This window comes from Klebsiella sp. GW_Kp182 (assembly GCF_040062275.1).
Classification (GTDB): Bacteria; Pseudomonadota; Gammaproteobacteria; order Enterobacterales; family Enterobacteriaceae; genus Klebsiella; species Klebsiella michiganensis.
Genome location: NZ_JBEAFQ010000006.1, coordinates 57,672 through 115,342, shown reverse-complemented (window position 1 = coordinate 115,342; position 57,671 = coordinate 57,672). Strand labels below are relative to the sequence as shown.

The following is a 57,671-nucleotide window of genomic DNA, read 5'->3' as shown; positions in this document are numbered from 1 at the left end:
GGTTCGGCAGCAGCCCCACTTTCATCATCATCGCCTTAACGCGATCGCGAACTTCCTGACGCGGCATTTTGGGATGATAGGTGCGCAGCGGCTCGGCGATGATTTCCCCGATAGTCATGCGCGGATTTAGCGACGCCAGCGGATCCTGAAAGATCATCTGAATATCGCTGCGCACGTCGCGCCACTCGTCGGCCTTCATCCCCAGCAAATCTCTGCCTAACCAGGCGACTTTACCGTCGGTAGCCTTCACCAGACCGATGATGGCGCGCGCGAAGGTCGATTTTCCGCATCCGGACTCCCCGACCACGCCCAGCGTTTCCCCTTCATACAGACGCAGCGTTACGCCATCTACCGCTTTCAGCGTTTTCGACGGCTGCCAGAACCACTGTTTGCCGTCTTTAATATCAAAGTGCACTTTCAGATCGGCGATTTCGAGCAGGACTTTTCTTTGTTCCGTTACGGCGTTCATAGCAAATCCCCCACCGGTTGAAAGCAGGCGCGCAGGCGGCCCGGCGCAAACTCCTCCAGAGGCGGAGCGCTATTGCAAATCTCCATCGCGTGCGGGCAACGCGGCTGGAATGGACAGCCTTTCGGCAGACGCAGCAGGTTCGGCGGGTTGCCCGGAATCGTTAACAGGGCATCGCCTTCTGCGTCCAGGCGCGGGACCGCATTGAGCAGGCCAATAGAATAAGGATGAGAGGGATGGTAGAAGACGTCGCGCGCCTGACCATATTCCATCGTGCGTCCGGCGTACATCACCAGCACCTTATCGCAGATCCCGGCGACGACGCCGAGATCGTGGGTAATCATAATGATCGCCGTATTGAACTCGCGCTTGAGCTCATTAAGCAATGTCATTATTTGCGCCTGCACGGTCACGTCCAGCGCCGTTGTCGGCTCATCGGCAATCAGCAGCTTAGGCCGGCACAGCAGCGCCATCGCAATCATGACGCGCTGGCGCATCCCGCCGGAAAACTCGTGCGGATACATTTTCATCCGTTTGCGCGCCTCGGGCATTTTGACCGCATCCAGCATTTTCACCGACTCTTCAAAGGCTTCGGCTTTGCTCAGCGCTTTATGCAGCATCAGGACTTCCATCAGCTGTTCGCCTACCCGCATATACGGATTAAGCGACGTCATCGGATCCTGAAAAATCATTGAGATCTGCTCGGCGCGCAGCTTATTCAGCTCGCGCTCCGGGAGGTTAAGGATCTGCTTCCCGTTAAAGGTCGCTGACCCCCCGATACGGCCGTTGGCGGCCAGCAGGCCCATCAGCGCAAAAGCGGTTTGCGACTTACCGGAACCGGACTCGCCTACGATGCCTAAGGTTTCCCCCGCCCGTAGATTAAAATTGAGATCGTTGACCGCAGTCACATCACCATCGGGAGTCGCAAAGGTGACGCGGAGATCTTTCACATCCAGAAGCAATCCGGATTGTTGTGCTGCCTGCGGCGCTTTCGCCGTTTCCATCGTACTCATGTCGGCGCTCCTTAGCGGTCTTTCGGGTCGAGGGCATCACGCAGGCCATCGCCGATAAAGTTAAAACAAAACAGCGTTACCACCAGAAAACCGGCAGGAAACAGCAGCAGCCACGGCGATACTTCCATTGAGTTCGCGCCATCGCTGAGCAGCGCGCCCCAGCTACTTAACGGCTCCTGGGTACCCAGGCCGAGGAAGCTTAAGAAGGATTCAAACAGAATCATGCTCGGGACCAGCAGGGAGGCGTACACCACGACCACGCCAAGCACGTTAGGCACGATATGGCGGATAACGATATTGCCGGTTGAAACGCCGCCGACCTGCGCGGCTTCAATAAACTCTTTTCGCTTCAGGCTTAGGGTCTGACCGCGAACGATACGCGCCATATCCAGCCAGGAGACCATCCCAATGGCAACGAAAATCAGCAGGATATTCTGGCCAAAGAAGGTCACCAGCAGGATGACGAAGAACATAAACGGAAAGGAGTTGAGGATTTCCAGCAGGCGCATCATCACTGAATCCACCTTGCCGCCCAGATAGCCGGAAAGCGACCCGTAAAGCGTCCCCAGAATCACCGCCACCAGCGCTGCAGCCACGCCGACCATCAGCGAGATACGTCCGCCGATCGCCACCCGCACCAGCAGGTCGCGGCCCGAGGAGTCGGTCCCAAAGTAGTGTCCGGACTCCATATCCGGGGCGCTGGACATCATGCCCCAGTCGGTATCGTAATAGGAAAACTGCGATACCATCGGCGCGATGGTGACAAAGAGCGCAATGATCACCAGCACAATCAGGCTGGCAACCGCAGCACGGTTATGCATAAAGCGGCGGCGGGCGTCCTGCCAGAGGCTGCGCCCCTCGACTTCCAGCTTTTCACTGAAGTTTTCCAGCGCCTCGTTGTTTTTCTTACTTAACATCATGGCGAACCCCAGCGTTAGTAACGGATCTTCGGATCGATAACGGCATACAGCACGTCAACAATCGCATTAAAAAGAATGGTCAATGCGCCAACCAGAATGGTCAGACTGAGTACCAGCGAGTAGTCGCGGTTCAGCGCGCCGTTGACGAACAGTTGACCAATTCCCGGCAGGCCATAAATGGTTTCAATGACCATCGAGCCGGTAATAATGCCGACAAACGCGGGTCCCATATAGGAGAGCACCGGCAGCAGCGCGGGCTTTAACGCGTGACGCAGAATAATGCGGCGCATCGGTAAGCCTTTTGCCCGGGCGGTGCGAATGAAGTTAGAGTGCAGCACTTCGATCATCGAGCCGCGGGTAATACGCGCGATACTGGCGATATAGGCCAGGGACAGAGCCACCATAGGCAAAATCATATATTGCAGCGCCCCGCCGTTCCATCCGCCGCCCGGCAGCCAGTGCAGCGTAATGGCAAATATCATGACCAGTAAGGGCGCGACCACGAAACTCGGTATCACAACCCCGGTCATTGCCACCCCCATTACGGCAAAGTCCCATTTCGTATTTTGCTTCAATGCCGCAATCACCCCGGCACTCACGCCAAGCACCACCGCGAGAAAAAACGCGGCGAAGCCTAATTTGGCGGACACCGGGAAGCTGGACGCCACCAGATCGTTGACCGAGTAATCTTTATATTTAAAGGAAGGACCGAAATCACCGTGCGCCAGCTGCTTCAGATAATTGAAGTACTGGGTCATGATGGGGTCATTTAAATGGTATTTTGCTTCAATATTCGCCATGACTTCTGGCGGCAGCGTGCGTTCACCGGTAAAGGGGCTTCCGGGCGCAAGACGCATCATGAAGAAAGAGATAGTAATAAGAATAAATAGCGTCGGAATCGCTTCCAGACAGCGACGTAAGATAAATTTTAACATTGCCCGTACCTTCTGGCGTGTGCCTTCAATAGTGCGATGAAATAAGACACCGTGAGGCAAGCGGTAACGCCTGCCCCACGTATTGCCATTAGTGCTTCACAATGTACATATTTCTTGTATACGTATTATCCAGCGGATCTTTGCCGGTATAGCCACCGACCCACGGTTTAACCAAACGGGCGTTGACATAATAGAAGACCGGTACGATGACGGAGTCTTTATCCAGCTGCTGCTCAGATTGCGCGTAAAGGTCCGCGCGTTTCGCGTCATCGCTGGTTTTCAGCGTTTCAGCGATAATCTTGTCGAAAGCCGGGCTCTTATAATGCGAGGTATTGTTTGAGCTGTCGCTCAGCATCGTATTAAGGAAGGAGGTCGGTTCGTTGTAGTCCGCACACCAGCCGGCGCGCGCAACATCAAAGGTGCCCTGATGGCGATTATCGAGGAAGGTTTTCCATTCCTGATTTTCCAGCTTCACGTTTACGCCGAGGTTTTTCTTCCAGATAGACGCCACCGCGATAGCCAGTTTTTTGTGCAGATCGGACGTGTTATAGAGCAGATTGAAAGTAAGCGGCTTATCAGCGCTATAGCCAGCTTCGGTCAGCAATTTTTTCGCTTCTTCATTACGTTTTTCCTGCGACCACTTGAACCATTCAGGCTCAATCAGCTTCATGCCATCGGTGTACGGCGGCGTATAGCTGTAGGCTGGCAGGTCGCCCTGATTCTTCACTTTATTGACAATAATGTCGCGATCCAGCGCCATCTTCAGCGCAGTACGCACGCGAACGTCGGTAAATGGCGCTTTCTGGTTATTGATTTCGTAATAATAAGTGCACAGATACGGATCGACGTGAACTTCTTTCGGGATCTCTTTTTTCAGTTTCTGGAACAGTTCGATCGGCATGTTGTTATAGGTCATATCGATTTCGCCGCTGCGGTAGCGGTTGACGTCGGTGACTTCAGAAGAAATCGGCAGGAAGGTGACCTGATTAATCACGGTTTTGGCGTTATCCCAGTAGTTGGTATTACGCTCCAGAACAATGCGTTCGTTAACAACCCAATCTTTTAATTTATACGCACCATTGCTGACGATATTGGCCGGCTGGGTCCATTTGTCACCAAATTTCTCAATAGCGGATTTAGGTACGGGTGAAACGGATGGGTGAACGAGCAGTTTGTAGAAATACGGCACCGGCTCGCTGAGGGTCACTTCAAAGGTATGATCGTCCAGCGCTTTTACGCCCAGATCGGTCGCGGGTTTTTTCCCGGCGATAATGTCATCAACGTTGGCTAAATGGCCATACTGCAGATAGCTTGCATAAGGAGACGCGGTTTTCGGATCCGCCAGACGCTGCCAGCTATAAACGAAATCTTGTGCCGTGACCGGCGTGCCGTCGGACCACTTTGCATCTTTACGCAGATGGAAGGTCCAGACTTTAAAATCTTTGTTGTCCCATTTTTCCGCAACGCCCGCGACCGGATGGCCGTCCAGGTCGCTCACCAGCAGCCCTTCAAACAAATCGCGGTTAATATTGGACTCCGGCACGCCTTCAATTTTGTGCGGATCGAGAGACTGCACTTCGGAGCCATTGTTACGTACCAGCGTTTGTTTGTCCGCCAGCTGTACCCCTGCCGGTACATCTGCCGCAACGGCGGCGTTGATGGTCATTAACGCAGAGAGGACTCCTGCGGCAACCAGGCTTTTTTTCGTGATGATGGTCATGTGTTTGTTACTCCAATCATTATAATTACTGGCTATTTAACCAGCCTGTTTTCTCTTTTCTGGATTCTGAACAGTGCAGGAGTTTATGCTGCTGTCAGAGAGTACTGCTTGCTATCACCGACTTATTTATTACGACCGCTCAAACGGCAGTCTTGACGTCGATTCTTGCCCCCCTGTCCGGGGGCGATGTAGTCCCGATGGGCTATATAATAAAAATTCTCATTTGCGTACATATTCCGCTAAAGATCACGCCGGAAAGTACCAAAACGCTTTATTGTCCGCCAATGCAATTTGCAAATATGTTACCGGATTCTCTTTTGTGGCCTTCTGGCGGCGAAGATTTATCACCCCTCGCGCATGCCAGAAATGATTAATATTCTATTTATCAATCAATTAGTATAAATGTCTCGCACTATGTGCCCTGCATCGCCGAATAGATGCTTTTTTGTACGAAAAATTAACAATCGCTTATTATTTAGCACATTCATCTGCTTCATGAGTGAAATTACTAATATCATTTCGATTATCAGACGGCAAGCACCAGAGAATGGTGTGAGGAAAATAACAGTGATTAATGTGGGTAAAAGGCCGCACTCGTGGCAAATGAAATGGATAACTTATTGATAATAAATAACAATATCAAAACATTAGAAAATAGTATTGCAGGTCGATAAATCACTTTTTTTGATATGTTTTGCTGATAATGCGCAAACGCGGAACACGTTGTTCCGCGCGGCAACACAGGTTAATTCACAAGGCCAGGAAAGAGCGCCTTTATTCCGGTAACGATGAACTCGATGCCGAGAGCCATCAGCAACAGCCCCATAATACGGGTAATCACGTTAATGCCGGTTTGTCCAAGCAGGCGAACCAGCCAGGGGGCCATACGGAAAATGCCCCAGCAGCACAGCGCGAAAAGCGCAATCGCAACTGAAAATCCCACAAAATGGGCGATGCTATGGTAACGCGTGCCCCAGACAATGGTTGAACTGATGGCCCCGGGTCCCGCCATCAGGGGCAGCGCCAGCGGCACGACGCCGATACTTTCACGAATGGCCGTTTCTGATTTTTCTTGCTTGTTCTGTTTATCCTCGCCGAGCTTGCCGCTGATCATCGACATGGCGATGGTGACCACCAGAATCCCACCCGCAATACGGAAGGAGTCAATGGAAATACCGAAGATCTGGAGGATCGCATCGCCTAAAAACAGCGACGTGAGCAAGATGATGGCGACCGACAGGTTGGCTGTCAGATTGGTTTTATTACGCACCGCCGCCGTCTGGTAGCTGGTCATACTGATAAAAACCGGGATAATGCCAACCGGGTTTACCAGCGCAAATAGCCCAATGAAAAATTTAAAGTAGGCTGAAAAATCAAACAATGATTGAATCACAGGGTGCTCCGCAGCATCATTAAAAATGGCTGTTGACAGTTACCAGCATAAAATATCCGCGAGAAGATACGCTGTTTGAAAGCATAATTCATCCCTGTTGACGCATAAGTGCATAATTTAAGCTCGGATGTTAGTTATTTGTTTCTGCAATGCTATTTAAGTCTTTAATTAGCATACCGTATCATTACACTTGATCAAACAGGTCAAAAAATGAACTGCTGAAAGGTATCAGCTTGGCTGATTATTGATTTAGATCACATAAATTGTACTCAGAAGTGAGTAACCTTGTTTACACCCAGAAGAGGAGGCAAAGCAGCGGTACCTGAAAGAAAAAACAAAAGCTTTTTTAGTCAATCGGTGAAGTCAGAAGCACAAAATTCTTTACGTTAACATTTAAATGCAAGCCGTTAACACACTGTCTATACTGTCGAATCGAGCTACTGATTCACTAAAAAAGTTTAACATTATCAGGAGAGCATTATGGCTGTTACTAATGTCGCTGAACTTAACGCACTCGTCGAGCGCGTAAAAAAAGCCCAGCGTGAATATGCCAGTTTCACTCAAGAACAAGTAGACAAAATCTTCCGCGCCGCCGCTCTGGCCGCTGCAGATGCTCGAATCCCTCTCGCCAAGATGGCCGTTGCCGAATCCGGCATGGGCATCGTCGAAGATAAAGTGATCAAAAACCACTTTGCTTCCGAATACATTTATAACGCCTATAAAGATGAAAAGACCTGCGGTGTCCTGTCTGAAGATGACACCTTCGGTACCATCACCATCGCTGAGCCGATTGGTATTATCTGCGGTATCGTCCCGACCACTAACCCAACTTCAACCGCTATCTTTAAATCTCTGATTAGCCTGAAGACCCGTAACGCCATCATCTTCTCTCCGCATCCGCGTGCTAAAGATGCGACCAACAAAGCGGCTGATATCGTACTGCAGGCAGCTATCGCAGCCGGTGCGCCGAAAGATCTGATTGGTTGGATTGACCAGCCTTCCGTTGAACTGTCAAATGCGCTGATGCACCATCCGGATATCAACCTGATCCTTGCGACCGGCGGTCCGGGCATGGTTAAAGCGGCGTACAGCTCCGGTAAACCTGCCATCGGCGTAGGCGCAGGTAACACGCCTGTTGTTATCGATGAAACGGCTGATATCAAGCGTGCCGTTGCTTCCGTCCTGATGTCTAAAACCTTCGATAACGGCGTTATCTGTGCTTCTGAGCAATCCGTTGTGGTTGTGGATTCCGTATACGATGCCGTTCGCGAACGTTTCTCCAGCCACGGCGGCTATCTGCTGCAGGGCCAGGAGCTGAAGGCTGTTCAGAATATCATCCTGAAAAACGGCGCCCTGAACGCCGCGATCGTAGGTCAACCGGCGTATAAAATCGCTGAACTGGCTGGCTTCACCGTCCCTGTTTCCACCAAAATTCTGATTGGTGAAGTCACCGACGTTGATGAAAGCGAACCATTTGCCCACGAAAAACTGTCTCCGACGCTGGCAATGTACCGTGCGAAGAACTTCGAAGACGCGGTTGATAAAGCTGAAAAACTGGTGGCAATGGGCGGTATCGGTCATACCTCTTGCCTGTATACCGACCAGGACAACCAGCCAGAACGCGTTGCTTACTTCGGTCAGCTGATGAAAACCGCACGTATCCTGATCAACACCCCTGCTTCTCAGGGTGGTATCGGTGACCTGTATAACTTCAAACTCGCACCTTCCCTGACTCTGGGTTGTGGTTCATGGGGTGGTAACTCCATCTCTGAAAACGTTGGTCCTAAGCACCTGATCAACAAGAAAACCGTTGCTAAGCGAGCTGAAAACATGTTGTGGCACAAACTTCCGAAATCTATCTACTTCCGTCGTGGCTCACTGCCAATCGCGCTGGATGAAGTGATTACTGATGGTCACAAACGCGCGCTGATCGTGACCGACCGCTTCCTGTTCAACAACGGCTATGCTGACCAGATCACCTCTGTGCTGAAAGCGGCTGGCGTTGAAACTGAAGTTTTCTTTGAAGTAGAAGCTGACCCGACGCTGACCATCGTCCGTAAAGGCGCTGAGCTGGCGAACTCGTTCAAACCAGACGTGATTATCGCGCTGGGCGGCGGTTCCCCGATGGATGCGGCGAAAATCATGTGGGTTATGTACGAGCACCCGGAAACCCACTTCGAAGAACTGGCGCTGCGCTTTATGGATATCCGTAAACGTATCTACAAGTTCCCGAAAATGGGCGTGAAAGCCAAAATGGTCGCCATCACCACGACTTCCGGTACCGGTTCTGAAGTTACGCCGTTCGCCGTTGTTACCGATGACGCAACCGGTCAGAAATACCCGCTGGCAGACTATGCCCTGACTCCGGATATGGCGATTGTTGATGCCAACCTGGTCATGGAAATGCCGAAGTCACTGTGTGCTTTCGGTGGTCTGGATGCGGTGACTCATGCCCTGGAAGCTTACGTTTCCGTACTGGCTTCCGAGTTCTCTGACGGCCAGGCGCTGCAGGCTCTGAAACTGCTGAAAGAAAACCTGCCAGCGTCCTACCACGAAGGTTCTAAGAACCCGGTAGCGCGTGAGCGTGTGCACAGTGCTGCGACCATCGCCGGTATCGCGTTTGCGAACGCCTTCCTCGGAGTATGTCACTCAATGGCGCACAAGCTGGGTTCTCAGTTCCACATTCCTCACGGTCTGGCGAACGCCCTGCTGATCAGCAACGTTATTCGCTATAACGCGAACGATAACCCGACTAAACAGACAGCATTCAGCCAGTACGACCGCCCGCAGGCACGTCGTCGCTACGCTGAAATCGCGGACCATCTGGGTCTGACTGCACCGGGTGACCGTACCGCAGCGAAAATCGAAAAACTGCTTGGCTGGTTGGACGAAATCAAAGCTGAGCTGGGTATTCCTAAGTCTATCCGCGAAGCTGGCGTGCAGGAAGCCGACTTCCTGGCCCACGTTGACAAGCTGTCTGAAGACGCATTTGACGACCAGTGCACCGGCGCTAACCCGCGCTACCCGCTGATCGCCGAGCTGAAGCAGATTCTGCTGGATACCTTCTACGGACGTAATTACGTTGAAGGCGGCGTGGAAGAGAAAAAAGAAGCCGCGCCGGCTAAAGCTGAGAAGAAAGCGAAAAAATCCGCTTAATTCCACAGCCGTAAAGTCAGTAACGCTGAGCCCCATCTTTTGATGGGGCTTTTTTGTCTCTGTCGTTCAGCAGCCGACAAAACGCCTCAGACAGCCGAAACGTATAATCATGTGCCAAAGGCTTAGTAAATGAAAAAAGGCGCTGTAAAAGCGCCTGAGACGATTTAAAGGGTGGGTATTAGCAGCTGCGCTGTTTGTTCTGCACCGCGGTCAGAGAGCCTTCGCTCAGCGCCTCTTTATAATGTTTACGGCATACGGATACATAGCGCTCATTGCCGCCAATCACCACCTGTTCCCCCTCATTGTACGGCCTACCTTCCTGATCGAGGCGCAAAACCATACTCGCCTTACGGCCGCAGAAACAGATAGTTTTTAATTCAACCAGCTTATCGGACCACGCGAGCAAATATTGACTGCCCGTAAAAAGTTCGCCGCGAAAATCTGTCCGCAATCCATAGCACAATACGGGAATATCGAGCTGGTCCACCACCTCGGACAGCTCGCGCACCTGCTCCCGGGTTAAGAACTGGCTCTCATCAACTAATACGCAGTGGATGGGTTGACGCTTATGTTCGTCTGCAATGTCGGTAAATAACGCAGTTTGGGTATTATACAACCGCGCCGGCGATGAGAGACCGATCCTCGAACTCACTTTCCCTGAACCAAAGCGGTCATCAATCTCTGCCGTATAAACCACCGTGCGCATCCCTCGCTCCTGGTAATTGTATGATGACTGCAACAGAGCGGTGGACTTGCCTGCGTTCATTGCTGAATAGTAGAAATAAAGTTGTGCCATCGGCCGCGTAACCCCAATCAATGTGTTTTTTAGCAGTAAAATTGTATCATATATTCACACGCTATCAGCCCTCGCCGTGTGGGTATTGCCGGGAACGTTCACTCGGCGGAGACCTGAAAGATTAAGCCTGTTAATTGAATGGTAATGCCTGCTATTCGTACGACCCAGGCGGCCACGCAGACGTCACTATTGCCCTTTTGTGCTTATCAGCCATTTTCGGATAGCTATAACCGCGCTGGACAAGTGTTTTATATTAAACATCATCGTCGCTGCTGCGCTAATACCCACAATGATATTTATCCATGCAAAGTATAATTTTTCCCACTGCGCATCGGAAAAAGCATACTATCTCAGGGTTTTAGCTTATCCTCTCCATCATCCTATAAGCGAAAAAGATGTGAACCCGCACATAAAATTTAAGTTAAATGAATTAATTCCCGAGACAAATAACAAGTTATTTTGACTTCCTTACATTCTCCCCTATTGCACATCTGAATTTATCGCTCTATTATTAGTCCAACAAACCACCCCACAATATAAGTTTGAGATTACTACAATGAGCGAAGCACTTAAAATTTTGAACAACATCCGTACTCTTCGTGCGCAGGCAAGAGAATGCACCCTTGAAACGCTCGAAGAAATGCTGGAAAAATTAGAAGTTGTCGTTAACGAACGTCGTGAAGAAGAAAGCGCTGCGGCTGCGGAAATTGAAGAACGCACTCGTAAACTGCAGCAATACCGTGAAATGCTGATCGCTGACGGTATTGATCCTAATGAACTGCTGAGCACCATGGCGGCAGTTAAAGCGGGAACTAAAACCAAGCGCGCTGCACGTCCGGCTAAATACAGCTACGTTGACGAAAATGGCGAAACTAAAACCTGGACTGGTCAGGGTCGTACTCCGGCAGTGATCAAGAAAGCGATGGATGAGCAAGGTAAATCCCTGGACGATTTCCTGCTGTAATAAGCCATCCTGTTCGTTTAAAAATCCCGCTGCGGCGGGATTTTTTTTATCCGTTATTCGGGACCGGTTCCGGGCGGGCATAAAAAAACCGGGAAACGAATCTCGCTCCCGGTTTCGCATTCTGCCGCGAACGATTACTTCGCTACGGCTTTATCCAGCCAGGCTTTAAATTCAGCGCCCAGGGACTTGTGGCGTACGCCATATTCAACAAAAGCCTGCATATAACCCAGCTTATTACCGCAGTCGTGGCTCTTGCCTTTCATATGATAGGCTTCTACCGTTTCTTTTTCGATCAGCATATCGATGGCATCGGTCAGCTGAATCTCATCACCGGCTCCCGGAGGGGTTTTCGCCAGCAGTGGCCAAATATCCGCGCTCAGCACGTAACGACCGACAACCGCCAGATTAGAAGGCGCTACGTCCGCTTTCGGTTTCTCGACGACACCAACCATCGGTACGCTCTCACCCGGCTGCAGGGCCAGGCCCTTGCAATCGACAACGCCGTATGCGGTAACGTCAGCAACCGGTTCAACCATGATCTGGCTTGCGCCGGTCTCATCGAAACGAGCGATCATTTCGGCCAGGTTGTCGCGAGACAGATCGGATTCATATTCATCAAGGATAACGTCCGGTAAAATAACCGCGACCGGCTCATCACCCACTACCGGGTGCGCGCAAAGCACAGCGTGGCCCAGACCTTTAGCCAGCCCCTGACGGACTTGCATAATAGTCACGTGCGGCGGACAAATAGATTGGACTTCTTCCAGCAGCTGGCGTTTTACGCGTTTTTCCAGCATCGCTTCCAGTTCAAAACTGGTATCGAAATGGTTTTCAATCGAGTTTTTCGAAGAGTGCGTAACCAGAACAATTTCGGTAATCCCGGCGGCAATACATTCGTTAACAACATATTGAATTAATGGCTTATCTACCAGCGGCAGCATTTCTTTCGGAATAGCCTTAGTAGCGGGCAGCATCCTGGTGCCTAATCCCGCAACCGGGATGACAGCTTTTCTTACTTTTGAATTAAGCGCAGCCATTGAAATCTCCTGGACTGTTCGTTTTTTAAACTTCTCGTTAATAATATGGTATCGAGTATATCAGCCTGCTCAGTCAAAGCTGTTCCGAAAAGGATTAGATATCTTCGAATTAGGAATTTTACGCATTAAACCCGGCGATAGTACCACCACAAAAGATCGCGTGGTAATCCCACGAGCCTAAAAATAAGCACAATTGTTCACTCCGTGGTCAACATCAGGCGTAAACGTCCGCCAGCCCCCCAAATTTGGCACTGCCATGATGCGCAGCGTTGACTAATTTGGTTGAGGTATGCATTACCTAAAGTGCCTAACGGAACGCCATTACTAATCTGAATTTGATGTTCTCCCGTATTCAAGGTGCCATTCAAACCCGCGGAGACTAAAATTAAATTCTTCAAGCCGCTGTGGTAATACCCTACCAATAATGGGAATTGCCCGGGTAAGTTTGCCTGCCGCAGCAATTGGTTAACCTGTTTTAGCAGGCTGCCCATCTCCGGCAAACGCTGCCCCTGATGAGCGAGCTGCTCCTGCAGTAACCCATTAAACAGCGCGCGCAGCAATAGGGCCGCCAGAACGCCATTATCACCTGCTCGTGTGACATCCAGACAATAAAACGCCAGATCGTTTTCTGATAGCGGCGCAATATCGAGCACGAGCCCTGGCTTATCGACAGAGACAAGCTGGCGATAGTGAATACGGCAACGCGACATCTCCTGCTGCACCGGCGGCTGGAGCTCCTGAAGCAGCCTCGACGCCGCGCTAGGATCGCTTACCAGCGCATCCCAGTCCTCAAACAGGCGCTCTTCTTCTTCGACACGCGAATTAAACATATTGGGATAGAGGCAGGCATACACGGTTTCTCGCAGGCGATCGAAATCTTTAACCGGTTTGAGCAGGATATCCTGAACGCCCAGGCGCAACGCTTTGGCGATGTCCGCCATGTTTTCCGTCGCTGAAATCATCAGAATCGGCAACTGCTCGCCCTGGTTACGTACATGTTCTACCAGCTGCAGGCCGTTCATTCGCGGCATGGAGATATCGCAAATCATCAAATCAGGTTTTGACTCCGCCATTTTTTGCAGTGCATCTATACCATCTTCCGCCTGTACGATGGTCGCACCAAGTGAAGCTAACCAGGTGTGCATAAGAGAGCGGAAAACGGGTTCGTCTTCAACTATCAGAATCTGTTTTCCCGCCAATGGCTGCGTCATGATCTCTCCCCTGACTGACGATAATTTAATAGTGGCATGATATTCACGCTACCGCCTGTCAGAATTTACTTAAGTATGCATCAAATGCGCTCCACGGGGGTACGCACTAAAGGTAATAGTTCATCCATTTTCTTTTCCACTGCCAGATGTCCGGCGGCGATAGCTTCGCCGGCCCGGTGGAAATCAAGCGTGGAGATTTGCGGGCAAAAGGGCTGAATCAGGATATCAGGCGGGTCGCCCGCCATACGATTTCGCTTGAGGCGATTCTCCAGAACCTGAATTGACGTCGACATGATTTCCATCGCCGTTGGCGCCCTCGTCGCCCGACGTGACGTCATACGCGCCAGGCGCGTGCGCAGCCGTGAATGCCACGAAAAATCTTCCTCGCTCTCCGGACGAGGCACCTCCATTGACAGCAAATCCTGCTGCATCAGATGCGCATCGTGCTGCAAATCAACGGCAATGACGATATCTGCGCCCATGGCGCGAGCCAGAGACACCGGCACGGGGTTAACCACCGCGCCATCCACCAGCCAGTAGCCATTATGCATCACCGGCGCCATCAAACCCGGCATACTGCAGGACGCACGGATCGCCAGATGCAGATCCCCTTCCGTAAACCACAGTTCACGACCGGTGCTTAAATTCGTTGTGACCGCCGCGAAAGGACGTTCGCAGCGCTCGATCTCGCTGACGGGCATGAGTTTGCGGTATTGACTAAACACGCGCTCGCCCCGCAGCAGGCCACCCCGTTGCCAGGAGAGATCCATTAACTTCAGTACGTCCCAGTTACTAAAGGAGCATACCCATTTCTCCAGGGCCGGAAGCCGATTGCAGGCGTACGCCGCTCCGACCAGCGAGCCAATGGAGCACCCTGCGATAACATCGACGTCGATACCCGTCCGCCGTAAGGCATTAATCACGCCGATATGCGACCACCCGCGAGCGGCGCCAGCCCCTAACGCCAGGCCAATTTTAAGCTTTCTCATGAGTACCGAAACATATCCTTCCACTCCGGGCATGGCATCATCGCCATACCTCAGTTAACATAATGCGCTTTGGCGGCGTAGCGCCGTCTTTCTTTTTCCTGTGGAGGCCGTTTTGTCGCCATTATGCCCCTGTGGCAGCGCTCTGGAGTATAGCTCATGTTGTCAGCCTTATCTGGCTGGCGCGCAGCTGGCGCCAGATCCGTCACAGCTGATGCGCTCCCGCTATAGCGCGTTTGTTATGAAAGACGCCGACTATCTGATTAAAACCTGGCACCCCTCCTGTCAAGCGCAGCAGTTTCGCGCAGACCTGGAAAACGGTTTTACCCGCACACAGTGGCAGGGTCTCACCGTCTTTGCCGCCGAGACGGGCAAGAACCCGGATGAAGGCTTTGTCAGCTTTATCGCTCGTTACGCTGACGATAACCGCTCCGGAGCCATTATTGAACGATCCCGATTCTTAAAAGAAAACGGACAGTGGTATTATATTGACGGCACGCGACCGCTAATCGGTCGTAACGATCCCTGCCCTTGCGGTTCAGGTAAAAAATTTAAAAAATGCTGCGGTCAGTAAGCCAGCAGCAGAAATAGCAAACACTACAGGATTTTCCCCGCGATGCATTCACAACAACGTAAAGTACTGCGCACTATTTGCCCTGATCAGAAAGGCCTCATCGCGCGTATCACTAATATCTGCTACAAGCACGAACTGAATATCGTGCAGAACAATGAGTTTGTTGACCACCGAACCGGCCGCTTCTTTATGCGCACCGAGCTCGAGGGTATTTTCAATGATTCAATCCTGCTGGCGGACCTCGACAGCGCGCTGCCGGAAGGTTCAATTCGTGAACTCAATCCAGCAGGGCGCCGCAGGGTCGTCATTCTGGTCACCAAAGAGGCGCACTGCCTCGGCGATCTGCTGATGAAAGCTAACTACGGCGGCCTGGACGTAGAAATCGCCGCCGTCATCGGCAATCACGAAACGCTGCGCTCGCTGGTTGAACGGTTTGATATCCCCTTCCAGCTGGTGAGCCATGAGGGTTTAACTCGCGAAGAGCATGATAAACAGATGGGCGACGCGATCGCCGCCCTTGAGCCGGATTACGTTGTGCTGGCGAAATACATGCGGGTGTTGACCCCAGAGTTTGTCTCTCGTTTCCCGAATAAAATTATTAATATTCATCACTCATTCCTGCCGGCTTTTATCGGCGCGCGTCCGTATCACCAGGCCTATGACCGCGGGGTGAAGATTATTGGCGCCACCGCACACTACGTGAACGATAATCTGGATGAAGGCCCAATCATTATGCAGGACGTCATTCACGTCGATCATACCTACACCGCGGAAGATATGATGCGCGCTGGCCGCGACGTCGAAAAAAACGTTCTGAGCCGCGCGCTGTATCAGGTTCTTGCTCAGCGGGTATTTGTTTACGGTAACCGGACGATTATTCTTTAATCTCAGGGAAATGAATTGATTAGCTTTGCACCTTTACGGATAAAAAGCAGGCAAACAGCTTCATTTCCCTAAAGGAATGCTTTACAGGGGCGTCTCATTTGATATGATGCGCCCCGCTTCCAGCAGGAAGCAGGCCAGTAAATAGCATTACCCCGTGGTGGGGTTCCCGAGCGGCCAAAGGGAGCAGACTGTAAATCTGCCGTCATCGACTTCGAAGGTTCGAATCCTTCCCCCACCACCATCTCTCAGCTTGACCTCAAAATTTGAATTACCCCTGGTGGGGTTCCCGAGCGGCCAAAGGGAGCAGACTGTAAATCTGCCGTCATCGACTTCGAAGGTTCGAATCCTTCCCCCACCACCATCACTTCCATGTCGTATTGAATTCACACTTCGCTCAGTGCCCCATATCCATCCCATGCGGGAAGGATGAGAAGCTTCGACCAAGGTTCGATTCGAGCGGAGCGAGAAAGCGTTGCCGCAGGCAACGACCCGAAGGGCGAGGCGCAACGCGCCGAGTAATCCTTCCCCCACCACCATCACTTCCTTGCAGTACCTCAGCAAAATCAAATTATCAAAACCGTCTTAGTTAGCTCTTTTATTTCTCCAGAACTGATTCTGTATTTCTGCCATATGTGCCCCGCCGGGAGCAGACCGCACAAATGAAAAACCCTGCCGCAGCAGGGTTTAGCTTTACTCGAAATAGAATTAGCGACGGGCGCGAACAATCTGGTATTTGCGCGTCAGGTACTCCACCGGCGCGCTCCAGATATGCACCAGACGGGAGAACGGGAACAGCACAAACAGCGTCATGCCCAGCACCAGGTGCACGCGGAAAATAAACGCCACGCCGTCCAGGTGCGAAGATGCTCCGCCGTGGAAGGTCACCACCGACTGCGCCCAGCCGACCAGCTTCATCATTTCGCTACCGTCCATATGCTGAGCGGAGAACGGAATAGTCAGCAGGCCCAGGGCGCACTGCACCATCAGCAGGGAGAGGATCAGAATATCCGCTCCGGTGGTGGTGGCGCGCACGCGCGGGCTCAGCAGACGACGTTTCAGCAGCAGCAGACCGCCCACCAGCGTCATCACGCCGCAGGCGCCGCCCGCAATCATCGCCATCTTCTGCTTCACGTCGACCGGCAGGAAGGATTCGTACATCCAGTGCGGCGTCAGCATACCGAGAAAGTGACCGGCAAAGATCCCCAGAATCCCGATATGAAACAGGTTCGAAGCCAGATTCATCCCTTTACGGTCCAGCATCTGGCTGGAGGCCGCACGCCAGGTATACTGCCCGTAGTCATAACGCAGCCAGCTTCCCACCAGGAACACCGTACCGGCGATATACGGATAGATGTCAAAGAAGAACATATTCAGGAAGTGCATTATTGCTGTCCTCCGTTAGAGATATTCAAATATTGCGGGGCAACGGCTCCGGCAAAACGACGCTGGTGAGCGGAGATCTCCGACTCGCCGCAGCCCTGATCGGCAAAGAATTTCATCTGTTCTTCTTCCCAGACGGCGTCCAGCGCCTGCGGCGTATCGTCGCGGGCTTCATCGGCGATTTTTTCCGCCACTTTCTGGCTATCGACCTGCGCGTTAGCCAGCTTGAGCAGCAGCTCAAACAGCGCCGCGTAGCCGCTCTCGCGCTGCTGCAGGCGAGCGCTGAGCAGGCCGAGAATCGGTGCGACGTCCTGCAATCCGCCGAGCGCTTCCGCTTCCGGCAGCTGCGCCAGATACTCCAGGTACAGCGGGAGATGATCCGGCAATTCGCGGCTATCCAGCTGCAGACCGTGGCGCTCATACTGCGCCATCAGGTCAACCATTGCCTGGCCGCGATCGCGGGATTCGCCGTGCACGTGCTCAAACAGCAGCAGCGAGGTCGCGCGGCCGCGATCGAACAGTTCGCTATAGCGAGACTGCGCGTCCAGCACATCCTGAGCGGTCAGGTCACGCAGGAAAACGCTCAGCTTATGGGCATCCTCCGGCGCGAGCTTTTCCGAAGCGGCGATAGCGTCAAACAGCTCCTGCTGATGCTGCCATAAGGCAGCGTCAGGGTACTCGAGAAGGCGCGACACAATGACGAGTTCAATCATGGGTGCGGCTCCGTTTTGCTGGTGACGTCGATAGCATCAATACGGCGGCTGTTAAACAGATTGAACTGGCTGTCAGAACCGTGGCAGCCGTCGCCGAAGGTAAAGCCGCAACCGTTTTTCTCCGGGAAGGCGTCGCGGGCCTGCTCGCGGTGGCTGCTCGGCACCACGAAACGGTCTTCGTAGTTAGCGATAGCCAGATAGCGATACATCTCCTGCGCCTGGGCTTCAGTGAGGCCTACCTCTTCCAGCGCCCGGGTATCCAGTACGCCGTCGACGGTTTCCGCGCGTTTGAAGTGGCGCATCGCCAGCATGCGTTTCAGCGCCAGCAGCACCGGCTGGGTATCGCCCGCGGTCAGCAGGTTGGCCAGATACTGAACCGGAATACGCAGGCTTTCCACGTCCGGCAGAATACCGTTGCTGCCCAGTTCCCCCGCGTCGGCGGCCGACTGAATCGGCGACAGAGGCGGCACATACCAGACCATCGGCAGGGTGCGATATTCCGGATGCAGCGGCAGCGCCAGCTTCCAGTCCATCGCCATTTTGTACACCGGCGACTGCTGGGCTGCGTCGATAACGCCCTGCGGCACGCCGTCTTTCAGCGCTTGCTCAATCACTTTCGGGTCGTTCGGGTTGAGGAACACGTCCAGCTGACGCTGATACAGGTCTTTCTCATTCTCCGTGCTGGCGGCATTTTCAATGGCGTCCGCGTCGTACAGCAGCACGCCGAGGTAGCGAATACGCCCCACGCAGGTTTCCGAGCAAACGGTCGGCATCCCGGATTCGATACGCGGGTAGCAGAAGATGCACTTCTCCGATTTCCCGCTCTTCCAGTTGAAGTAGATTTTCTTGTACGGACAGCCGGTGATGCACATACGCCAGCCGCGGCACTTGTCCTGGTCGATCAGTACGATGCCGTCTTCTTCACGTTTGTAGATGGCGCCGCTCGGGCAGGTCGCCACGCACGCCGGGTTCAGGCAGTGCTCGCACAGGCGCGGCAGATACATCATGAAGGTGTTTTCGAACTGGCCGTACATCGCCTTCTGCATGTTCTCAAAGTTCTGGTCTTTGGCGCGTTTCTCGAACTCGCCGCCCAGAATTTCTTCCCAGTTTGGACCGCTGGTGATTTTATCCATCCGCTGGCCGGTGATCAGCGAGCGCGGGCGGGCGATCGGCTGGTGTTTGCTTTCCGGCGCGTTGTGCAGGTTCTGGTAGTCGTAGTCAAACGGCTCGTAGTAGTCGTCGATGCCCGGCAGATGCGGGTTAGCAAAGATTTTACCGAGCAGCATCGCGCGGTTGCCCATGCGCGGCTGTAGCTTGCCGTTGATCTTACGGATCCAGCCGCCCTTCCACTTCTCCTGATTCTCCCAGTCGTTCGGGAAACCGACGCCCGGTTTACTTTCAACGTTGTTGAACCACGCGTACTCCATACCCTCGCGGCTGGTCCAGACGTTTTTACAGGTGACCGAGCAGGTATGACAGCCGATGCACTTATCGAGATTCAGCACCATGCCGACTTGTGAACGAATTTTCATTTTACGCTCTCCTGTACCTGGTCGTTACCTTCGCCATCTAACCAGTTAATATTCTTCATCTTACGTACCACCACGAACTCATCGCGGTTCGACCCTACCGTGCCGTAGTAGTTAAAGCCGTAGGCCAGCTGGGCATAGCCGCCGATCATATGGGTCGGCTTCGGCGTAATACGGGTCACGGAGTTGTGGATCCCGCCGCGCTGCTCGGTGATCTCGGAACCCGGCAGGTTTACGATACGCTCCTGGGCGTGGTACATCATGGTCATCCCGGCCGGCACGCGCTGGCTGACCACCGCGCGGGCGGTCAGCGCGCCGTTGCTGTTAAACACCTCGATCCAGTCGTTATCCTCAATCCCCAGATCTTTGGCGTCCGCTTCGCTCATCCACACAATCGGGCCGCCGCGCGACAGCGTCAGCATCAGCAGGTTGTCGCTGTAGGTGGAGTGGATACCCCACTTCTGGTGCGGCGTCAGGAAGTTCAACGCCTTCTCCGGGTTGCCGTTGGATTTCGCCCCCATCACCGTTTTCACCGAACGGGTATCAATTGGCGGACGATAGACCAGCAGGCTTTCGCCGAAATCGCGCATCCACTGGTGATCCTGATACAGCTGCTGGCGGCCGGAAAGCGTACGCCACGGGATCAGTTCGTGAACGTTGGTGTAGCCGGCGTTATAGGAAACGTGCTCATCTTCGAGTCCGGACCAGGTCGGGCTGGAGATAATTTTGCGCGGCTGGGCCTGAATATCGCGGAAGCGGATTTTTTCCTCTTCTTTATTCGTCGCCAGGTGCGTATGGTCGCGACCGGTAAATTCGCTGAGCGCCGCCCAGGCTTTCACCGCCACGTGGCCGTTGGTCTCCGGCGCCAGGGTCAGGATCATCTCTGCCGCATCAATTGCGGTGTTAAGCATCGGCTGGCCTTTCGCCGGGCCGTCCGCTTTGGTGTAGTTGAGCTTGCGCAGCAGATCCATTTCGCTCTGGGTATTCCAGGCGATGCCTTTCCCGCCGTTGCCGATTTTCTCCATCAGCGGGCCGATAGAAGTGAAGCGTTCGTATGTCGCCGGATAATCGCGCTCGACGGTCAGAATATGCGGCGCGGTTTTCCCAGGAATCAGGTCACATTCGCCTTTTTTCCAGTCCTTAACGTCCAGCGGCTGCGCCAGTTCGGCGGCGGAGTCGTGCTGGATAGGCAGCGTCACCACGTCGGTCTCTTTGCCGAGGTGCCCCACGCAGACTTCAGAGAATTTCTTCGCGATATCTTTGTAGATATCCCAGTCGCTTTTCGATTCCCAGGCCGGGTCGACGGCGGCGGACAGCGGATGAATAAACGGATGCATATCCGAGGTATTCATGTCGTCTTTTTCATACCAGGTGGCGGTCGGCAGCACGATGTCGGAATAGAGGCAGGTGCTCGACAGACGGAAATCGAGTGTCACCACCAGATCCAGCTTGCCGTCGAGACCGTTGTCTTTCCACTCCACTTCTTCCGGCTTCACGCCGCCCTGCTTACCGAGATCTTTGCCCTGAATACCGTTTTCCGTACCCAGCAGGTACTTCAGCATGTACTCGTGGCCCTTACCGGAAGAGCCCAGCAGGTTAGAACGCCAGATAAACAGGTTGCGCGGATGGTTTTTACCGTTTTCCGGCTGCTCTGCGGCAAAGCGAATGGAACCCTCTTTCAGGGATTTGACGGTGTAATCGACCGGCGTCATGCCCGCTTTCTTCGCCTCTTCCGCGATGCGCAGCGGGTTGGTGCCCAGCTGCGGCGCCGACGGCAGCCAGCCCATACGTTCAGCGCGCACGTTGAAGTCAATCAGGTGGCCGCTGTAGCGGGATTTATCCGCTAACGGCGACAGCAGCTCCTGTGCGGTCACGGTTTCGTAGCGCCACTGGCTGGAGTGGTTATAGAAGTACGACGTGCTGTTCATATGACGCGCCGGACGCTGCCAGTCGAGAGCAAACGCCAGCGGCTGCCATCCGGTCTGCGGACGCAGTTTTTCCTGGCCGACATAGTGCGCCCAGCCGCCGCCGCTCTGACCGACGCAGCCGCAGAAGATCAGCATATTGATAAGACCGCGATAGTTCATATCGAGGTGGAACCAGTGGTTCAGACCGGCGCCGACGATAATCATCGAACGGCCGTGGGTCTTATCGGCGTTATCGGCAAACTCCCGCGCGGTACGGATAATGTGCGCCCGGGAAACGCCGGTGATTTTCTCCGCCCACGCCGGGGTATACGCTTTGACGTCATCGTAGCTGCTGGCGCAGTTTTCATCGCCAAGACCGCGATCCAGACCGTAGTTCGCCATGGTCAGGTCGTAGACGGTGGTGACCAGCACGCTAGAGCCATCGGCCTTCTGCAGGCGTTTGACCGGCAGTTTGTGCAGCAGCACGTTTTCCAGCTCGACTTTATTAAAGTGCTCGGTGCCTTCGCCGCCAAAATACGGGAAGCCGACGTTGGCGATATCGTCGTGGCCGCCCAGCAGGCTCAGGCGCAGCTCAACGTCTTCGCCGGTTTTGCCGTCGCGCTGTTCCAGGTTCCACTTGCCTTTGTCGCCCCAGCGGAAGCCGATAGAGCCGTTCGGTACGGTGATTTCGCCCTTCTCATCAAAAGCGACGGTTTTCCATTCCGGGTTCGTTTCCTGACCTAATGCATCCACCAGGTCAGCCGCGCGCAGCATGCGGCCCGCCGCGTAATAGCCGTCGCGCTCTTCAAGCATCACCAGCATCGGCATGTCGGTGTAGCGGCGCACGTAATCGGTGAAATACTGGCTCGGTTTGTCGAGATGGAACTCGCGCAGCATGACGTGGCCCATCGCCAGCGCCATCGCCGCATCGGTACCCTGCTTCGGCGCCAGCCACAGATCGCAGAGCTTGGCGATTTCGGCGTAGTCAGGGGTGATGGCAACGGTTTTGGTACCTTTGTAGCGCACTTCGGTAAAGAAGTGGGCATCCGGGGTACGGGTCTGCGGAACGTTGGAACCCCAGGCGATAATATAGCTGGAGTTATACCAGTCGGCGGATTCCGGCACGTCGGTCTGCTCGCCCCAGGTCTGCGGTGACGCAGGCGGCAGGTCGCAGTACCAGTCGTAGAAGCTCAGGCAGGTGCCGCCGATCAGCGACAGATAGCGCGCGCCGGAGGCATAGGAGACCATCGACATCGCCGGAATAGGCGAGAAGCCCGCCACGCGGTCCGGGCCGTAGGTTTTGACGGTGTAGACGTTAGAGGCGGCAATCAGCTCGTTCACTTCCTGCCAGGACGAACGCACGAAACCGCCGCGGCCGCGCGCCTGCTTAAAGCTTTTCGCTTTGTCGGCGTCTTCAATAATAGAGGCCCAGGCATCCACCGGATCGCTGTGCTGAACTTTTGCTTCACGCCACATTTTCATCAGGCGTTTGCGCATCAGCGGATACTTCAGGCGGTTGGCGCTGTAAAGATACCAGGAGTAGCTGGCGCCGCGCGGGCAGCCGCGCGGCTCGTGGTTTGGCATATCCGGACGGGTGCGCGGATAGTCGGTCTGCTGGGTTTCCCAGGTAACCAGGCCATTTTTGACATAAATCTTCCAGCTGCACGAACCGGTGCAGTTGACACCGTGGGTGGAGCGCACAACTTTATCGTGCTGCCAACGTTGACGGTATCCATCCTCCCAGTCCCGGTTGGTTTTTAGAAGCTGGCCGTGCCCATCGGCAAAGGTTTCACCCTTCTGTTTGAAGTAGCGAAACCGGTCCAGGAATTTACTCATCGGGTCTCTCCTGTGTGGAGCCTGACGGCTCTCTGATAAATCGACATTGCTGGATTTGCAGCGAAGGTAACGCTATGAAAGAGGGAGAGAATTGATAACGATCAAGACGATATGGCTTATAAAAACGGGTTAACACAGTAATTACCACCAAAGTAGTATTTATTTCTATTTTTTATTTTATTGATTAACAAAGATATTTTTCATAAAAGCCTGCAGAAAATAAGGATTAGCGATCCGCCATGGTATTAAGGGGTAGATACCCCTGAAGTCATTTTTTCTGTGACTTCAGGGGGCTTTTAAAATTACCCAATACCATTAGTATGTTGTAACTAAAAAATAAACGCTAAAAAGGGCGCAAATACCGTTGCGCCCTTTGCAGAAACTCAGAAAGAAATATTATTTCTGCTTGCGTCCGTAGACTGCCCAGGTAATCACCACGCAGGCGATATAGAACACCAGGAAGACCTTCATAGCGCCGGCCGGTGAGCCGGTTAAATCCAGCGAAATACCAAACGCTTTTGGAATAAAGAAGCCGCCAATCGCGCCAATCGCCGAAATAAAGCCCAGCGCCGCCGCCGTATCGGTCGCCGCTTCACGCATGGCCTGCGCTTCGCTGCCGCCCTGCGCCTTAACGCGATCCATGGTCATTTTGCGGAAGATAACCGAGATCATCTGGAAGGTAGACGCGCTGCCCAGACCGGCGGTCAGGAACAGCACCATAAATACCGCGAAGAAGGCAATAAAGTTGCCGCCCTCGCCGTGGGTCGGCAGCGTCAGGAACAGCAGGCCGCAGAAGATAGCCATAACCACGAAGTTCACCAGCGTCACGCGAGTCCCGCCGAGGCGGTCGGAGATCGCCCCGCCGGTCGAGCGCGCCAGGGCGCCGATAAACGGCCCGAAGAACGCGTAATGCAGAATCTGCACATCCGGAAACTGGGTCTTCGACAGCATGGCGAAGCCCGCCGAGAAGCCGATAAACGAGCCGAAGGTGGCAAGATAGAGCAGCGCCATAATCCACAGATGGGCGCGCTTCAGTACCGGTAGCTGCTCGCTCAGCGACGCCTTCGACGCCGACAGATCGTTCATAAAGAACCACGCCGCCAGGGTGAAGATAATCAGGAACGGCACCCAGATCCACGCCGCGTTTTCCAGATACAGCATGGAGCCGTCCGGCTGCTCGCTGCCGGTACCACCAAAGACGGCGAAGATCGACAGCGAAATCACCAGAGGGGCAACCAGCTGCATTACGCTGACGCCCATGTTCCCGAGGCCGCCGTTGATGCCCAGCGCGCCGCCCTGCTTCTGTTTCGGAAAGAAGAAGCTGATGTTAGCCATACTGGAAGCAAAGTTCGCCCCCGCAAAACCGCAGAGCAGAGAAATAATCACGAAAACGCTGAAGGGCGTAGAGGTATCCTGTACCGCGAAGCCCAACCAGACGCAGGGCACGATCATGATCCCGGTACTGAACGCGGTCCAGCGACGTCCTCCGAACAGCGGCACCATAAACGCGTAAGGCACGCGCAGCAGCGCGCCGGAGAGCGCCGGGAGCGCGGTCAGCATAAACAACTGGTCGGTGGTAAACTGAAAGCCGACTTTATTCAGGTTGACGGCAACGGCGCTGAACAACATCCAGACGCAGAATGCCAGCAAAAGACACGGGACGGAGATCCACAGATTGCGGCTGGCGACGCGATGACCGCGCTGCTGCCAGAATTCAGGATCTTCGGGACGCCAGTCGCTAATGACTGAACTGTTAGTCTTCTCCGGGATTGAAGAGTGACTCATAGACACCTCTAATAATTCATATTAACCCTGGCTACCTTATGGGTTACAGGCGGCGGTAAGTTGATATAAATCAAAGGAAAAGTTGGCGCTAATTTGGCTAAAAAAAACGCATCACCCGAAGTGAGTAGCTATTTCTGCGTAAAAAAGTGTGGTTTTTCACGCCAGTGCTGGCATTGTCCGAACGTCTGCCACCAGCCCATCACACCCTGACAATTAAGGGGTAATCCTTTGGGGGTATGGGTATACTCCAGGGGATGTCCGAGAATAAGCGCCACTCCCGGATGATTTGCCGGTCAGGAGCCTCATACCCCATGTTGAAACGTCTTTTTACGCCGCTAACGCTGGTTAATCAACTCGCGTTAATCGTTCTGTTAGCCACGGTCATCGGCGTCGCCGGAATGGCGATCTCTTCTCGCCTGGTGCACGGCGTTCAGGGCAGCGCGCATGCGATTAACAAAGCCGGCTCGCTGCGCATGCAGAGCTACCGCCTGCTGGCGGCAGTACCGCTGGGCGAAAGCGATCAAAAGCTGCTTGATGAAATGACGGCCACCGTTTTTAGCCCGGAACTGCAGTACGCCGCTCGCCATGACGATCAGCAGCGCCAGCTTCAGGCGTTACAGCACTACTGGCAGCTGGAGCTGGCGCCGGGGATGCGCAGGGCGCAAAATCAGGCCTCGGTCGCGACGGATGTCGCCGGCTTTGTCGATCGCATCGACCAGCTGGTGACCGCTTTCGATCACACCACCGAGGAGCGGATTAAACACGTGGTCTGGATCCAGCGCATCATGGCCGTGGGGATGGCGCTGCTGCTGGTGTTTACCATCGTCTGGCTGCGCGCCCGTCTGCTACGCCCGTGGAAACAGCTGCTCGGCATGGCCCGAGCGGTGAGCCGACGCGATTTTACCCAGCGCGCGCAGATTAGCGGGCGCAACGAGATGGCGACGCTCGGTATGGCGCTGAACAATATGTCTGAAGAGCTGGCGGAGAGCTATTCGGTGCTTGAACGCCGGGTGCAGGAAAAAACCGCCGGTCTGGAGCAGAAAAACGAGATCCTCGCCTTCCTGTGGCAGGCCAACCGCCGACTGCACTCGAACGCGCCGCTCTGCGAGCGCATTTCGCCCGTTCTTAACGGGTTACAGGGGCTAACCCTGCTGCGCGATATTGAAGTTCGCGTTTACGATATGGAAGATGAAGACAACCATCAGGAGTTTTCCTGCCACTCCGATATTCAGTGCGACGACAGAGGCTGCTATCTGTGTCCGCGCGATCTGCCGCCGCTGCCGGATACCGGCACCACCTTAAAATGGCGGCTGTCGGATGCCCATAATCAGTACGGTATTTTGCTGGCCACCCTGCCCGCCGGGCGGCATCTGAGCCACGATCAGCAGCAGCTGGTGGATACGCTGGTTGAACAACTCACCGGCACCCTCGCCCTCGATCGCCATCAGGAGCGCCAGCAGCAGCTTATCGTGATGGAGGAGCGCGCCACTATCGCCCGCGAGCTCCACGACTCCATCGCCCAGTCGCTCTCCTGTATGAAAATGCAGGTTAGCTGCCTGCAGATGCAGGGCGACGATCTGCCGGAAGCGAGCCGCCAGCTGCTGGGGCAAATCCGTAATGAACTCAATACCTCCTGGGCCCAGCTGCGCGAACTGCTGACGACCTTCCGGCTACAGCTCACCGAACCGGGGCTGCGCCCGGCGCTGGAGGCCAGCTGCCGGGAATACAGCGCCCACTTCGGTTTCACGGTACGCCTGGATTATCAGCTGCCGCCGCGTTTTGTTCCATCGCATCAGGCCATTCATCTGCTGCAAATCGCCCGGGAAGCGCTCAGCAACGCGCTGAAGCACGCCAATGCCACCGATGTCAGCGTTACCGTGGCGTTGCGGGACAATCAGGTCCGGCTGACGGTGGCCGATAACGGTCGCGGCGTGCCGGATCACGCGGAGCGCAGCAACCACTACGGCCTGATTATCATGCGCGATCGCGCGCAGAGCCTGCGCGGGGACTGTCAGGTTCGGCGTCGGGAAACCGGCGGTACCGAAGTGGTGGTCACTTTTATCCCTGAAAAATCGTTTTCAATCCAATAAGGAGAACTTCATGAGTCAACAGGAACGGGCAACCATCCTTCTCATCGACGATCACCCGATGCTGCGCACCGGCGTCAAACAGCTGATCAGCATGGCCCCGGACATCCAGGTTATCGGCGAAGCCAGCAACGGCGAGCAAGGGATTGCGATGGCGGAATCATTAGATCCCGATTTGATTCTGCTGGATCTCAATATGCCGGGCATGAACGGTCTGGAAACCCTCGACAAGCTGCGCGAAAAGTCGCTTTCCGGCCGCGTGGTGGTATTTAGCGTTTCCAATCATGAAGAAGATGTGGTGACCGCTCTGAAACGCGGCGCCGACGGCTATCTGCTGAAGGATATGGAACCGGAAGATCTGCTGAAGGCGCTGCAGCAGGCCGCGGCAGGCGAAATGGTGCTCAGCGAAGCGTTAACCCCGGTGCTGGCTGCCAGCCTGCGCGCTAATCGCGCCACCTCGGACCGCGACATCAGCCAGCTGACCCCGCGCGAGCGCGATATTCTCAAGCTGATTGCCCAGGGCCTGCCGAACAAAATGATCGCCCGCCGTCTGGACATCACCGAAAGCACGGTCAAAGTCCACGTCAAGCATATGCTCAAGAAAATGAAGCTGAAATCGCGCGTGGAAGCGGCGGTTTGGGTCCATCAGGAGCGCGTATTCTAGGGCAGATGCTGCCACGACACGCCCTCGGCCGGTACCCGTACCAACGGCTCAGTCAGCGCCAGTGCGATCTCATTGGATGAGACGCGCTGACCCGTTTTATCCTCCACCACCAGCGAAAGATGCCAGCGGTTGCTCGCCCCGGCTTCGCTGCTCCAGCGCGGCATAATCACGGTCCAGCCGTCCGTACTGTTCGCCTCAATTGGCGAAGTCAGGCTTAGCGCCTGGGTATCCCCCTGCCAGCTCAGCGACTTAATGCCGTGCAGGCTGCGAATCTGCAGTTTCAGCTGCACCGTCTCCCCCGGCTGAAGATCCCAGGGCGGCGTCGCCAGATAAACTGACAGCGTTTTACGCTGCCGATATTCAACGACCGGCAGGTTATCCCGCTCCGGGCTGTCGTAGCGGCTGCCGCGAAGCGATCGGCTAACGGCGACTTCATCGGCCGCCAGCTGCTGCTTCAGCGGGACGCCGAAACGATAGTTCAGCTTCAGCCCGACATCATTTTGGCTGACGCCGCTCTCGCCCTGCTTATGCTTAGCCGTGACCGTCACCAGCGGAACGGGAGTGTAATTCAGCCCCACCGACACCGCGACCGGGTTATGGTAGCCGGTACCCGAATGGAACAGATCGACGCTATCGCCAAAATACTGCTCCACGCTGACGCTGGTATTAATGTGCTGATAAAACGGCAGCCGCGCCTGGGCGGTGACATCGTAGCCGCTCGCCATACGCTGCTGCTGGGTCAGGCTACTCCCCTGCTGCCAGCCGCCGAGCGGCTGGTAGTAGTTCGCCGACAGGCGCAGCGACTCACCCCAGGCTTCGGCCCCGACGCTGCCGCGCGCCATCCGATCGTCCAGGGCTTTATCGTAGAAAGAGTTGTAGCCCAGCAGCCAGGAGCCCATCCGCCAGCGCTGGCCGAGACCAATATTGCCGACCAGACCCGTATCCCGCTGGGTGACCGAGTACTGATTCCAGGTAAGGTAGTCGCCGTTATCCTGCAGAGGGACAAACCAGCTCCCTTTGCTGCCGGTAAAATGGCCCTCTTTATCCACCAGCAGATCGACGTTGGCGTTGCCCCACGGCGAAAGCCAGTTCTCCAGCTGGTGGCTGACCTCATTCCCCAGTTTACCGATGGCAAATACTCGCGCCTGTTCGCTGGTTGTCAGCCCGTTATCGCTCATACTGGCTTCGCCAAATTTCTTCGCCATCTCGGCAAAGTGCTTTGCGTCGTCGTCGACCTGCGGCGCCAGGCCGAGGTCGGGTAAGCTCTCAGGCGCGCCGGAGAACGCCTGATTGTCCTGCAACGCGCGGGCGGGCGCGCCTGCCAGCAGCAGAAGAAGCGGTAAATACGGGGTTATGCGGAACGACAAGGAGCTCAAATCGGTTACGTCTACTCACGAAGTGGTGGCGGCAAAACCTAAGTTTATCGTTTTTTGCCCGCCCTCGCAGCCTCTGGCGCGATTCCAGGAATATGCTGAATCTCAGGCCTGAACCCGCTTCGCCGCCAGCAGCGCCTTAAGCTCCGGGAGACAGGAACCGCAGCTGGTGCCGCATTTGAGTTTCGCCCCCAGCGCGGCAGGCGTACGGCAGCCGCTGGCAATCGCTTCGCCTATCGCCCGTTCGCCCACGCTAAAGCAGCTGCAGATAATGCGTCCGCGCGGCATCTCATCGCCGCCTTTTCTGCCGCTCAATAGTGCGTGGCGCCGGGCGGCGTTCTGCGGCGGGGTGAGAAACGCGGCGTGAATCCACTCGGCATCGATAGCCGGCTCGCTGGCGTCGCTCCACCAGCCGAGCATCAGCTCTCCCCCCTGCCACGCCAGCAGGTTCCAGACGTTGCCGCCTTCGGCTACCTGCATCTGCCATCCCTGCCGCTGACACCAGCCCACAAGCCAGTCGCGGGAGCGGATATCCCCCGCCAGCGAAAGATGGATAACGCCCTGCGCCGCCCGCCGCCGCCAGTGCAGCGAGGCGGGGAGCGGAACCGGCTGGCGAGCAAAAAGCTCGCCTTTCCACGCCGGCAGCCAGGCGGCTATCGCTACCGCCGCCTGTTTACTCTCCGGCTGCCCGGAGTGCGGGTCGGTGACCGCCCTCAGCAGGTTATTCACCCGTCCCTGGCGAGCATACTGATCATTCCAGTGCATCGGCACAAACAGCGACCCGGGACGCTGGCCAGCGCTGATTGTCACTTTTGCTACCATCACCCCATTCGGTGAGCGGACCCGCGCCAGTTCACCTTCCAGCAGCTGATAGCGCGTCGCGTCCGCTGGCGCGACTTCCACCACCGGTTCGCTAATATGCTGCATCAGACGCGGCACCGCGCCGGTGCGGGTCATGGTGTGCCACTGATCGCGGATCCGCCCGCTGTTGAGGATCAGCGGATAGAACGCATCGGTGACCGCCCGAGTGGGCTGTGGGGTCACCGGGACCATGCGCAGTTTGCCGCTGCGGTGCCACCCCTTGAGCAAACCCCAGCTTGCATGGCTACGGCTCACCGGCCAGCGCACCGGTTCCAGCGCATCCCACGCTTCGCGGCTGAGATCCGCCAGTCCGCCGATGTCAAACGCCCGCTGGCCATCGTTTTCATATCCTGAAAGCGCGGCGTGTTCGCTGAACACCTCGTGCGGATGCTGCCAGGCAAAGGCGGAGCCGAAGCCGAAGCCCAGCGCCTGGGCCACGCGGGCGACGATCCACCAGTCGGCTCTGGCCTCCCCCGGCGGCGGCATGAAAGCGCGCTGGCGTGAGATCCGCCGTTCGGAGTTGGTTACCGTGCCGCTCTTCTCTCCCCACGCCAGCGCGGGAAAGCGGATATGGGCAAAGCGTCCGGTATCGGTAGCGGCAGCGACGTCGGAAACGATGACCAGCGGACAGGCCGCCAGCGCTTCGCTTACCGCATGGCTGTCCGGCAGCGACACCACCGGATTGGTGCCCATAATCCACACCGCTTTCACCTCGCCGCGGCCAATGGCGGCGAACAGATCCACCGCCGTCAGCCCCGGCGTTTGCGCCAGACGTTCGGTCCCCCAGAAGCGCGCCAGACGCCGTAAATCATCGGTTTCAAAATTCATATGCGCCGCCAGCATGGTCGCCAGCCCGCCCACCTCGCGCCCGCCCATGGCGTTAGGTTGTCCGGTCAGCGAAAAAGGCCCGCAGCCCGGGCGGCCAAATTTCCCGCTCGCCAGGTGAACGTTGATGATAGCGTTGCATTTATCGCTGCCGCTGGCGGATTGATTAATCCCCATGGTATAGAGCGTGATGGCGCGCGGAGCGGCGATAAACTCGCTGTAGAACTCGGCGACCTGCTGTCGCGGCAGGCCGCAGAACTGCGCTACTTTGTCGAGGTCCCAGTTCCGGGCGATAGCCAGCGCCTGCGGCGCATCGCTGAAATCACCGCTGATGGCGCCGCTGGCGGCAATGGCGTTCAGCAGGCCGACAAACAGCCCGCCGTCGCTGCCGGGAGCCAGCGCCAGATGCCGGTCCGCGATATCGCAGGTGGCGGTCCGACGCGGATCAATGACCACCACCCGCATCTGCGGATTGTCGCGCTTCGCCTGCGCCAGCCGCTGATAGAGTACCGGATGCGCCCAGGCGGCGTTCGACCCGACCAGCACCACCAGATCGCTGTTTTCCACGTCCTCATAGCTGCACGGCACCACATCAGCGCCCAGTGCCCGTTTGTAGCCGGTAACCGCTGAAGACATGCACAGCCGCGAATTGGTATCGATATTTGCCGCGCCGATAAACCCCTTCATCAGCTTATTCGCCGCGTAGTAGTCTTCGGTCAGCAGCTGGCCGGAGGCATAAAACGCCACCGCCTGCGGCCCGTGACGGTCGATAACCTCCCGCAGGCGCGAACCCGCCGCCGCCAGCGCCTGAGTCCAGGTTGCGCGCTCGCCGTCGACTTCCGGGAAGAGCAATCTTCCCGCCAGGCCGACGGTTTCGCCCAGCGCCGCCCCCTTCACGCACAGGCGTCCAACGTTTGCCGGGTGCTGCTCATCCCCGCGTACGGTAACCTGGCCATCGGCATTCAGGCTGGCGATAACGCCGCAGCCGACTCCGCAATAGGGACACGTGGTCCTGGTTTCCGTCATCAGGAGGCCTCCGCGCGCGCCAGCAGCTGCTGGTTGCCAACCCACACTTTACCGTTCTCCACTTTAACCGGCCAGGCGCGTACCGCCAGTTCGCCGCCGTCGCACTGGCGGCCATCGCGCAGGCGGATACGCTGCTTATACAGAGGCGAAATCACGATCGGTTCGCCGCCCGCATCGCCAAGCAGGCCGCGCGACAAAACGTTGGCCTCGCTGCCCGGTTCAAGGTTATCGAGGGCATACACCTGGTCGCCGAAGCGGAACAGCGCAATCTGCCGCTCGCCGAGCCGCGCGCCAATCCCCGCCTGCTGTGGAATGGCGTCGAGATCGCAAATGGCCTGCCACGGGCGGGACGGCAGCGCCGGTTCGGCCTGCGCCGCGAACGGGGCCAGCTGTGGCTGGCCGCGCAGGGTTTGCCGCTGTACGCTTTCGTCCGGCTCATCGCTGTTCACGTAGGAGCGGAACAGCGCCAGCCGCTGCGGATCGTTAAGGGTGGTTTGCCATTCGCACTGGTAGCTCTCGACCACCCGCGCCATCTCCTGCTCCAGCTCTTCGCCGATGCCGAGGCTGTCTTCGAGGATCACGTCGCGCAGATAGTCGACCCCGCCTTCAAGGTTGTCCATCCAGGTACTGGTGCGCTGCAGGCGATCCGCGGTACGAATGTAGAACATCAGCAGCCGATCAATACTGCGAATAAGGGTGGCCTCATCAAGATCGCTGGCGAACAGGTCGGCATGGCGCGGCTTCATGCCGCCGTTGCCGCAAACGTACAGGTTCCAGCCCTTCTCCGTGGCGATAACCCCAATATCTTTCCCCTGGGCTTCCGCGCATTCGCGGGTACAGCCGGAGACGGCCATTTTAATTTTGTGCGGCGCGCGCAGCCCCTTGTAGCGATGTTCGAGGGTGACCGCCAGGCCGGTGGAATCCTGGACGCCGTAGCGGCACCAGGTCGAACCGACGCAGGATTTCACCGTCCGCAGGGATTTGCCGTAGGCGTGGCCGGTTTCAAATCCCGCCTCTGCCAGCTCGCGCCAGATTGCCGGGAGCTGCTCCAGGCGCGCGCCGAAAAGGTCGATACGCTGGCCGCCGGTCACTTTACTGTATAGCTGATAGCGTTTGGCGATCTGGCCGATCGCAATCAGCCCATCCGGCGTCACCTCTCCCGCCGCCATGCGCGGCACCACCGAATAGGTACCGTCTTTCTGAATATTGGCGAAGTAGCGATCGTTGGTGTCCTGAAGCGGCAGATGCGCCGGCTTCAGCAGATATTCATTCCAGCAGGAGGCCAGCACCGAGGCCACCAGAGGTTTACAGACTTCACAGCCGTGGCCGTGTCCATAGCGGGCAATCAGCTGTTCGAAGGTGCGGATATGGTTGACGCGTACCAGGTGATAGATCTCCTGCCGCGACCACGGAAAGTGCTCGCAGATATCCTTTTTAACTTCGACGCCCTGCTCGGCAAGCTGGTACTCCATCACCTGTTTCACCAGCGCGCTACAGCCGCCGCAGCCGGTCGCCGCTTTAGTGCAGCTTTTTATCGCCGCCATATCGCCCGCGCCGCCGCTCACCGCCTGGCAGATATCGCCTTTGCTGACGTTGTGACAGGAGCAAATCTGCGCGCTGTCCGGCAGCGCCGCTACCCCGAGCGCTTTTGGCGCGCAGCCCTCCCGCGCCGGCAGGATCAGGCTTTCCGGGTGTTTGGGTAAAGCCATCCCGTTAAGCATCATCTGTAGCAGCGTGGCATAGTCGCTGGCATCCCCGACCAGCACCCCGCCGAGCAGTTTTTTGCCCTCCGCGCTGACCACGATTTTTTTGTAGATCTGCTGCGGCCCATCAGTCCACTGATAGCTCTGACAGCCCGGCGTGCGCCCCTGGGCGTCGCCGAACGAGGCGACATCGACGCCCAGCAGCTTCAGCTTAGTGCTCATATCCGCGCCGCTAAAGCAGCCCGCCTCGCCCGCCAGGGTGGCCGCCGCGGCGCGCGCCATCTGATAGCCGGGCGCCACCAGACCATAAATTTTGTTTTCCCACAGGGCGCATTCGCCGATCGCCAGTACGTCCGGGTCGGAGGTACGGCACTGGTTGTCGATGCATATGCCGCCGCGTTCGCCTACGTTCAGTCCGCCGCTGCGCGCCAGCGCGTCCTGGGGGCGAATGCCGGCGGAGAACACCAGCATATCGGTCGCCAGCGAGCTGCCGTCGGCGAAGTTCAGCTGCAGCCCCTGCTCATTGCGCACAATTTCCGTCGTCGCCTTGCTGGTATGCACCCCGACGCCCAGTTGGCTGATTTTTTCCCGCAGCATCGCCGCGCCGCCGTTGTCCAGCTGCACCGCCATCAGGTTCGGCGCAAACTCGACAACGTGAGTTTCCAGCCCCAGCTGCTTCAGCGCGTTGGCCGCTTCCAGCCCGAGCAGGCCGCCGCCGATAACCACACCCCGTCGGGCGGTTGCGGCGCGGGCGGCAATCTGGTCGAGGTCGTCTAGCGTACGATAAACAAAACAGCCCTCGAGATTATGACCCGGCACCGGCGGAACAAACGGGTAAGACCCCGTCGCCAGCACCAGCTTATCCCAGTGGGTTTCGTGGCCGAAGGCATCGCGTACCACCCGCGCTTCGCGGTCGATGCTAGCGACCGATTCGCTCAGGCGCAGCTCAATACCGTGCTGAGCGAAAAAATCGCCCTCAACCAGCGACAGCGATTCCGCGCTGCGTCCGGCGAAATATTCCGTCAGATGAACCCGGTCGTAAGCGGCATAGCGCTCCTCGCAGAACACCACAATCCGGTACTGTTGATGAAGGTGACGGTCGACGCATTGCTCAAGAAAATGGTGGCCGACCATACCGTGTCCGACCAGCACTAATACAGGTTTTGTCATCGTAGTTTGTCCCGCAGCGCGCGGCTGCATCGTTGAAGAGGGATCGAAGAGCCACTCTGCCGGCGCCGGCGCATGCGCCCCCAGCAGAGCGGTGAGGGGCGCGGCGCTGCTGCAATCGCCCAGCAGCAGTACGCCGCGCAGCTTGCCGTCGCGCAGCAGCAGGCGACGGTAGTGGCGGTCCAGCGGATCCCAGCTGGTATATACGTCATCCTGTTCGGCGGCCCGCAGCTCGCCGGCGCTGAAGAGCTCAATGCCGGTGACCTTCAGGCGGGTGCCGCTGTCCTGCCAGCTGAAATCCTCGCCAGGGGTCGCGCACAGGCGGTCCGCCAGCACCTCCGCCTGGCGCAGACACGGTGCCACCAGCCCCCAGGTCTGACCGTCGATTTCACAGCACTCGCCGATGGCGCTGACGCCCGGCTGCGCGGTTGCCAGCTGGCGGTCAACGAGGATTCCGCGGGCGCAGGCCAGCCCGCTGCGCTCGGCCAGCCGTTTGTTCGGCTGCACGCCGGTCGCCAGCACCACCCGCGAGGCGGCAAACGCGCGGCCGTCCTCCAGCCGCACCTGATGTTCATCAATAGCGGCGATACGGCTCTCCATCACGCAGCGAATCCCGCGCTCGGCAAGCAGCATTTGCAGCTGCTCGCCGGCAAAAGCATCGATTTGCTGCTCCATCAGCCCGCTTCCGCGATGGAGCAAAGTGACACTGTCACAATGACGCCGCAGCGCCGCGGCGGCCTCTACGCCGAGTACGCCGCCGCCAATGACCACCGCCGGGCCGTCGATGGCCAGGATGCCCTCAACGTCCGCCAGGGTGCGGAAAGCAAAAACGTGCGGCTGGGTGATACCCGGCAGCGGCGGCAGAAACGGCAGCGAGCCGGTGGCGAACACCAGCTCATCCCAGCCCAGTTCGCCTGCGGTGGTTTGCAGCGTACGGGCCGCAATATCCACCGCCGTAACCGTTTCACCGGCGCGTACCGTCACGTTATGCCGCGGATACCATGACGCGGGCAGCAGCAGCGTCTCGCTTGCCGCTTTTTCGGCGCCAAGCACCGGCGACAGCTGAATGCGGTTATAGGCCTGGCACGGCTCATCGCCGATGAGGGTGATGCTAAACCGCTGCGCATCGCGCTCCACCAGCGCCTGCGCCAGGCGCGTGGCCGCCATACCGTTGCCAATAATCACCAGTTGCCGCCTCATCGCCGCCCCCTATGCCGCTTTCGGCTGTTTTTTATAGAGGAAGTGCAGGATCTGCTGGCGCAGATGGTGATAGCGGCTATCGTCCGCCAGCTGCACGCGATGGCGCGGTCGCGGCAGATTGACGTCGAGGATCTCCCCGACCGTCGCCGCCGGACCGTTGGTCATCATCAGCACCCGGTCGGAAAGCAGCACCGCTTCATCAACGTCATGGGTAATCATGACGATGGTGGTATTCAGCGACTGCTGGATCTGCATCACCGCGTCCTGTAAATGCGCCCTCGTCAGGGCATCAAGGGCGCCAAAGGGTTCATCCAGCAGCAGCACTTTCGGTTTCATCGCCAGCGCCCGGGCAATGCCAACGCGCTGCTTCATGCCGCCGGAGATTTCTCCCGGGCGCTTGTGCAGGGCGTGTCCCATCTGAACCCGCTCGAGGTTGTGCTCAATCCACTCTTTGCGCTCGCCTTTGCTCATGCTGCGGCGAAAGACCTGATCCACCGCCAGCGCCACGTTGTCAAAGCAGGTCAGCCACGGCAGCAGGGAGTGGTTCTGAAACACCACCGCGCGTTCCGGCCCCGGCCCGGCGATTTCACGGTTGTCGCACAGCAGGCCGCCTTCCGTCGGCAGGGCTATCCCGGCTATCAGATTCAGCAGGGTTGATTTACCGCAGCCGGAGTGGCCGATCAGGCTGATGGTTTCCCCTTCGTAGATGTCGAAGGAGACGTTCTGCAATGCCAGGAATTCGCCGCTGGCGGTGTTAAAACGCTGGCTGACGCCCTGGACCTGAATTAATGGTTTCATCTACGACTCCCTATTTTTCCTGCCAGCTAAAACGACGGGCGAGCAGCATCAGCCCCTGTTCCAGCAGCAGCCCGACCACGCCGATAATGACGATGGCGATGATGATGTTTTCGACGTTGAGGTTGTTCCACTCGTTCCAGATCCAGAAGCCGATCCCTAAGCCGCCGGTGAGCATTTCGGCGGCGACAATCACCAGCCAGGCGATACCGATGGAGAGACGAACCCCGGTCAGCACCGCGGGCAATACCGCCGGAAAGAGGATCTTGCGCATCACCGTCCACTCCGACAGCTGCAGCACCCGGGCGACGTTGAGGTAATCTTCCGGAATGCGCCGCACGCCCTCGGCGGTGTTAATGACCATCGGCCAGATCGAGCAGATAAAAATAGTCCAGCTGGAGGCGGGTTCCGCTTTCTGGAACAGCAGCAGGCCGATGGGCAGCCAGGCCAGCGGGCTGACCGGGCGCAGCAGCGCGATCAGCGGGTTAAACATGCGGGCGAAAAACAGCGAGCGGCCAATCAGGAAGCCGAGCGGAATTCCCGCCAGCGCGGCAAGGCCAAATCCCACCGCCACCCGCTGCAGCGACGCCAGCACGTTCCAGCCGATGCCCATATCGTTCGGTCCGTCCTGATAAAACGGGTCGGCGAAAAGGGTTAGCGCGGAATCCAGCGTGCTGAGCGGCGTCGGAAAGCCTTTGCTGTTCATCGCCGCCAGCTGCCAGCCCAGCAGCAGCAATCCCAGCCCGAGCAGCGGCGGCAAAAGACGTTGGGTAACATCCCGCAGCCAGCGACTGAGCGGAGGCGTGGTTTTGCGCACCTGCAGCGGCGGCAGGGTAATGACTTCGCCGGGCGCGCTGTCGGCGCCGGCCTGCGGTTGCGGTTTATATGCGTGTTTCATCTCATGCCCCCTTACGTTGAATCGCGAAACTGCGGGCGTAGCCTTCCGGATCGGCCCCATTCCAGACCTTGCCATCGATCAGCGTGCTGCTGCGCATCACCTGCGTCGGCGCGCTGATGCCGCCGACCGCCTGCGCGGCCTCTTTCCAGACGTCAATCCGGTTAATGCGCTGGGCCACCGCCAGATAATCCGGCGCCGACTTCAGCAATCCCCAACGGCGGAACTGGGTCAAAAACCACATGCCGTCCGAGAGCCACGGAAAAGTCACTTCTCCCCGTTCGTAGAAGCGCATCGGGTGCGCGTCCTGCCAGCGGCGGCCGATACCGTTGTCGTATTCGCCGAGCATGCGCCCGCTGAGGTACTGCTCTTTGGTGTTCAGCCACGCGCGTCTGGCGAGAAGGCGCGCCGTTTCGCGGGTGTTCTCGGCGGATGCGTCAATCCAGCGCTGGGCCTCCATCAGCGCCGCCACCAGCGCGCGCGCGGTGTTGGGATGACGCTCAACCCATTCGCTGCGGGTGCCGAGAATTTTTTCCGGATGCTCCGGCCAGATATCCTGCGAAGTGGCGGCGGTGAAGCCGATACGATCGTTAATCGCGCGCGCGTTCCACGGTTCGCCAACGCAAAAGCCGCTCATATTGCCGATGCGCATGTTCATTACCATCTGCGGCGGCGGCACAACGACGGTGCGAATATCGTCAAAGGGATTAATTCCACCGCTCGCCAGCCAGTAGTAGAGCCACATCGCGTGGGTGCCGGTTGGGAAGGTGTGGGCGAAGGTGTAGCTGCCCGGCGCCTGCTGGCCGATCAGTTTTTTCAGCCCGCCCAGATCGGTGACGCCCTTCTCCTGCAGCTCGCTGGAGAGCGTTATCGCCTGACCGTTGCGGTTAAGGGTCATCAGATTGGCCATCGCCTGCGGTTTACTGGCGATCCCCAGCTCAAGGCCGTAGAGCATGCCGTACAGAATGTGCGCGGCGTCCAGCTCCCCGGCAACCAGCTTATCGCGCACCGCCGCCCAGCTGGCCTCCTTGCTCGGGACGAGGGTGATGCCGTACTTTTTATCGAATCCCTTCAGGGAAGCGATGGCTAAAGGAGCGCAGTCGGTTAGCGGAATAAACCCCACCCGCACGGTGGTCTGTTCCGGCTTATCCGACCCAGCCGCCCACGCCGCCTGCATTATGCCGGGGAGCAGCATCGCGCCGCCCAGCGCCGCCCCCGCCTGTAATAAACGCCGCCGTGAAATTGAAAACGTATCGCCCATACCCGCTCCAGAAACGCGCAAAAAAAAAGCGCCCGGCGGTGCTTACGCACCGCTGGACGCCTTTATCCTTAGACATACGTGCCGCCGTTGGCCCGCTGCCCTAAACCTTTATTCACTCGTTTTATTTAATGCAAAGCCAATGCCAGATTTGCGGAGGCCCGGTTCACGCGCGTTGGCTCACTTGCCGGGGGCGTTTGAGGCAAAAACTGCACCGTCGGCTGGCAACATATGCCCACTAATTGTGCATCTACTCCTTAGGTGGTACTTGCCATAGCGACTTCACCGTCAGCAGCGCGCGGGCTATCTCAACCATGCGCTGATTTTTGTCCATCGCCATTTTACGCAGCGCCTGCCAGGCCTGCTCCTCCTGCATTCCCTGGTGGGTCATCAGCACGCTTTTGGCTTTTTCAATCAGCTTGCGCTCTTCAAGCGCATCTTTTAACGACGCGAGCTGGGCGGAGAGCTGCTGTAGCTCATGGGCCTGCTGGCGCACCAGCGGTAACAGCTGCTTATCCAGCCGCAGGGCTATACCGTCCTCCTGCCAGTCGGCGGGCGGCACCTGGACCTCCCGATCGTCTCCCTCCAGCAGCGCATCGGCCGCGTTAAGCAGGTCTGCGATCAGCCGCTCTTCCACGCCGCGCAGCTGCTCAAGACGCTGGGTCTGAACGCAAAACCAGCGCAGCGCCGTTTCTCCCTCGTCCGGCGGCGGTTGGCGGGTGCAGGCGACCCGCCGCAGCTGTTCAATTTCCAGGCCGGCCTGGCACTGCTCAACAAACAGAACGGTTTGCGGCGAACTGGCTAAAGCCTGAAAAGTGTCAAAACAGGGCTGCTGGCCGTCAATGCGGTCCACCAGCTGCTGGCGCAGCTCATCGCTGAACAATCCGCGGGCAAAGCCCAGCGCGCCCAGCGCGCGCTCCTGTCCGACCAGCTCTTTCCCCTGCATAAAGCTGTAAAGCGCGACCATCCGCCCGGCGATTTGCGGATCGTCGATACTGTCGTTGAGCTGCGGAACGATATTCAACAGGTGGCGGATAATGCGGCTAAACTGCCCGGTGGCCTCTTCGGCGGCAATCTCCAGGCCGCGCACGCGTTTACGCAACGCGACAAGCTGCGTCAGATACCACACCGCGCAGGCAATGCGCCAGCAGAGCGCGCTGCTGGCGGCATCGCGGGCAGGTTCCAGCGCCGCATAAAACCGCGTGAGCTGCTCATCAACCAGCGCCGCGCCCGCCCGGCACTCCGCCGCGTATAGTCTGCCGCCCGAGCATAGCCAGATATTTGACGCGCCGCGCTCGCACTGCAGCATATGCACCAGCGCGCTTATCTGGCCTGCCAGCGCCCCCTGCTGCGCCAGCAGGTGCAGCTGCCGCTTCTGTAAGCGACGCGCGCGCGCAAACCAGTCGACCACCTCAGGCGTATTACCCGCCACATTATTCATACCCTTCCCCCGGGTTAACGCTTTATACTTCAGCCAAGCAATAACCGTGCCTTATAGAAGGAGTCCTTATGCAACGTATTGTGATTATCGCTAACGGTGCCGCCTACGGCAGCGAATCCCTGTTCAATAGCCTGCGTCTGGCTATCGCCCTGCGCGAGCAGCAGTCTGACCTCGAACTGAAATTATTTTTAATGTCTGATGCGGTGACCGCCGGCCTGCGCGGACAGAAGCCAGCGGAAGGCTACAACATTCAGCAGATGCTGGAGATCCTCACCGCGCAAAACGTGCCGGTGAAGCTGTGTAAAACCTGCGCTGACGGCCGGGGAATCGGCGCGCTGCCGCTGATTGATGGCGTGGAGATTGGCACCCTCGTCGAGCTGGCGCAGTGGACGCTGGCGGCGGATAAAGTCCTGACCTTCTAAAAATCCGCCATTGAACGGGATTAAATATTAAGCTGGCGGCGTTTGTTAACCGAAAACAATGTCAGCTGAATGCTTTCAGGCACAACGTCATTTTTGTTTAATCTTTATTCCTTTTTTTGATCAAAATCAGCATCTGCCCCCCTCCCCTTTGGTGTTATGCACAGAGCAAAGTGTGAACAATATCACGCGGGTTAATGGGCTGGCAGGATGCTGTAGACAGAAACGGGGTCGAGATTAAATGGCAATGGTAAAAGCAAGTTTAACGTTGTTTGGCGGTGATACGTTGGTGGTGCGTTGTTCCGAACGCTGCCACATTCACCTGATGAGCGCCAAAGTGCCTGGCGATAGTCATGCGGATATTCTGAGTGTGCAGGACAGAGATAGCGCGTATCTGACCGTGCCTTACAGCGGCACCTGGAACGTTCTCATCGACAGCCACAGCCAGTCGCTGGAGCACTCCATCAGCTACGTTCCCGCCTGATAGCAAACGCCCGGGGAAACCCGGGCGATCTACTCTTAAGCCAGCCCGGGCTGGCTGCTTTCCCCCAGCAGATGACGCACCTTGCCGACTAAATCGTCGAGGCAGGCATCGTACATCCCGAGTTTCCGCAGCTCCTGATCGAGCGAGAACAGATACTGAGCGTTGGTGCCAAGCGGGCCGCTGGCGCGCGCTATCAGCGGCGCAATCACCTGCGCGCTGGTGTCCGCCTCAAACAGCGGATGACGCGGGTCCATAATAAAAACTAATGCATTGACGGTGCGGCCATCGTCCAGATCCAGCTTGCACCAGGTCGGCAGGTAGCAGCCGGTGATCATCTCCCGCTTCCACAGCAGGGTCAGCTCTTCTTCGAGAGTGTCATCAGGCAGGCGGTAGGCAACGCCGGTGGTGCGCCCGCCCTCTTTCAACGCCAGCATTCGACCCGGCTGAGTGGCGCTACCGCGCCCGGCGGTGAGCCGCAGGCAAAACGCGCGGTGCCAGCCCGGTAGCGTACCGGTACAGGATTCGCGATACTCCAGCGCCGGATTCCACATCAGCGAACCGTAGCCAAAGATCCACACCGAGCCATCGTCCGGACGACAGGCCAGGGTCGCCGCCAAAGAGGCTGCCCGCTGCTCTGCCGACCAAAGAAGCGATTCCTCAATAGCGCCAAACGCCGTTTTACAATCCGCATTCAGTAAGAAATCACGCGTTAACACTTTCTACTACCTCCGCCACTGCCCGCTTCCCGGCGATTATCTGGTGCCATCCGTGAAGTATTGCCGAATTATTATCCAGCTTTATTTGACAATAAGCAATGAACGAGCCGCGGGCAAGGGCTCAGGCAGCACATGACGTAGCAAAAGCGATTACTTCTTCTTATGCCACTTATCATCATCGCCTTTTTGGTACTCATTTTTCACCGCCGCCCAGGCGACTTTGTGCGCCGTCTCTTCACGGCTGGCGTCATCGCGTCGGTCTTCTTTATGCTTATACTGGTCCCAGGCGCTGTTAAAGGCCTCTTTGTAAATCTCCTGGGCATGCGCAGGCAGAACGTGCTGAACGCTGTCGGGTAATTCACTTTTGTTGCTATAGGGCATGGCGACCTCCAGATTTAGGGTGAATAGTCAGTCTGTCAGGCGTTTTACCGGCTGGCAAGGCGATGGATAAATGAGAAAGATGTTTTAGTAATTATCTGAATAATAAATACAAAACGATAGTAACCGCAGTTTATGGCAATCTACCACTTTTCCATGGTCAGAGTGGTAAATTTAAGTAAAAAAACAAAGTAGTTCGATCAATGTCTGTTATTTTATTAACTTACAGTATCTATAATTATAACACCTGCACACCTGGAGATAATTCATGACCGATGCACATGAGGCGGTGAAAACCCGCCACAAGGAGACCTCCCTCGCCTTTCCGGTTCTGGCGCTGGCGGTGCTGTTTTTCTGGGGAAGCAGCCAGTCACTGCCAGTGGTCGTTGCCATTAATATCCTGGCGCTGGTCGGGATTCTGAGCAGCGCGTTCAGCGTTGTTCGCCACGCCGACGTTCTGGCGCACCGCCTTGGCGAACCCTATGGTTCGTTAATTTTAAGCCTTTCAGTGGTTATTCTCGAAGTCAGCCTGATTTCCGCATTAATGGCCACCGGCGACGCCGCGCCGACCCTGATGCGAGATACGCTTTATTCAATCATCATGATTGTTACCGGCGGGCTGGTAGGTTTTTCTTTATTGTTGGGCGGGCGCAAATTCGCCACCCAGTATATGAATCTGTTCGGCCTTAAACAGTACCTCATTGCCCTCTTTCCGCTGGCGATCATCGTCCTGGTCTTTCCCATGGCGCTGCCCGGAGCTAATTTCACCACCGGCCAGGCGCTGCTGGTTGCGCTGATCTCCGCCGCCATGTACGGCGTATTCCTGCTGATTCAAACGAAAACGCACCAGAGCCTGTTTGTTTACGAACACGAGGATGACGGCGACGACGATGACCCGCATCACGGCAAACCGTCGGCCCATAGCAGCAAGTGGCACACCGCCTGGCTGCTGGTACACCTGGTTGCGGTTATCGCCGTGACTAAAATGAACGCCAATCCGCTGGAGACGCTGCTGACCAGCATGAATGCCCCCGTCGCCTTTACCGGCTTCCTGGTCGCGCTGCTGATCCTCTCTCCGGAAGGCCTTGGCGCGCTGAAAGCGGTCCTGAACAATCAGGTCCAGCGGGCGATGAACCTGTTCTTCGGCTCCGTGCTGGCCACCATTTCCCTGACGGTACCGGTGGTGACGCTTATCGCCTTCCTCACCGGCAACGAACTGCGCTTTGGCCTTGGCGCGCCGGAAATGGTGGTGATGGTCGCCTCGCTGCTGCTGTGCCAGATATCGTTCTCTACCGGGCGTACCAACGTGCTGAACGGCGCGGCGCACCTGGCGCTGTTCGCCGCCTACCTGATGACCATTTTTGCCTGAACCTTCCCCGGCGGCGTCCGCCTGTCGGGGAGATAAAAAAAGCCTGCCGGTTTTGCAACGGGCAGGCTTTTGTCATTTCAGCGACGGTTACTTGCTGGTATCGAGCTCATCGAAGCCTTTAACCAGATCGTCGATGGCTTTCATCTGCTTGAGGAACGGCTCCAGTTTATCCAGCGGCAGCGCGGACGGACCGTCGCATTTCGCGTGCTCCGGATCCGGATGCGCTTCAATAAACAGGCCGGCGATACCCACCGCCATCCCGGCACGCGCCAGTTCGGCAACCTGCGCGCGGCGTCCGCCGGAAGCGGCGCCAAACGGGTCGCGGCACTGCAGAGCGTGAGTAACGTCGAAGATAACCGGTGAGTTATTGGAGGCTTTCTTCATCACGCCAAAGCCCAGCATGTCGACGACCAGGTTATCGTAGCCGAAGTTCGCGCCGCGATCGCAAAGGATCACTTTGTCGTTGCCGCCTTCGATAAACTTATCGACGATATTGCCCATCTGGCCCGGGCTCACGAACTGCGGTTTTTTCACGTTGATCACCGCGCCGGTTTTCGCCATCGCTTCAACCAGATCGGTCTGACGGGCGAGGAACGCAGGCAGCTGAATAACGTCCACCACGTCAGCGACCGGCTGAGCCTGGCTGGCTTCGTGAACGTCGGTGATGATTTTCACGCCGAACGTTTGTTTCAGCTCCTGGAAAATCTTCATCCCTTCTTCCAGCCCCGGCCCGCGATAGGAGTGGATGGAAGAACGGTTAGCTTTATCAAAAGAGGCTTTAAACACATAAGGAATACCCAGCTTCTGCGTGACGGTCACGTAGTGTTCGCAGATACGCATCGCCAGATCGCGGGATTCCAGCACGTTCATGCCACCAAACAGCACGAATGGCAGGTCGTTTGCTACGTTGATATCACCAATGCTAACCACTTTTTGTTTCATAAGTTCGCCTTATCAGGGTGTAACCGGAATGGTTTCAGACTAATGCAATGTAATTTGTTTGTGCGAAATGGTGTTGATCTGCGCGCGGATCATCTCGCTGATGGGATCCTCCGGGCACTGTTCAACGAAGTAACTGAGGTCCTGCAGCGCCACGTGATCGCAATCCAGCTGGGCGTATATCAGTCCCCGGTCGCGAATTTCGTACGGGTCTTCCGGATTGAACTGCAGCAGCGCTTCGCTGGTCCGTAACGCCAGCTCCATCTGCCGCTCTTCCATCAGCGCCGATTTGAGCGTGTCGAGCAGCTTGCGGATCACTTCCGCGTTGTCGGCTTCATCGAGGTCTTCGTTAAACAGCTCGGCGACCGGACTAATATTGCCCTTCAGCCACACTTCCAGCGTATGCTCGTTAAGCGTTTCGCCGTTAAATGGATTAATGAGCCACATCTCTTCGCTCTCTTCAGGGTCGGCGCGCAGCAGCATCTGGGTCGGAAAAATCACCGGCACCACCGGCAGCGCCAGACGCTGAGCAATCCACAGCAGGATTGCGCCTAGCGATACCGCGCTACCCTGACGATTGTTCAGGACTTTATCAAGCCAGAGCACGTCGGACAGGCGGTAAACGCCGCGCGAATCGCTAAAGCCCCAGTCATGATAGAAAAGCTCCAGCAGACGTTCTATCTGGCGCTCCTGGTCCCACGAAGCGGCAATCTCCTCACGCGCCAGGCCCAGCAGCCGCTCCAGCTCATCCTGCACATAGTGCGTCGGAAAATCGTCGCGGATTAATTCAGAAATGAGGACCATGCCGTCGCATAACGGCGCTTTATTAAATTCGAAATCAGCTAACGACCTCATGCCTTACCCCAGTAACGGTGTTCTTGTGATGGCGAGTTGAATAATGATAAACAACACCACCAGGGCCAGCAGAAAGGCGACAAACCGGCTCTGCTGACTGCGCTGGCGACGACGGCCCAGCGCGATAAATCCCAATGCGATATAAATGATAACGCCAAACAGCTTCTCAGTCAGCCATGTACCCTCTTCGGTAAACGGCAGATAGTGCGTTATTGCCATTAATCCGGCGCCGCTGAGAAACAGCAGCGTATCGCTACAGTGCGGCGCGATACGAACCCAGCGCTGGTCGAGCAGACGGTTTCCGCTCCAGCTCCACCAGTAGCGCAGCACGAACAGGCTCACCGAAACCACCACGCAGGCGATATGCAGATACAGTACCGCGTTAAACAGATTCATACGCCTCCCTGATATTGCCCGAGCGTCAGACGCTCGTTGTCTCCGTAGTCGCGACAGGTGGCAATATTGCCATAACCCGCCGCGCGAAAGATTGCGCGCACCGCTTCCCCCTGCGTCCAGCCGTGTTCCAGCAGCATCACGCCGCCGGCAGCCAGATAGCGGCGGCCTTCGCGGATGATATGCGCCAGATCGGCCAGACCGCCATCGGCGGCGACCAGCGCCGTTTTCGGCTCAAAGCGCACATCGCCCTGCGCAAGATGCGGGTCGGTTTCATCGATATAGGGCGGATTGCTGACGATGATGTCGAACTGCTGCCCGGCGAGCGCGCTAAACCAGTGGCTTTGCAGTATCCTGACGTTAGGGATAGCGAGATGTTCAGCGTTACGCGCCGCCAGCGCCACCGCGTCGGGCATTACGTCAACGGCGGTGACGTGGCAATCGGGGCGTTCGCTGGCCAGCGCCAGAGCGATGGCGCCGGTGCCGGTGCCGAGATCGAGAATGCGGCACGGCTTGTCGGATAACCGCGCCAGCGTCTGTTCAACCAGGCATTCGGTATCCGGACGCGGGATCAGCGTGGCGGGAGAAACGAACAGCGGCAGCGACCAGAATTCGCGCTGGCCCACCAGATGAGCCACCGGCTCGCCCCGGGCGCGACGGCTGAGCAGCGTTTCCAGCTCGGCGGCCTGCGCCGCCGTCAGCGCCGTTTCGCCAAAGGCGAGAATATAGGTCCGCGCCCTGCCGGTCACGTGACCCAGCAGGATTTCGGCATCCCGGCGCGGGCTTTCACTTTGGCTCAGGCGGACGATGGCCTGCGTCAGCCACTGCTGAAAAGTCATCATTCCTGCTCGGAAAGGGCGGCCAGCTGATCGGCCTGATATTCCTGAACGATCGGCTCAATCAGCATATCCAGCTTGCCTTCCATCGCTTCGTCCAGACGGTAAAGCGTCAGGTTGATGCGGTGATCGGTCACGCGGCCCTGCGGAAAGTTATAGGTGCGGTTACGATCGCTGCGATCGCCGCTGCCCAGCAGGTTACGGCGCTCTGAGGCTTCCGCCTGCTGGCGCCTTGAAACTTCCGCGGCGCGAATACGCGCGCCAAGCACCGACAGCGCTTTGGCTTTGTTTTTGTGCTGAGAACGTTCGTCCTGACACTCGACGACGATGCCGGTCGGCAGGTGGGTAATACGGATCGCCGAGTCGGTGGTGTTAACGTGCTGACCGCCCGCGCCGGAGGAGCGGAAGGTATCGATGCGCAGATCGCTCGGGTTGATATCCGGCATTTCGGCTTCCGGCAGCTCCGGCATGACCGCCACGGTGCAGGCGGAGGTATGGATACGCCCCTGGGATTCGGTAGCCGGCACGCGCTGTACGCGATGGCCGCCGGATTCGAACTTCAGTCGCCCATAGACGCCGTCGCCGCTGATTTTGGCAATCACTTCTTTAAAGCCGCCGTGCTCGCCTTCGTTGGCGCTCATGATTTCCACGCGCCAGCGGCGTGATTCCGCGTAACGGCTGTACATACGGAACAGATCGCCCGCGAACAGCGCCGCTTCATCGCCGCCGGTACCGGCGCGAACTTCAACAAACGCGTTACGCTCGTCGTCCGGGTCTTTTGGCAGCAGCAGAACCTGCAGCTGCTGCTCCATCTGCTCACCCTTTTCTTTCGCTTCACGCAGCTCTTCCTGCGCCATTTCGCGCATTTCCGGGTCGTCGAGCATCATCTGCGCGGCTTCGATATCATCCTGCAGCTGACGCCAGTCGGTGTAGCAGCGGGCGACGTCGCTCAGCTGTGCGTATTCGCGCGACAATGCGCGAAATTTATCCTGATCGGCGATGGTTGCGGCATCGCCGAGTAGCGCCTGAACTTCCTCATGGCGTTCGTAAAGGGCTTCCAGTTTGGCAACAATAGAAGGCTTCATAGGCGTGAATTCACCCTGTCCTAAAAAAGAGAGAAAGGTGCGCTATTCCAGCCCGAGGCTGTTGCGCAGAATATGCAGGCGTTCATCATCCCCGTCACGGGCAGCCTGCTGAAGAGATTTGGTTGGCGAGTGGATCAGGCGGTTAGTCAGCTTACGCGCCAGATCCTGCATGATTTCCTGCGCATCGCCGCCCTGATTGAGCGCAGCCAGCGCTTTTGCCGTCAGCTCCTCGCGGACCTGTTCGGCCTGGGAGCGATATTCGCGGATAGTCTCGCTGGCGCTCTGAGCGCGCAGCCAGGCCATAAATTCGCTGGCTTCCTGCTCGACAATGGTTTCCGCCTGCACCGCCGCGGCTTTACGCTGCGCCAGATTGTGCTGAATGATGTTTTGCAGATCGTCCACGCTGTAGAGATAGGCGTTCGCCAGCTTGCCAACCTCCGGTTCGACATCGCGCGGAACGGCGATATCCACCAGCAGCATCGGCTGATTGCGGCGCGCCTTCAGCGCGCGCTCCACCATCCCTTTGCCAATAATCGGCAGCGGGCTGGCGGTAGAACTAATAATGATATCCGCTTCTTTTAGCCGTTCGTCGATGTCGCTCAGGGCGATCACCTCCGCGCCGACTTCATCGGCCAGCGCCTGAGCGCGCTCGCGGGTGCGGTTAGCAATCACCATCTTGCGCACCTTATGCTCGCGCAGATGGCGGGCCACCAGCTCGATAGTCTCACCGGCGCCAACCAGCAGCACGGTCACGCTGGAAAGTGATTCGAAGATTTGTCGCGCCAGGGTACAGGCGGCAAACGCCACGGAGACCGCGCTGGCGCCGATATCGGTTTCGGTACGCACGCGTTTGGCCACCGAGAACGACTTCTGGAACATGCGCTCCAGCTCGCTAACGTTCAGGTGACCACGGCTGGAGTCGGCAAAGGCTTTTTTCACCTGCCCGAGGATCTGCGGCTCGCCCAGCACCAGCGAATCCAGGCCGCTGGCGACGCGCATCAGATGGCTAACCGCCTCGTTGTCCTGATGCCAGTAGAGGCTTTTGCGCAGGTCGTCTTCATTTAAACCGTGGTAGTCGCATAGCCAGCGGATAAGCACTTCCTGAAGGTTATCCTGCTCTTCGACGCTGAGATAGAGTTCCGTGCGGTTACAGGTCGACAGCACCACCCCGCCCTGCACCATTGGCTGGGCCAGCAAGCTCTCCAGCGCCTGATCGAGCGTATCCGGCGAAAACGTTACGCGTTCTCGCAGCGCTACAGGAGCTGTTTTGTGGTTAATGCCAAGAGCTAAAAGCGTCATTGTGAGGGAGTAGTACCAGCGTTGCTAAGGTTAGTCTGCAGGCATCATACAGGATGCGCGTAATCAATAAAAGAGAGGCTCCCCTTTTGGAGTAATAGCTAATCTGTAATAGCCATTAACGGTAATTTTTTGATTTCAGACAACTTGAACGTAGACGCTACCGTCCGGCAACGCTAGCATTAATGGTTATAATTGTAACCCGCTACACAAATCGGCCGCCTGTTTCTCCCATTCGCCGCATTTCACTGTAGACATCAAGGATTTGTCATCATTATGAATCGACTGTTCCGCCTGTTGCCGCTGGCAAGCCTCGTTCTGACCGCCTGTGCGATTAATGCTCCGAAAGGGCCGGGTAAAAGCCCGGATTCTCCACAGTGGCGTCAGCACCAGCAAGATGTCCGCAATCTTAATCAGTTCCAGACGCGCGGCGCTTTTGCTTATCTTTCTGATGAGCAAAAAGTCTATGCCCGCTTCTTCTGGCAGCAAACCGGCCAGGACCGCTACCGCCTGCTGCTGACTAACCCCCTCGGCAGCACCGAGCTGTCGTTAACCGCCCAGCCGGGCAGCGTGCAGCTGATTGACAATAAAGGCCAGACCTACACGGCGACCGACGCCGAAGAGATGATTGGCCGCCTGACCGGCATGCCGATTCCGCTCAACAGCCTGCGCCAGTGGATTATTGGCCTGCCGGGCGAGGCCACCGACTACTCGCTTGACGACCAGTACCGCCTGCGCGAGCTGAACTACACGCAAAACGGCAAAACCTGGCACGTCACCTACGGTGGCTACACCTCGGACACCAAACCTTCGCTACCGGCCAATATGGAGCTTAACGACGGCAGTCAACGCATCAAGCTGAAAATGGATAACTGGATTGTGAAATGATGACCCGCTGGCCTTCTCCCGCAAAGCTGAATCTGTTTTTGTATATTACCGGACAGCGCGCCGACGGTTACCACACCCTGCAGACGCTGTTTCAATTTCTGGATTATGGCGACACGCTGACGATTGAACCGCGCGACGATGGCCAGCTGCGTCTGCTGACGCCGGTTGACGGCGTGCCGGATGAAGAGAACCTGATTATTCGCGCGGCCAGGCTTTTAATGCAGGCCGCAGCCCAGGCCGGGAAGCTTCCTGCGGGCAGCGGCGCCGATATCAGCATCGACAAGGTTCTTCCGATGGGCGGCGGCCTCGGCGGCGGTTCGTCCAACGCCGCGACCGTACTGGTGGCGCTGAATCACTTATGGGGCTGCCATCTCTCGGAAGATGAGCTGGCGGCGTTGGGTCTACAGCTGGGCGCCGACGTGCCGGTGTTCGTGCGCGGCCATGCGGCCTTTGCCGAAGGCGTCGGAGAAATTCTCACCCCGGCCGAACCGGAGGAAAAATGGTATCTGGTGGCCCATCCGGGAGTGAGCATTCCCACGCCGATCATTTTTCGCGATCCGGAACTCCCGCGCAATACCCCGTCAAGGTCAATTAATACGTTATTAAAATGTAAATTCGGCAATGATTGCGAGGTTATCGCAAGAAAACGTTTTCGTGAGGTTGATGCAGCGCTTTCCTGGCTGTTAGAATATGCGCCGTCGCGCCTGACTGGCACCGGTGCATGTGTGTTTGCTGAATTTGACACTGAATCCGCCGCTCGTCAGGTGCTTGAAAAAGCCCCGGCATGGCTGCATGGCTTCGTAGCGCGAGGTGTTAATATCTCTCCGCTCAAGCAGGCGCTGCGCTAAGTTCTGCTCATTATAGCAAATTTGGTGAAAACGCCGGGGAAACTGAGTTACGGTGACAACGTCACCCTGTTCCAGACGTTGCATCGGGCTCTTTAAATACACCGCCTGGATGAAATCGTGCCCACCCGCACCGTTTTTGGCCCATTTCATCCACCACTGGACGCATGCCTGAGGTTCTTCTCGTGCCTGATATGAAGCTTTTTGCTGGTAACGCCACCCCGGAACTAGCACAACGTATTGCCAACCGCCTGTACACTTCTCTTGGCGACGCCGCTGTAGGTCGTTTTAGCGACGGCGAAGTCAGCGTACAAATCAATGAAAACGTACGCGGTGGTGATATTTTCATCATCCAGTCCACTTGTGCTCCCACCAACGACAACCTGATGGAACTGGTTGTTATGGTTGATGCTCTGCGTCGTGCTTCGGCAGGTCGTATCACCGCTGTTATCCCCTACTTCGGTTATGCTCGCCAGGACCGTCGTGTTCGTTCTGCTCGTGTGCCTATCACCGCGAAAGTGGTTGCAGACTTCCTGTCCAGCGTCGGCGTTGACCGCGTTCTGACCGTTGACCTGCACGCAGAACAAATTCAGGGCTTCTTTGACGTTCCGGTGGATAACGTATTCGGCAGCCCGATCCTGCTGGAAGATATGCTGCAGCTGAACCTGGATAACCCTATCGTGGTTTCTCCGGACATCGGCGGCGTGGTTCGCGCTCGCGCTATCGCCAAGCTGCTGAACGATACCGATATGGCTATCATCGACAAACGCCGTCCGCGCGCTAACGTTTCTCAGGTGATGCACATCATCGGTGACGTCGCCGGCCGTGACTGCGTAATGGTTGACGATATGATCGATACCGGCGGTACCCTGTGTAAAGCTGCGGAAGCGCTGAAAGAGCGCGGCGCGAAACGCGTATTCGCCTACGCCACGCACCCGATCTTCTCCGGCAACGCCATCCAGAACATCAAAAACTCTGTGATTGACGAATTCGTCGTCTGCGATACCATTCCGCTGACGCCGGAAATCAAAGCGCTGGAAAAGGTACGTACTCTGACGCTGTCTGGTATGCTGGCCGAAGCGATTCGTCGTATCAGCAACGAAGAATCTATCTCTGCTATGTTCGAACATTAATCGAGCCCGGCTCAAAAACCCGCTGCGGCGGGTTTTTTTGTCTCTGAACCTTTTATTCTCCACAAAATCATTCGGCATGCGTCAAGGCGGCAAGTGAATGAATCTCCGGCAGCGTACAGGCAGTACGAGACCGGGGTAAATGAACGCAGCCAACACAGAGGCATCCCGAAGGATGACGTGGAAATGACCGATGCCTCCTTCACCTGCCATTTAGTTGACAGATGATGCGCTCATGGATGAAACATTATTGTGAACAGATTATTTTCCTCACATGTGATGCCTTTCCGCGCCCTCATCGACGCTTGTTGGAAAGAAAAATATACCGCTTCGCGGTTTACTCGTGATGTGATTGCCGGAATTACCGTCGGGATTATCGCTATCCCGCTGGCGATGGCGCTGGCAATTGGCAGCGGGGTGGCGCCGCAGTACGGTCTCTATACCTCCGCGGTGGCGGGGATCGTGATTGCGTTAACCGGCGGCTCGCGCTTCAGCGTGTCCGGTCCAACCGCCGCTTTTGTGGTGATTCTCTACCCGGTCTCGCAGCAGTTCGGGCTCGCCGGGCTGCTGGTCGCCACCTTGATGTCGGGGATCTTCCTGATTCTTTTCGGCCTGGCGCGCTTTGGCCGCCTGATTGAGTATATTCCGCTATCGGTCACCCTCGGCTTCACCTCCGGGATCGGTATCACCATCGGTACCATGCAAATTAAAGATTTTCTCGGTCTGCAGATGGCCCACGTGCCTGAACATTATCTGCAGAAAGTCGGCGCGCTGGCGATGGCGCTGCCGACCATTAACCCCGGCGATGCCGCCATCGGCGTTGTCACGCTGGGCACGCTGATTATCTGGCCGCGTCTGGGGATTCGTCTGCCGGGCCATCTGCCGGCCCTGCTGGCGGGCTGCGCGGTGATGGGCGTGGTCAACCTGCTTGGCGGACACGTCGCCACCATCGGCTCTCAGTTCCACTATATTCTCGCCGACGGCAGCCAGGGCAACGGTATTCCGCAGCTGCTGCCGCAGCTGGTGCTGCCGTGGGATATGCCCGGTTCAGACTTCACCCTCAGCTGGTCCTCGCTGCAGGCGCTGCTGCCGGCGGCGTTTTCCATGGCCATGCTCGGGGCGATTGAGTCCCTGCTGTGCGCCGTGGTGCTGGACGGCATGACCGGCACCAAACACAAGGCCAATAGCGAGCTGATTGGCCAGGGGCTCGGCAATATCGTCGCGCCGTTCTTCGGCGGCATTACCGCCACCGCCGCTATCGCCCGCTCGGCGGCCAACGTTCGCGCCGGGGCGACCTCGCCGGTTTCCGCCGTGATCCACGCGCTGCTGGTGATCATGGCGCTGCTGGTGCTTGCCCCTCTGCTCTCCTGGCTGCCGCTTTCCGCGATGGCGGCGCTGCTGCTGATGGTGGCATGGAATATGAGCGAAGCGCACAAGGTCGTTAACCTGCTGCGCTATGCGCCAAAAGACGACATTATCGTCATGCTGATGTGTATGTCGCTGACCGTCCTGTTTGATATGGTCATCGCTATTAGCGTCGGTATTGTGCTGGCTTCCCTGCTGTTTATGCGCCGGATCGCGCGGATGACCCGCCTCGCGCCGGTCAACGTTGAGGTTCCCGATGACGTACTGGTGCTGCGCGTCATTGGTCCGCTGTTTTTCGCCGCCGCGGAAGGGTTGTTTACCGATCTGGAAACGCGGATTGCTGGCAAGCGTATCGTCGTGCTGAAGTGGGATGCGGTGCCGGTGCTGGATGCCGGCGGGCTGGATGCCTTCCAGCGCTTCGTGAATAAGCTGCCGGAAGGCTGTGAGCTACGCGTGTCGAACCTGGAATTTCAGCCCCTGCGTACCCTGGCGCGGGCAGGCGTTAAGCCGATTCCGGGCCGCCTGAGCTTCTACCCGGACCGCAGCGCCGCGCTGGCGGATATTTAATTACCCGGCGGCAGGCCCCGGCGCCTGCCGCATCATTACGCCAATCGCCTGCTGAAGCCAGCCAAGCACCTCCGGCGTCATCCACGTTCCCTTCATCAAATGCGGCTCCCGCTCCATGGCATAACGAAACTTCTGCTGCGTGTGCGGATCCTTTCCCGCGTAAGACTGGAACAGCGCCAGCCAGCGCTGCGCCAGCTGCTGACCTTCCGCGGAGGCAGGCTCCCGCTTCTCACGACAGGCCCGATGCAGCTCGGCCACCAGCGCCGGCCACTCCATCAGGCGATCGAAATAGTGCTGCCGTGTAAAAGCCAGCTCTTCGGCGTTCAGATAGCGCGCCCAGATGGCCAGCTTGCTTTCGGCAAAAGCACGGGTAATGAAATCAATCATCTCCGGCGTCACCCCGGTTTGCTCGCGCATCTGCGGTTCGGCGGCGTGCATCTCATTCAGGCGAGTCAGAAACTCCGGCCTGCCGGCGGTATCCTGCTCCAGCTGCGCCATCCAGCGGGTGGCCAGCGCAATCGCCCGAGGCTCATCGGCCGGACAGCGTTCGCCCATAAGCTGCTGCGCTTCACCCACCAGCTCCAGCCATATCTGGTTACGCTGCGCATCCTGCTCTGCGAACGGCAGCACCTGTAATTCCTGTTGACTAAACCAGCGATCGTACATTTTCATCAGCTCCAGCGTTTGTAGCCAGGACTCCAGGTCGGGCTCGTCTCCGCTGTCCAGCTCTTCACGCAGCAGCGCCAGGCGCTGGCGCAGCGTGGAGAGGGTTTGCAGCTGCCGGTCGAGGGTGGCGATCTGCTTGACCAACAGGTCGGACAGCGAGAAGGCGTCCCGGTCGAGATAGTCCTTGATAGTGGCGAGTTCCAGCCCGGCCTGCGCCAGCGCTTTGATCATATGCAGTCGCTGAACGGCCGCCAGATTATAGAGCCGGTAACCCGCCGCGCTTCTGGCCGAAGGCGTCAGCAGTCCCGTTTGTTCATAGTGATGTAGCGTGCGGACGGTTATGCCGGCGCGCTTCGCCAGTTCACCCACCTGAATTAACATGACTGCTCCTTTCGTTTACCAGTGGCGCCACTCTGCTGCCTGACGTGACGTCAGGGTCAAGCGTTCTGTACAGGAATTGTATTAGGCAGACGGTGGCGAAGAAAGACGAAGAGAGAAAGGAGGATTTGAGACACCAACAGGCGGGCAGCCTGAACGGGCGGCATGAAAACGCACCAGCCGTTCACAACGGCTGGCGGTCTGGAATTCACTCAGCTGTGGCGATGCTGATCGCGGCGGCAGCGTTTATCGTAGTGGCGAACCCACCAGTATCTGTCGCTAACCTGTTCATGACCGCCGATACGGGCGCCAGCCAGCCACAGTACCGCGCCGACAAAGATACTCAAGATCGCGCCGTGTGCGAAAAACTGCGGCAGGTCAAGCTGCGGAAGCTGGTTTAAAATAGAATAACCAACGCCGACAACCATGACGACCAACCCCAACCCCATCAGCACATTACCGAGTAACGAAGCGTTTCTGCGTTTCATATGTCACCTCCGGAACCTTGGGTTGCATGGGAATATCCCCAAATCTTATAGGTGTAGTATAGACAATGGCCAATATAGCGATTGCGTGGACGATCACAGAAGCGAACATCTTGCCAACAAAAGTTTACAAATAACCCACTGAACAACATCAAATTCTAATTATTCAAACCCGTGATTATCTGTGGCAGGTGCGTTTCGCCGGCAGAATTTTGTCAACCGCGCGCGCAGACAGTACACTACGCGCCAGAGAACGATCCAAGCAGGATAAAAAAGTGAGCATAAAATTAATTGTCGGCCTGGCGAACCCCGGCGCTGAATATGCAGCGACCCGACATAACGCCGGCGCCTGGTACGTGGATTTACTGGCTGAACGCCACCGCGCGCCGCTGCGCGAAGAGAGCAAATTCTTCGGCTACACCTCGCGGATTAACCTTGCCGGCGAAGATGTCCGCCTGCTGGTGCCGACCACCTTTATGAACCTGAGCGGCAAAGCCGTCGGCGCGATGGCGACCTTCTTTCGTATTAACCCGGACGAAATCCTGGTCGCCCACGATGAGCTCGACTTACCGCCAGGCGTGGCTAAGTTCAAGCTGGGCGGCGGCCACGGCGGCCATAATGGCCTGAAAGACATCATCAGCAAGCTGGGCAATAACCCGAACTTTCACCGCTTACGCGTGGGAATCGGCCATCCGGGCGATAAAAATAAAGTTGTCGGTTTTGTGCTGGGCAAGCCGCCCGCCAGCGAACAGAAGCTGATTGATGAGGCCGTTGACGAAGCGGTACGCTGCACCGAGGTGTGGCTGAAGGATGGCCTGACCAAGGCGACCAACCGTTTACACGCTTTTAAAGCGCAATAACCGGTCGGCGTGCGGAATTTTTGTCACGCACCGTGTATAATAGGCGAAGCTATTTACTTTTCTGCAATCTGTTCACTGTAACAGGTTGATTATCCAAAGATTAAGGTGATTTAAATCATGGGATTCAAATGCGGTATCGTCGGTTTGCCCAACGTCGGCAAATCCACCCTGTTCAATGCGCTCACTAAAGCGGGTATTGAAGCGGCCAACTTCCCCTTCTGTACCATTGAGCCGAACACCGGTGTCGTGCCGATGCCCGATCCGCGTCTGGACAAACTGGCTGAAATCGTCAAACCACAGCGTATTCTGCCAACCACGATGGAATTCGTTGATATCGCAGGCCTCGTTAAAGGCGCGTCGAAAGGTGAAGGCCTGGGCAACCAGTTCCTGACCAACATCCGCGAAACCGAAGCTATCGGTCACGTAGTGCGCTGCTTCGAAAACGACAACATCATCCACGTTAACAATAAAGTGGACCCGGCTGACGATATTGAAGTTATCAACACCGAGCTGGCGCTCTCCGACCTGGACACCTGCGAGCGCGCCATCCATCGCGTGCAGAAGAAAGCCAAAGGCGGCGATAAAGACGCGAAAGCCGAGCTGGCGGCGCTGGAAAAATGCCTGCCGCACCTTGAGAATGCCGGCATGCTGCGTTCGCTGAAAAACCTGACCGAAGAAGACAAAGCGGCGATTAAATACCTGAGCTTCCTGACCCTGAAGCCAACCATGTATATCGCCAACGTCAACGAAGACGGCTTTGAGAACAACCCTTATCTCGATAAAGTTCGCGAAATTGCCGCCGCCGAAGGTTCTGTGGTGGTCGCCGTTTGCGCCGCCGTTGAGTCCGATATCGCCGAGCTGGACGATGCCGACCGCGATGAGTTTATGGCCGAGCTGGGTCTCGAAGAGCCGGGCCTGAACCGCGTTATCCGCGCCGGCTACGAGCTGCTGAACCTGCAGACCTACTTTACCGCAGGGGTGAAGGAAGTGCGCGCCTGGACTATCCCCGTCGGCGCCACTGCTCCGCAGGCCGCGGGTAAAATCCACACCGACTTTGAAAAAGGCTTTATCCGCGCGCAGACCATCGCCTATGAAGACTTTATTACCTATAAAGGCGAACAGGGTGCCAAAGAAGCCGGGAAAATGCGCGCTGAAGGTAAAGACTACATCGTGAAAGATGGCGATGTGATGAACTTCCTGTTCAACGTCTAAATAA

Annotated in this window: 47 protein-coding genes, 2 tRNA genes and 1 other RNA gene (1 of these 50 only partly in view); 18 read left to right on the top strand and 32 right to left on the bottom strand. The window is 57.0% G+C overall.

The features are described from left to right. The 6 genes from oppF to ABLU88_RS08065 form a co-directional block, all read right to left on the bottom strand. Positions 1-469, bottom strand: the beginning of a protein-coding gene (oppF, locus tag ABLU88_RS08090) for a murein tripeptide/oligopeptide ABC transporter ATP-binding protein OppF (protein ID WP_004851821.1). The gene continues 536 nt to the left of window position 1, outside the view; only the first 469 of its 1,005 coding nucleotides appear in the window; its start codon is at positions 467-469; its stop codon lies off the left edge, out of view. Then, on the bottom strand, positions 466-1,479 hold the full coding sequence (locus ABLU88_RS08085) for an ABC transporter ATP-binding protein (protein ID WP_004851823.1): 1,014 nt from the start codon (positions 1,477-1,479) through the stop codon (positions 466-468). Before ABLU88_RS08085 ends, oppF begins: the two co-directional genes overlap by 4 nt. Before the next feature lie 11 nt (positions 1,480-1,490). After that, on the bottom strand, positions 1,491-2,399 hold the full coding sequence (oppC, locus tag ABLU88_RS08080) for an oligopeptide ABC transporter permease OppC (RefSeq protein WP_004121697.1): 909 nt from the start codon (positions 2,397-2,399) through the stop codon (positions 1,491-1,493). Between the two features lie 14 nt (positions 2,400-2,413). After that, the gene (gene oppB, locus ABLU88_RS08075; RefSeq protein WP_004851825.1) at positions 2,414-3,334 is read right to left on the bottom strand and encodes an oligopeptide ABC transporter permease OppB; all 921 of its coding nucleotides are present in this window, start codon (positions 3,332-3,334) and stop codon (positions 2,414-2,416) included. 88 nt (positions 3,335-3,422) lie between these two features. Then, positions 3,423-5,054 carry an oligopeptide ABC transporter substrate-binding protein OppA gene (gene oppA, locus ABLU88_RS08070; RefSeq protein ID WP_025108232.1) on the bottom strand — a complete coding sequence of 544 codons (1,632 nt, stop codon included), beginning with the start codon at positions 5,052-5,054 and terminating at the stop codon, positions 3,423-3,425. A 745-nt stretch (positions 5,055-5,799) separates the two neighbouring features. Continuing rightward, complete coding sequence (locus tag ABLU88_RS08065; RefSeq protein WP_004851832.1) at positions 5,800-6,447, bottom strand: YchE family NAAT transporter; 648 nt, start codon at positions 6,445-6,447, stop codon at positions 5,800-5,802. Between the two features lie 480 nt (positions 6,448-6,927). Between ABLU88_RS08065 and adhE the strand changes: the two genes are divergently transcribed. Further along, positions 6,928-9,603 (top strand): bifunctional acetaldehyde-CoA/alcohol dehydrogenase, encoded by a 2,676-nt coding sequence (gene adhE, locus ABLU88_RS08060; protein WP_004132197.1) that lies wholly within the window; start codon positions 6,928-6,930, stop codon positions 9,601-9,603. Between the two features lie 178 nt (positions 9,604-9,781). On the opposite strand, the gene tdk is transcribed toward adhE, so the two are convergent. Further along, complete coding sequence (gene tdk, locus ABLU88_RS08055; RefSeq protein ID WP_025108233.1) at positions 9,782-10,399, bottom strand: thymidine kinase; 618 nt, start codon at positions 10,397-10,399, stop codon at positions 9,782-9,784. 556 nt (positions 10,400-10,955) lie between these two features. Between tdk and hns the strand changes: the two genes are divergently transcribed. Then, positions 10,956-11,363, top strand: coding sequence for a histone-like nucleoid-structuring protein H-NS (gene hns / locus ABLU88_RS08050; RefSeq protein ID WP_004121719.1), 408 nt, complete (start codon positions 10,956-10,958; stop codon positions 11,361-11,363). Between the two features lie 134 nt (positions 11,364-11,497). On the opposite strand, the gene galU is transcribed toward hns, so the two are convergent. The 3 genes from galU to rssA all read right to left on the bottom strand — a co-directional run bounded on the left by galU (position 11,498) and on the right by rssA (position 14,600). Next, positions 11,498-12,400: a UTP--glucose-1-phosphate uridylyltransferase GalU gene (gene galU, locus ABLU88_RS08045; RefSeq protein ID WP_004851836.1), complete on the bottom strand. Its 903-nt coding sequence runs from the start codon at positions 12,398-12,400 to the stop codon at positions 11,498-11,500. Positions 12,401-12,597: 197 nt separating this feature from the next. Beyond that, complete coding sequence (rssB, locus tag ABLU88_RS08040) at positions 12,598-13,611, bottom strand: two-component system response regulator RssB (RefSeq protein ID WP_025108235.1); 1,014 nt, start codon at positions 13,609-13,611, stop codon at positions 12,598-12,600. A gap of 80 nt (positions 13,612-13,691) precedes the next feature. Further along, complete coding sequence (gene rssA, locus ABLU88_RS08035; RefSeq protein WP_025108236.1) at positions 13,692-14,600, bottom strand: patatin-like phospholipase RssA; 909 nt, start codon at positions 14,598-14,600, stop codon at positions 13,692-13,694. 112 nt (positions 14,601-14,712) lie between these two features. Between rssA and ABLU88_RS08030 the strand changes: the two genes are divergently transcribed. The 5 genes from ABLU88_RS08030 (at position 14,713) to ABLU88_RS08010 (ending at position 16,592) form a co-directional block, all read left to right on the top strand. Next, positions 14,713-15,171, top strand: coding sequence for a YchJ family protein (locus ABLU88_RS08030; protein ID WP_014229741.1), 459 nt, complete (start codon positions 14,713-14,715; stop codon positions 15,169-15,171). Positions 15,172-15,213: 42 nt separating this feature from the next. Continuing rightward, positions 15,214-16,056 (top strand): formyltetrahydrofolate deformylase, encoded by an 843-nt coding sequence (gene purU, locus ABLU88_RS08025; protein WP_004121732.1) that lies wholly within the window; start codon positions 15,214-15,216, stop codon positions 16,054-16,056. Between the two features lie 156 nt (positions 16,057-16,212). Further along, a tRNA-Tyr gene (locus tag ABLU88_RS08020) sits at positions 16,213-16,297 on the top strand. A 35-nt stretch (positions 16,298-16,332) separates the two neighbouring features. Continuing rightward, positions 16,333-16,417 (top strand) — tRNA-Tyr (locus ABLU88_RS08015). Between the two features lie 44 nt (positions 16,418-16,461). Beyond that, a non-coding RNA gene (locus ABLU88_RS08010) (RtT sRNA) lies at positions 16,462-16,592 on the top strand. Between the two features lie 169 nt (positions 16,593-16,761). On the opposite strand, the gene narI is transcribed toward ABLU88_RS08010, so the two are convergent. From narI to ABLU88_RS07985, 5 genes are all read right to left on the bottom strand, one after another. Continuing rightward, positions 16,762-17,439, bottom strand: a complete 678-nt coding sequence (narI, locus tag ABLU88_RS08005) for a respiratory nitrate reductase subunit gamma (RefSeq protein ID WP_014229742.1) — start codon at positions 17,437-17,439, stop codon at positions 16,762-16,764. Then, entirely contained in the window at positions 17,439-18,149 is a 711-nt protein-coding gene (gene narJ, locus ABLU88_RS08000) for a nitrate reductase molybdenum cofactor assembly chaperone (protein WP_348836288.1), read from the bottom strand. Before narJ ends, narI begins: the two co-directional genes overlap by 1 nt. Beyond that, positions 18,146-19,681, bottom strand: a complete 1,536-nt coding sequence (gene narH, locus ABLU88_RS07995; RefSeq protein ID WP_014838755.1) for a nitrate reductase subunit beta — start codon at positions 19,679-19,681, stop codon at positions 18,146-18,148. The genes narJ and narH overlap by 4 nt, the downstream gene beginning before the upstream one ends. Then, entirely contained in the window at positions 19,678-23,421 is a 3,744-nt protein-coding gene (locus tag ABLU88_RS07990; protein WP_014229745.1) for a nitrate reductase subunit alpha, read from the bottom strand. Before ABLU88_RS07990 ends, narH begins: the two co-directional genes overlap by 4 nt. A gap of 396 nt (positions 23,422-23,817) precedes the next feature. Continuing rightward, positions 23,818-25,206 (bottom strand): NarK family nitrate/nitrite MFS transporter, encoded by a 1,389-nt coding sequence (locus tag ABLU88_RS07985; RefSeq protein ID WP_004851854.1) that lies wholly within the window; start codon positions 25,204-25,206, stop codon positions 23,818-23,820. Positions 25,207-25,517: 311 nt separating this feature from the next. Between ABLU88_RS07985 and narX the strand changes: the two genes are divergently transcribed. Together narX and narL are read left to right on the top strand one after the other, a co-directional pair. Then, positions 25,518-27,296, top strand: coding sequence for a nitrate/nitrite two-component system sensor histidine kinase NarX (gene narX, locus ABLU88_RS07980; RefSeq protein ID WP_014229747.1), 1,779 nt, complete (start codon positions 25,518-25,520; stop codon positions 27,294-27,296). A 10-nt stretch (positions 27,297-27,306) separates the two neighbouring features. Then, positions 27,307-27,957 carry a two-component system response regulator NarL gene (gene narL, locus ABLU88_RS07975; protein ID WP_004103129.1) on the top strand — a complete coding sequence of 217 codons (651 nt, stop codon included), beginning with the start codon at positions 27,307-27,309 and terminating at the stop codon, positions 27,955-27,957. Here narL and ABLU88_RS07970 read toward each other — a convergent pair. The 7 genes from ABLU88_RS07970 to nasR all read right to left on the bottom strand — a co-directional run bounded on the left by ABLU88_RS07970 (position 27,954) and on the right by nasR (position 40,501). After that, entirely contained in the window at positions 27,954-29,333 is a 1,380-nt protein-coding gene (locus ABLU88_RS07970) for a YchO/YchP family invasin (protein ID WP_064405798.1), read from the bottom strand. The two genes, narL and ABLU88_RS07970, sit on opposite strands and share 4 nt — an antisense overlap. A gap of 102 nt (positions 29,334-29,435) precedes the next feature. Then, positions 29,436-32,042, bottom strand: a complete 2,607-nt coding sequence (locus ABLU88_RS07965; RefSeq protein WP_196941973.1) for a nitrate reductase — start codon at positions 32,040-32,042, stop codon at positions 29,436-29,438. After that, positions 32,042-36,112 (bottom strand): nitrite reductase large subunit NirB, encoded by a 4,071-nt coding sequence (gene nirB, locus ABLU88_RS07960; protein WP_348836287.1) that lies wholly within the window; start codon positions 36,110-36,112, stop codon positions 32,042-32,044. Before nirB ends, ABLU88_RS07965 begins: the two co-directional genes overlap by 1 nt. A 9-nt stretch (positions 36,113-36,121) precedes the next feature. After that, positions 36,122-36,910, bottom strand: a complete 789-nt coding sequence (locus tag ABLU88_RS07955) for an ABC transporter ATP-binding protein (protein WP_348836286.1) — start codon at positions 36,908-36,910, stop codon at positions 36,122-36,124. Between the two features lie 10 nt (positions 36,911-36,920). Beyond that, the gene (gene ntrB / locus ABLU88_RS07950; RefSeq protein WP_014229752.1) at positions 36,921-37,805 is read right to left on the bottom strand and encodes a nitrate ABC transporter permease; all 885 of its coding nucleotides are present in this window, start codon (positions 37,803-37,805) and stop codon (positions 36,921-36,923) included. Between the two features lies 1 nt (position 37,806). Then, a complete protein-coding gene (locus tag ABLU88_RS07945; protein ID WP_348836285.1) occupies positions 37,807-39,063 on the bottom strand; it encodes a CmpA/NrtA family ABC transporter substrate-binding protein in 1,257 nt (418 codons plus the stop codon). Between the two features lie 247 nt (positions 39,064-39,310). Next, positions 39,311-40,501 carry a nitrate regulatory protein NasR gene (gene nasR / locus ABLU88_RS07940; RefSeq protein WP_348836284.1) on the bottom strand — a complete coding sequence of 397 codons (1,191 nt, stop codon included), beginning with the start codon at positions 40,499-40,501 and terminating at the stop codon, positions 39,311-39,313. A 68-nt stretch (positions 40,502-40,569) separates the two neighbouring features. Between nasR and ABLU88_RS07935 the strand changes: the two genes are divergently transcribed. Next, a complete protein-coding gene (locus ABLU88_RS07935) occupies positions 40,570-40,923 on the top strand; it encodes a DsrE/DsrF/TusD sulfur relay family protein (protein ID WP_014229754.1) in 354 nt (117 codons plus the stop codon). A gap of 238 nt (positions 40,924-41,161) precedes the next feature. Beyond that, entirely contained in the window at positions 41,162-41,404 is a 243-nt protein-coding gene (locus ABLU88_RS07930; RefSeq protein ID WP_002910387.1) for a DUF1883 domain-containing protein, read from the top strand. Between the two features lie 35 nt (positions 41,405-41,439). Here ABLU88_RS07930 and ABLU88_RS07925 read toward each other — a convergent pair whose 3' ends face one another. Together ABLU88_RS07925 and chaB are read right to left on the bottom strand one after the other, a co-directional pair. Beyond that, positions 41,440-42,120: a gamma-glutamylcyclotransferase gene (locus ABLU88_RS07925; RefSeq protein ID WP_004851874.1), complete on the bottom strand. Its 681-nt coding sequence runs from the start codon at positions 42,118-42,120 to the stop codon at positions 41,440-41,442. A 150-nt stretch (positions 42,121-42,270) separates the two neighbouring features. Then, positions 42,271-42,501 (bottom strand): putative cation transport regulator ChaB, encoded by a 231-nt coding sequence (gene chaB, locus ABLU88_RS07920; RefSeq protein ID WP_009651994.1) that lies wholly within the window; start codon positions 42,499-42,501, stop codon positions 42,271-42,273. A 265-nt stretch (positions 42,502-42,766) separates the two neighbouring features. Between chaB and chaA the strand changes: the two genes are divergently transcribed. Continuing rightward, positions 42,767-43,867, top strand: coding sequence for a sodium-potassium/proton antiporter ChaA (gene chaA, locus ABLU88_RS07915; protein WP_024357863.1), 1,101 nt, complete (start codon positions 42,767-42,769; stop codon positions 43,865-43,867). 87 nt (positions 43,868-43,954) lie between these two features. Here the strand turns inward: chaA and kdsA are convergent, their stop codons facing one another. From kdsA to hemA, 6 genes are read right to left on the bottom strand one after another with little or no spacing between them, the layout of a single operon-like run. Continuing rightward, the gene (gene kdsA, locus ABLU88_RS07910; RefSeq protein WP_004851877.1) at positions 43,955-44,809 is read right to left on the bottom strand and encodes a 3-deoxy-8-phosphooctulonate synthase; all 855 of its coding nucleotides are present in this window, start codon (positions 44,807-44,809) and stop codon (positions 43,955-43,957) included. A 39-nt stretch (positions 44,810-44,848) separates the two neighbouring features. Continuing rightward, positions 44,849-45,661 carry an invasion regulator SirB1 gene (sirB1, locus tag ABLU88_RS07905; RefSeq protein WP_004851879.1) on the bottom strand — a complete coding sequence of 271 codons (813 nt, stop codon included), beginning with the start codon at positions 45,659-45,661 and terminating at the stop codon, positions 44,849-44,851. Positions 45,662-45,664: 3 nt separating this feature from the next. Next, on the bottom strand, positions 45,665-46,057 hold the full coding sequence (gene sirB2, locus ABLU88_RS07900; RefSeq protein WP_004851880.1) for an invasion regulator SirB2: 393 nt from the start codon (positions 46,055-46,057) through the stop codon (positions 45,665-45,667). After that, on the bottom strand, positions 46,054-46,893 hold the full coding sequence (prmC, locus tag ABLU88_RS07895; RefSeq protein ID WP_032694081.1) for a peptide chain release factor N(5)-glutamine methyltransferase: 840 nt from the start codon (positions 46,891-46,893) through the stop codon (positions 46,054-46,056). Before prmC ends, sirB2 begins: the two co-directional genes overlap by 4 nt. Beyond that, the gene (prfA, locus tag ABLU88_RS07890; protein WP_004851884.1) at positions 46,893-47,975 is read right to left on the bottom strand and encodes a peptide chain release factor 1; all 1,083 of its coding nucleotides are present in this window, start codon (positions 47,973-47,975) and stop codon (positions 46,893-46,895) included. The genes prmC and prfA overlap by 1 nt, the downstream gene beginning before the upstream one ends. Before the next feature lie 42 nt (positions 47,976-48,017). After that, on the bottom strand, positions 48,018-49,274 hold the full coding sequence (gene hemA, locus ABLU88_RS07885; RefSeq protein WP_004851885.1) for a glutamyl-tRNA reductase: 1,257 nt from the start codon (positions 49,272-49,274) through the stop codon (positions 48,018-48,020). Positions 49,275-49,547: 273 nt separating this feature from the next. Between hemA and lolB the strand changes: the two genes are divergently transcribed. From lolB to dauA, 4 genes are all read left to right on the top strand, one after another. Further along, positions 49,548-50,159: a lipoprotein insertase outer membrane protein LolB gene (gene lolB / locus ABLU88_RS07880; protein ID WP_004851888.1), complete on the top strand. Its 612-nt coding sequence runs from the start codon at positions 49,548-49,550 to the stop codon at positions 50,157-50,159. After that, positions 50,159-51,007 carry a 4-(cytidine 5'-diphospho)-2-C-methyl-D-erythritol kinase gene (ispE, locus tag ABLU88_RS07875; RefSeq protein WP_009651969.1) on the top strand — a complete coding sequence of 283 codons (849 nt, stop codon included), beginning with the start codon at positions 50,159-50,161 and terminating at the stop codon, positions 51,005-51,007. The genes lolB and ispE overlap by 1 nt, the downstream gene beginning before the upstream one ends. A 182-nt stretch (positions 51,008-51,189) precedes the next feature. Further along, entirely contained in the window at positions 51,190-52,137 is a 948-nt protein-coding gene (gene prs, locus ABLU88_RS07870) for a ribose-phosphate diphosphokinase (RefSeq protein ID WP_004103157.1), read from the top strand. A 249-nt stretch (positions 52,138-52,386) separates the two neighbouring features. Further along, entirely contained in the window at positions 52,387-54,066 is a 1,680-nt protein-coding gene (dauA, locus tag ABLU88_RS07865; protein WP_014229756.1) for a C4-dicarboxylic acid transporter DauA, read from the top strand. Here the strand turns inward: dauA and ABLU88_RS07860 are convergent, their stop codons facing one another. Both ABLU88_RS07860 and ychH read right to left on the bottom strand, forming a co-directional pair. Continuing rightward, a complete protein-coding gene (locus tag ABLU88_RS07860; RefSeq protein ID WP_049083990.1) occupies positions 54,067-55,113 on the bottom strand; it encodes a MerR family transcriptional regulator in 1,047 nt (348 codons plus the stop codon). It lies immediately after the preceding gene. A gap of 209 nt (positions 55,114-55,322) precedes the next feature. Beyond that, on the bottom strand, positions 55,323-55,598 hold the full coding sequence (gene ychH / locus ABLU88_RS07855; RefSeq protein ID WP_004103160.1) for a stress-induced protein YchH: 276 nt from the start codon (positions 55,596-55,598) through the stop codon (positions 55,323-55,325). 272 nt (positions 55,599-55,870) lie between these two features. Between ychH and pth the strand changes: the two genes are divergently transcribed. Together pth and ychF are read left to right on the top strand one after the other, a co-directional pair. After that, on the top strand, positions 55,871-56,455 hold the full coding sequence (pth, locus tag ABLU88_RS07850; RefSeq protein WP_032749932.1) for an aminoacyl-tRNA hydrolase: 585 nt from the start codon (positions 55,871-55,873) through the stop codon (positions 56,453-56,455). Between the two features lie 117 nt (positions 56,456-56,572). Continuing rightward, positions 56,573-57,667, top strand: coding sequence for a redox-regulated ATPase YchF (ychF, locus tag ABLU88_RS07845; RefSeq protein ID WP_048262513.1), 1,095 nt, complete (start codon positions 56,573-56,575; stop codon positions 57,665-57,667). Positions 57,668-57,671: the final 4 nt, after the last annotated feature.

Excerpts from the sequence above, each read along its gene's own strand:
- ABLU88_RS08085 (WP_004851823.1), bottom strand. The coding sequence starts at position 1,479 with ATGAGTACGATGGAAACGGCGAAAGCGCCGCAGGCAGCACAACAATCC.
- oppC (WP_004121697.1), bottom strand. The coding sequence starts at position 2,399 with ATGATGTTAAGTAAGAAAAACAACGAGGCGCTGGAAAACTTCAGTGAA.
- oppB (WP_004851825.1), bottom strand. The coding sequence starts at position 3,334 with ATGTTAAAATTTATCTTACGTCGCTGTCTGGAAGCGATTCCGACGCTA.
- oppA (WP_025108232.1), bottom strand. The coding sequence starts at position 5,054 with ATGACCATCATCACGAAAAAAAGCCTGGTTGCCGCAGGAGTCCTCTCT.
- adhE (WP_004132197.1), top strand. The coding sequence starts at position 6,928 with ATGGCTGTTACTAATGTCGCTGAACTTAACGCACTCGTCGAGCGCGTA.
- tdk (WP_025108233.1), bottom strand. The coding sequence starts at position 10,399 with ATGGCACAACTTTATTTCTACTATTCAGCAATGAACGCAGGCAAGTCC.
- hns (WP_004121719.1), top strand. The coding sequence starts at position 10,956 with ATGAGCGAAGCACTTAAAATTTTGAACAACATCCGTACTCTTCGTGCG.
- galU (WP_004851836.1), bottom strand. The coding sequence starts at position 12,400 with ATGGCTGCGCTTAATTCAAAAGTAAGAAAAGCTGTCATCCCGGTTGCG.
- rssB (WP_025108235.1), bottom strand. The coding sequence starts at position 13,611 with ATGACGCAGCCATTGGCGGGAAAACAGATTCTGATAGTTGAAGACGAA.
- rssA (WP_025108236.1), bottom strand. The coding sequence starts at position 14,600 with ATGAGAAAGCTTAAAATTGGCCTGGCGTTAGGGGCTGGCGCCGCTCGC.
- purU (WP_004121732.1), top strand. The coding sequence starts at position 15,214 with ATGCATTCACAACAACGTAAAGTACTGCGCACTATTTGCCCTGATCAG.
- narI (WP_014229742.1), bottom strand. The coding sequence starts at position 17,439 with ATGCACTTCCTGAATATGTTCTTCTTTGACATCTATCCGTATATCGCC.
- narJ (WP_348836288.1), bottom strand. The coding sequence starts at position 18,149 with ATGATTGAACTCGTCATTGTGTCGCGCCTTCTCGAGTACCCTGACGCT.
- narH (WP_014838755.1), bottom strand. The coding sequence starts at position 19,681 with ATGAAAATTCGTTCACAAGTCGGCATGGTGCTGAATCTCGATAAGTGC.
- ABLU88_RS07990 (WP_014229745.1), bottom strand. The coding sequence starts at position 23,421 with ATGAGTAAATTCCTGGACCGGTTTCGCTACTTCAAACAGAAGGGTGAA.
- ABLU88_RS07985 (WP_004851854.1), bottom strand. The coding sequence starts at position 25,206 with ATGAGTCACTCTTCAATCCCGGAGAAGACTAACAGTTCAGTCATTAGC.
- narX (WP_014229747.1), top strand. The coding sequence starts at position 25,518 with ATGTTGAAACGTCTTTTTACGCCGCTAACGCTGGTTAATCAACTCGCG.
- narL (WP_004103129.1), top strand. The coding sequence starts at position 27,307 with ATGAGTCAACAGGAACGGGCAACCATCCTTCTCATCGACGATCACCCG.
- ABLU88_RS07965 (WP_196941973.1), bottom strand. The coding sequence starts at position 32,042 with ATGACGGAAACCAGGACCACGTGTCCCTATTGCGGAGTCGGCTGCGGC.
- nirB (WP_348836287.1), bottom strand. The coding sequence starts at position 36,112 with ATGAGGCGGCAACTGGTGATTATTGGCAACGGTATGGCGGCCACGCGC.
- ABLU88_RS07955 (WP_348836286.1), bottom strand. The coding sequence starts at position 36,910 with ATGAAACCATTAATTCAGGTCCAGGGCGTCAGCCAGCGTTTTAACACC.
- ntrB (WP_014229752.1), bottom strand. The coding sequence starts at position 37,805 with ATGAAACACGCATATAAACCGCAACCGCAGGCCGGCGCCGACAGCGCG.
- ABLU88_RS07945 (WP_348836285.1), bottom strand. The coding sequence starts at position 39,063 with ATGGGCGATACGTTTTCAATTTCACGGCGGCGTTTATTACAGGCGGGG.
- nasR (WP_348836284.1), bottom strand. The coding sequence starts at position 40,501 with ATGAATAATGTGGCGGGTAATACGCCTGAGGTGGTCGACTGGTTTGCG.
- ABLU88_RS07935 (WP_014229754.1), top strand. The coding sequence starts at position 40,570 with ATGCAACGTATTGTGATTATCGCTAACGGTGCCGCCTACGGCAGCGAA.
- ABLU88_RS07930 (WP_002910387.1), top strand. The coding sequence starts at position 41,162 with ATGGCAATGGTAAAAGCAAGTTTAACGTTGTTTGGCGGTGATACGTTG.
- chaB (WP_009651994.1), bottom strand. The coding sequence starts at position 42,501 with ATGCCCTATAGCAACAAAAGTGAATTACCCGACAGCGTTCAGCACGTT.
- chaA (WP_024357863.1), top strand. The coding sequence starts at position 42,767 with ATGACCGATGCACATGAGGCGGTGAAAACCCGCCACAAGGAGACCTCC.
- kdsA (WP_004851877.1), bottom strand. The coding sequence starts at position 44,809 with ATGAAACAAAAAGTGGTTAGCATTGGTGATATCAACGTAGCAAACGAC.
- sirB1 (WP_004851879.1), bottom strand. The coding sequence starts at position 45,661 with ATGAGGTCGTTAGCTGATTTCGAATTTAATAAAGCGCCGTTATGCGAC.
- sirB2 (WP_004851880.1), bottom strand. The coding sequence starts at position 46,057 with ATGAATCTGTTTAACGCGGTACTGTATCTGCATATCGCCTGCGTGGTG.
- prmC (WP_032694081.1), bottom strand. The coding sequence starts at position 46,893 with ATGACTTTTCAGCAGTGGCTGACGCAGGCCATCGTCCGCCTGAGCCAA.
- prfA (WP_004851884.1), bottom strand. The coding sequence starts at position 47,975 with ATGAAGCCTTCTATTGTTGCCAAACTGGAAGCCCTTTACGAACGCCAT.
- hemA (WP_004851885.1), bottom strand. The coding sequence starts at position 49,274 with ATGACGCTTTTAGCTCTTGGCATTAACCACAAAACAGCTCCTGTAGCG.
- lolB (WP_004851888.1), top strand. The coding sequence starts at position 49,548 with ATGAATCGACTGTTCCGCCTGTTGCCGCTGGCAAGCCTCGTTCTGACC.
- ispE (WP_009651969.1), top strand. The coding sequence starts at position 50,159 with ATGACCCGCTGGCCTTCTCCCGCAAAGCTGAATCTGTTTTTGTATATT.
- ABLU88_RS07860 (WP_049083990.1), bottom strand. The coding sequence starts at position 55,113 with ATGTTAATTCAGGTGGGTGAACTGGCGAAGCGCGCCGGCATAACCGTC.
- ychH (WP_004103160.1), bottom strand. The coding sequence starts at position 55,598 with ATGAAACGCAGAAACGCTTCGTTACTCGGTAATGTGCTGATGGGGTTG.
- ychF (WP_048262513.1), top strand. The coding sequence starts at position 56,573 with ATGGGATTCAAATGCGGTATCGTCGGTTTGCCCAACGTCGGCAAATCC.